Source organism: Lichenicola cladoniae, from assembly GCF_013201075.1.
GTDB classification, from domain to species: domain Bacteria; phylum Pseudomonadota; class Alphaproteobacteria; order Acetobacterales; family Acetobacteraceae; genus Lichenicola; species Lichenicola cladoniae.
Genome location: NZ_CP053708.1, coordinates 3387897 through 3445567 on the forward strand (window position 1 = coordinate 3387897; position 57671 = coordinate 3445567).

Here is a 57671-nt window from a genome sequence, read left to right on the forward strand (position 1 = left end):
GTTGCTGGCGGTGGCGACCGCGGTCAGGATTGCCACCGGCGGCGGATCGGGGCGGGCCCGTATCCGCGCCAGCACCTCGATCCCGTCCAGCCCGGGCATGCGCAGGTCGAGCAGCACCGCATCCACAGCGTGTTCGGCCAGTGTTGCCAGCGCCGCCTGGCCATCCGCCGCCTCGAGCGGTACGTGGCCCAGGTCGGACAGGGTTTCGGCGACGCCTTCGCGAAGTGCCGCATCGTCGTCGACGATCAGGATCACCGCCACGATCAGCCCTGCCCCAGTTCGAGGATGAAGCACGTGCCGGGTTCCCGGCCCGGCAGCGGTTCCGCAAGCACCAGGCTGCCGCCATGCGCCTCGGCCATCTCGCGGGCGATCGCCAGGCCAAGCCCGGTGCCATCCGGACGGCCGGTGGCGAACGGCTCGAACAACCGGCCCCGCATCGACGGGTCGATGCCCGGCCCGGTATCGCTGACCGTGAACCGCACATGATCGGAAGTTCGCGTCGCCGTCAGCATGACCGTTCCATCGGCGGGCGTGTGCCGGAGCGCGTTCGACAGCAGGTTGTCGAGCGCCCGGCCGATCAGTTCGGGATCGAACCGGGCGGTGGCGTCGTCGCTCCGTATGTCCAGCCGCGGGCCCGCGGACGGAAGATGCAGGGCGACCCGCGCCTGCAGGAACGGTTGCAGCCGGACCTCCTCGACATGCAGTTCCCGGCGCTGGGTCATCGCCAGGAGCTCGGTGACCAGGCGCTCCACCCGGGCAATCTGCGGCAGGCTGGACTCCAGGGCTCCGCGATGACGCGACCCATCGCCGGCCAACGCGTTTTCCGCACGGAGACGCATGGCGCCGATCGGGTTGCGGATTTCGTGCGCCACCCCGGCCGCCACGCGTCCGAGCGCTGCGAGGCGCTCGGACATCGACGCCCTCGCCGCAAGATCCTGCGCGCGTGCCCGCGCTTCGGAGAGCCGTGTCCCGGCCTCGTTCAATGCCGCCACGATCCGGTCGAGTTCGCGTTCGCCGGTCGGAGCAAGCTCGGGCAGCGTCTCCAGCGTGTGCGTCGCCAGCGCCGTCTCGATGGCGCGGACATGGCCGCCCCAGGCGGTGGTCAGCCAGGTCATCCAGGCCGCCACGGCCAGCAGCAGCAGCAGCAGCACGCCGAGACCCAACCGCAAGGTGTCGTAGCCGGCGGTCCGGACGTCGATCATGGTCCAGGCCGCCAGTCCCGGATACGGCCCCGGCAAAGGGCACGCCGCGATCAGGATCAGCTGGCCATCGACGGTCCGTCGCTGCAGGACGCTCTGCTCGCCGTCGGTCGCCTGTGCGGCAATGGCGGCGACCAGTTCGCGCCGGCCAGCCGGAAGTGCCTCGGCTTGTGCCGATGCAGCCGCGGTCGGGAACGCCGTCGCCAGCGATCCGGCGTGGTCGGACCAGATGCCGCCACGAACTCCTTCGTGGCTCGAAAGAGCGGCGATCAGCACCGGCCCGAGCGCCTGGCCGAATTCCGTGCCCGGCACCGCGCCGGAGCCATCCCAGCCGGTGACGTAGAAGCCGTAGCGGCTGCGGATGGTTTCGCAGGCCTGGGTCACGACCGCCTCCGCCCGCCCGGCCTGGGCGAGCGTCGACGACCGGTACAGCTGGACCAGGAGCAGGCCGATCGCCACGGAGGCCGCGAGCGTCAGGCCCCACAGGATCCAGAGACGGAAGCGCAGCGACAGCATCAGCTTCGAGTGCGAACGATGATCAGGCCAGGCTGATCAGGACCAGCACGAGCCCGACGACGCTGACCGCCCAGACGATCGTGCGCCACGGCACCAGGCCAAGCGCGTAGGTCGGGATATAGATGAGCCGTGCCCAGAAATAGAGGCCGGCGCCCCAGGCGGTCAGGCTGGTGTCGCGGCCGACCATGTGCGCCAGCAGTACGGCGCCGATGAACAGCGGCAGCGACTCGTAGAAGTTGCCCTGCGCACGATCCATGCGGGCGGCGAGGCCGGTGTAGGCAGGTTGCTTGTCCTCGCGGTTGCCGGTCGCCCACTGCACGCCGTCCTGGGGGCGCTTCGCCGCTGCAGCGATGGCGACCTGCACGACCGCGAGGACGAGTGTCCAGGCAAGATAGGACAAGGATGTGGTCATGGCAGCGGCAACTCCTGTCGGACCCTACCGGGACAGGAATTCCGACGGGCGCCAAGCTTATCGCTGCGCGACCGGACCGGTTCGTGGCCGTCTCCAAGATCCGTTACGTCACCCCGTGCTGGCGGAACCAGGCGATGGCGCGGTTCCAGCCATCCTCCGCATCGGCGCGGCGATAGCTCGGGCGGTAATCCGCGTGGAAGCCGTGCGGGGCATCCGGATAGACGACAATATCAACCACCTGGCCCGCTGCCCTGGCGCGGGCCTGCGCCGCCTGGACATCGGACTGCGCGATGCTGGTGTCCTGGCCGCCGTACAGGCCGAGCAGCGGGCATTTGAGGCCGGCTGCCAGATCGAGCGGGCTGCGCGGCTGGATCGGCGTGTCGTCGGTCTTCACCGGACCGTAGAACGCGACCGCTGCCTTCAGCATCGGGTTGTGTTCGGCATACAGCCAGCTGTCGCGGCCACCACGACAGAAGCCGACCACGCCCATCCGGTGCAGGTCGCCCTGGTGCTGGCCGGCCCAAGACGCGGTGGCGTCGAGATCGGCGATCACCGTCGCATCCGGCGCCTTGCTGATGACGTCGCGGATGATCTGGTGCGGGTCGGTCATGGTCGAGAGGTCGGCCAGCCGCGCATAGAGCTCCGGGGCGACGCCGAGATACCCGAGATGGGCGAGCCGGCGGCAGATATCCTTGATGTACTCATGGACCCCGAAGATTTCCTCGATCACCAGAACGATCGGGAACGGCCCTGCTCCGGCGGGACGTGCGACATAGGCCGGGAGGCTGCCGTCCGAGACCGGGATGCGCACTTCGGCAGCGACGATGCCGCTGCTGCCGGTGTGGATCTCCTGTGCCTCGACCCGCGAGACCGCCAGGGTGAAGCCGGTGATCAGGCTGCTCATGACGAATCCGCGTCGTCCAAGCGGATTGTTTCTCGTGTCGGCCATGACCCGTCTCCCGAACTGTAGCGACCGGCGTGTCGCCGCACAGATAACCGGACGGATCCGGCGACGGGTCAATGCTCCCGGCGGCCCCGGCTTGCCCGATCGGGCGTGCGACCGTCACACTCCCGGCCAGCCTATCGCATCGGAGTCCCATGACCGGCTTTTCCAGGCGCCCAGCCGCCCTCCTGCTCGCGGCCGGTTTATCGGCGGCGTCGTCCGCCCAGGCTGCGGAAGGATGCTTCGAGCAGCTGGCGGCAACGCGCAACGACACGCTCGGCCAGCCGATCCATGCCCGGCCGACACCGGACGGGCGGTCGGTGCTGTTCCTGCGCAGCGGCCCCCGCGACACCCATCTCCGGCTGTTCCGCGTCGACATGGCCACGCGCACCGAAACCGAGCTGGCCCGTCCGGCCGACGCACCCGAACAGCTTTCGATCGAGGAGAAGGCGCGTCGCGAGCGTGCGCGGATGACGCTGACCGGCATCACCGATTTCAGCCTGTCGCGCGACGGCGGCACGGTGCTGGCGACCCAGGCGGACCGGCTGGTGCGAATCCTGCTGCCGGGCGGCCAGAACAGCCCGGTCCCGGGCACCGGCTGGATCGCGCCGCGCCTGTCGCCGGACGGCGGCTTCGTAGCCGCAGTCAGGAACAACGACCTGCATGTGGTGGACCTGTCCAGCGGCCAGGACCGGCAGATCACCTCGGGCGGGACCGATACGCTGACGCGCGGGCTTCCAGAATTCGCGGCCTCCGAGGAACTCGACCGCGAGGACGGTACCTGGTGGTCGCCGGACGGGGGCACGCTGCTCTACGAGGAAGCCGACACTTCCGGCGTCGAGCGCCACTATATCGGCGATCCGGAACATCCGTCGGTCGCACCGGTCGAGTTCCGCTATCCGCGCGCCGGCACCGCGAACGCGCGGGTGCGGCTCGGGCTGGTTTCGCGTGCGGGCGGCGCCACGCGGTGGGTCGACTGGGACAGCGCGGCGTTCCCCTACCTGGTGCGCGTGGTGTGGCCGCAGCACGGACAGCTGTCGCTGGTGGTGCTGAACCGGGCACAGACCGAGGAACGGGTGCTGGCGGTCGATCCGGCGACCGGACATGCCACCACTCTGCTCGCCGAGACCGATCCGGCCTGGGTCAACAGCACGACCGAGCTTGGTCGGAACGGGCTCGCCTTGCCGCACTGGCTGCCTGATGGCACCGGTTTCCTGTGGGCGGCGGAACGCGACGGCGCCTGGCGCCTCGAACTGCGCCATGCCGACGGCACGCCCGACCATGCGGTGACCGGGCCGAAAATGCCGTTCCTGTCGCTCGAGGATGTGGATGCGGACGCCGGGACGGTCACGCTCAAGGCCAACCCGGACCGTCTCGGCTCGGCGCTGTACCGGGTTTCGCTCACGACCGGCGCCGTCGTGCCGGTCGCCGTCGAGCCCGGCCTGCATGAGGCCGCGTTTGCCGAGGACGCGCATGCGAAGGGTGGGCGCACGATCTTTACCGATGCCGTCGCCGGTGCCGACGGAAGTGCCGCCACGCTGGTACGGGATGCGGCCGGGCACATCCTGGCCACCCTGCCGAGCCACGCGGAAACACCCGCTTCGATCCCCAGGGTGGAATTCACCCGGGCGGGGGCACACGCGCTCGATGCCCTGGTGATCCGGCCGGCCGGGTTCAGGACCGGACAGCATTATCCGGTCGTTCTCTCGGTCTATGGCGGACCCGGCTTCAAGATGGTGTTCCGCACGCCGCGCCTCTATCTCGAGGACCAGTGCATGGCCGATCGCGGCTTCGTCGTCGTCAGCCTGGACGGGCGCGGCACGCCCGGGCGCGGCCATGACTGGGAGCGGGCGACCAAGGACAACCTGATCGACCTGCCGCTCACCGACCAGGTCGACGGGGTGAGAGCCCTGGGCAAGCGCTATCCGGAGATGGACCTGTCGCGGGTCGGGGTGACCGGCTGGTCGTTCGGCGGCTACTTCACGGCGATGGCGACGATCCGCCGGCCCGACCTGTTCAAGGCCGGAGTGGCAGGCGCGCCGGTTGTCGATTTCGCGGACTACGACACCGCCTATACCGAGCGCTACCTGGGCACGCCGCAGGACGATCCGGCCGGCTACCGGGCCAGCAACGTGCTCACCTATGCGCCCTCGCTGTCACTTCCGCTGCTGCTGATGCACGGGCTGACCGACGACAACGTCTATTTCGAGAACACGGTGAAGCTCACCCAGGCCCTGATCGCGGCCGGGCGGCCGTACGACCTGCTGCTGCTGCCCGGCACGCACCTGCTGCCGGATCCGCTGCTGCGGGCCCGGGTATCGGAGGCGCGGGCAGCGTTCCTGATGGAGAAGCTGAAAAACAACGGTCCCGCGCGGCCCTGACGGGCCGCCGGGACCGTGCCGGGCTCAGACCTTGACGGTCGAGGCCTGGTAGATCGCCTCGATCGATTTCGCCAGCGCCTCGTTGAACTCCGCGTCGCTCATCGAGTGGGTGAGGTTCTCGGTCAGCGCACGCGAGAAGCTGGCGATCATGCCGTGGTTCTTCGCGAGGCGCTGACAGGCGTCCGCCTGCGGATAGCCGCCCGACAATGCCACGACGCGGGTGACCCGCTTGTGGCCCATCAGCGGTGCATAGAGATCCGGAACATCGGGGATGGTCAGCTTGAGCATGACCTTGTAGCCGTCGGGCTGCGCGTCGAGCGCCTTGGTCAGCTCTGCCAGGAGGATGGCTTCGGCTGCCGCCTTGTCCGCACTCTTGATCGACACTTCCGGCTCGATGATCGGCAGCAGCCCGTGGCCGTCGATCTGTGCCGCGATCTCGAACTGCTGGGCCACGATGGCGGCGATGCCCTTCTGCGACGCAAGGTTGATGACCGAGCGCATCTTGGTGCCGAATACCCCGAGCTTTATGGCCCGCTCCAGCAGCGCATCGAGCCCGGGCATCGGCTTCATCAGGCTGACACCGTCGGCCTCGGCCTCGACGCCCTTGTCCATCTTCAGGAACGGCACGATACCGCAATCGTCCCACAGGAAGCTCGGCACGGGCTTGCCGTGCGCCTGCCCGTCCATCGTCGCCTCGAACAGGATGGCGGCGATGACCTTGTCGCCGCTGAAGGCCGGCGCGGTCATGATGCGCACCCGCATCTCGTGCATGAGCTTGAACATCTCGGCATCGCCATTATAGGCGTCGTCCGGGATGCCGTAGAGCCGCAGGGCTCCCGGGGTCGAGCCGCCGCTCTGGTCGAGAGCCGCGATGAAGCCGCCCTTGCTCGAGACCTGCTCCAGCATCTGGTCGTTCGCCATGATCGTGTTCCTTACCCGCAGCCGAATACGTTCGGGCAAAGCGCATCCGGCTCTGACCGATTGTTCGCGGGCTAGATTGGCATGGGGCCAGAGAGTGACGCAATCGCCACACCAGACGAGGCCGGGCGTGCCTGCGGGCTCATGAGCCTCCAGGGACCGGTTCCGGCGCCCTGATCAAGACCACCGGCATAGCACTAGATACGATAACGTAATTTATTGTGCCGCATAGCGAAACGATGATTTACCTCTCATGAAGCATACGATATCAGCCTTATAGAACGACCGAACCGATCAACTATTGATTGCACCGTCAAAAGACCATCAAACAACAAGCGGCTCGGTTTCCAATTGCTATTGGCGCTCGCAGCTTCTTATTGTTTTCAGAATCAAGAAACGATGTTCATGTCTATTCAGCGGGGGATCCAACGAATGTTTTTACCTGACCGGACCGAGCAGGCAATGTCGTTGCCTCCCGCTGCAGAGGTCAACATCGAGTTGGCGATCAAATCGGTTGTCAGGGCAAGCGACGATGAGGCAACGAGCGGCCCGGACAGTACAAGCCGGCGCAGAGACCAGGGCGAGGGCAGGTTTCCGATCAACCCTGCGCAGATCCGCAGAATGCTCCGCGCGCGAAGCCTGCGACGCAAATCGGACCTTGCGTTCGTGCTGGACTGGCCGTCCTGGGACATGCTTCTCGATCTGATCGCCACGAAACTCGAAGGGCAACACGTTTCCGTGTCGTCTCTCTGCCTGTCGAGCGGCGCACCGCAGAGTACGGCCCTGCGCAAGCTATCGGTGCTCGAAGGCAACGGCCTGGTGATCCGCTATGTGGATGGCAACGATCGCAGACGCATCTGCCTGACCCTGACCGACGAGGCGGTGGCGATCGTTGCGTCCATGGTGCAGGAGGATATGGCCCTGCTCGACCCGCGCCCCGAAAGCCCGCGGCCGGCCGCAAGAGGCCGCTGAATTCTCGCTACGCATAAGCTGCGTCGAGAAACTCCTTTTCGAGCGTAATGGCGCGGCAGAAAAACTCGCTGGCGACGTTGGCGGCGCGTGGGCCTACCCGGTCGAGCTCGCTACGCAGGAATGCGACGAACACCCGGAAATCCGGATTGTCATGCAGCGTGATCCACTCGTGGTGGACGAAGTTCGGCGGCAATGGCTGTACCGCCTGCGAAGCCCAGTCCAGATAGAGCCATTCGGCGACACACAGGACTGCCAGGACCGCCGCATAGCTGCCGCTCGCGGCCGCTTCCTGCATGAGATGCTTGAAACCGGCGGTCGGCGCCGCGTCCGGGGCGCCATCGCGTTCCGCTTCGTCCAACTCCAGCGCTGTGAAGGCGCGAAGGAAGTAGGTGTTCTCCTCGCCGGAGACGAAGCCCGCCGACCGACCGAGCCGCAGTCGGGCCTGTAGGGTATCCGCCGTCGCCATTGCCGCACCGAGCAGCATGAGAAAGCTGTCGAGAAATCGATGATCCTGGATCAGGTAGCGTGCCATCACCCGGTTGGCGATGGAGCCGTCGCACAATTCGCGCACGAAGCGATGCTGCACGGAAGCCGACCACGCCGGCTGGTTCTCGCAGCGCAGCATCTCGCTGAAGGTCTCGCTCACCGCTGCACCTGCTTGCTCTTGCGGGTGGCGACTGCACGATGCTGCTGCCGCAGCACCGCCTCGATCCAGTCGTTGAGCCGGTCGGTCAGCGCTTCCGCTTCCTCATGCTCCGGATAGGCCTCGGGGAAGCGCAGGGCCAGCCAGCGCCATGCCACCAGGCGCTTGTGGCGCTTCTCCGCGCGATCGAGCTCCTCGTGCGACGCACGGTCCGGTGGCGGCAGTCGGCTCACCGACGGCGGCGCCACCGTGCGGCCGGCGCCATGCTCGGCCGCCCAGCCGGCAAGCCGGGGGATGCCGCTGTCGCGCTCGTCCACCGGGCACATCGCGTACGCCCAGCGCTGCTGCAGGTCGAGCCCGGCCACGCCCTCGAGTGCCGTGGCGACGGCGAAAGCCTGGCTCATGTCGGCGAGCCTGTAGTTCGGGTCGTCGCGCCTCAGCACCGCGCGACGAATGCGGGCCAGCACGCCGAACAGGCTGTCGGACCCGATCTCGGCCGCGACGGCGCGCACGATGTCGGAGTCCGGCTGCACGATCGGTCGCAGGTCGGGCGGCTCCACCCAGGGTGCGGCCAGCATGTTGCGCACGAAGGACGGGCTCCCTGCCCCGGCCAGCACCGCGACCACGCCGCTCTCGTGCCGGCCGTAGCGCCCGGCCCGGCCGCCGATCTGCTTGATCTCCTGCGGCAGCAGGTCGCGGCTCTGGGTGCCGTCGAACTTGCGGAGTGCCGCGAACACCACGCGACGGATGTTCAGGTTGAGCCCCATGCCGATCGCATCGGTCGCGACCAGGATATCCGCCTGGCCGCTGTTGAAGCGCGCCGCCTCGGCCCGTCGCACCTCCGGGCTCAGCGCGCCGTACACCACGGCCACGCGTCGCCCGGCCGCCTGCAATGTCGCCCGCATGTCCAGCACGTCGCGCCGCGAGAACGCGATCACCGCGTCGCCGGCCTGGAGCGATCCGAGCGCCACCGCTTCCGACGCCGCCACCAGCGGGCCCTTGCGTTCGAGGCTGATCTCGTCGAGCGGGTCGCCACACAGGGCGGCGATGCGCCGGACCATCGGCACGCAGTCCGGGGCGCCGAGGACGAACACATGGCGGGCCGGGGCGCCCATGATCGCGGCGGTCCAGGCGGCGCCGCGATCGGGGTCGTAGAGCATCTGCGCCTCGTCGATGATCGCGACCTCGACCGGGTTGTGCAGCGGGCACATCTCCACGGTCGCGGCCAGGTGCCGGCTGCCCGGCTCGACGATCCGCTCCTCGCCCGTCGCCAGCGACGCCACCACGCCGCGCGCAGCCAGCGCCTCGCGGAATTCGTGGGCCAGCAGCCGCAACGGAGCCAGCGCCATGCCGCTCGGTGCATCGGACAGCCGGTCCAGCGCCAGATGCGACTTGCCGCTGTTGGTCGGCCCGGTGACCAGGGTGATCTGCCGGTCGAGCGCACGGGCGGTGGAGAAATGCGCGGCATACCGATCCAGCGCCGCCACCCGTGCGATCGCCGCGTTTCCGCTCCGGTTCTTGCGGCCGGGAGGAACGCCGATCTCCAGTGGTGCCCCGGCATCGTCGGCACGGCGCCATTCCGCAACCTCGGGCCGGAGCCGGGCCAGTTCGACCGGATCGAACTCCCAGCGCTCGCCGCCCTTGCCGGGGATGCGACGGGCGACCGGCAGATGTCCGGCCGCGACCCAGCGCAGTACCTCCTTGATCGTGCAGCCGAGCAGCGCCGGGATCTCGCGGAACTCGACCAGGCTGCGTTCCCACTCGCGCAGCCGTTGCAGTTCCTCGCGCCGGCCGGTGCGGGCGGCGCCCTCCGCCGCCCGGCGTTCCCGCCGACGCTGATCCTCCTGGGCCACCGCCACCGCCACGAACGGTGCGTCCGCGGGCAGGCCGAAGGCGCGGGCGACAGCCTGTGCCAGTTCCGCGTGCTGGGATGCCGACAGCACCCGCCCGCCCGCCTCGAACAGCTCCTCGATGGCGACGTCCAGCGCCCGTGCGGGGTCGGCCGCCAGCGTGCGCAGCCGCGCCAGAACGACACGGTCGAGTGCCTCGCGCAGTGCCAGCTCATCCGCTGCCGGATCAGCGATGCGGGAAGCGGCTTCGGCCGCATCCACACGCAACACCCAGATCTGGCCATCGCGCTGCGACAGGTCGACCAGTCGCGATGCCCAGCCCTTCGCGCGGACTTCGCACAGGGCTGCGGATACCGCCTCTGGATCCGCCGGCAGCCGCCGCGCGACCAGCCGGACCAGCCGCGGCATCTCCTGGGTTTCGACGGCGAGCCCCGCCGCCTCGATCGCGGCTTCAGCCGGTGAGAATATCGTCATGACCGCCGCTTAAAGCATGATTGTGCCGGGAGCGCGTGTTCCGCCGCGACTCCCGGATGCCCGCATGGGCCCGAGGCTGTCGCGATGGCTGGGGCACAGCAGCTCGACCGGACCGCGGCACCGCTTCGCGCAGTATCTTAGGGACTGATCCAGGCTGCGGTGATCCCGGACGCCGTGAAGCGCCCAGAGGCCCGGGTCTGCTGGCCTCCGGGCCCGAGGCGCAGGACATCGATGGTTGCGAGCGAAACCAGGATCACCGTGAACTGGCGGAACTGTTCGTCGGGAGGCAGGTGCGCCTGCTCGTCCGGATCGGCGATCGGGGTTCCCGGTATGGCCACGTGACCATAGGTATTGCGGGCGTTCGGCGACAGCGTGTCCCACCGTCTGCGAGCGATCTCGTCGTCGCAGTGCAGGCGGGCGGTTCCTTCGAGCCGGAGCTGCAGGTGTTCGGCACCGGACCAGGCCAGGAGGGTGACCTGGCCGGCCTGCGCGATGTCGCGCACCTTGTCGGCGCGCGTGTCCGAATGCATCTCGGCACAGGGTGGCGACCGCTCGAAGCTTCGCAGGACCAGCGTCCTCAGGCCCGGATGCAGATCCGGGGACAGTGTGGCGAGCTGGATGTTGCGGAGCTCGCCGTCATGATCGCGCACCGAACGCTCGAGTGCCACGAGGCCTGCTTCGATGAACTCGAGTGCTGATGTCTGCATGCGGTAGCAAGTCTCCACGATGATGGAGGTTGCCTTGCCGGCTGTACCGGATTGGACAACCGGATCGTTACCGGCGTCATACTCGCCGGCAGACGTCGATCGACCTTGCCCGAGATGGGACCCCAGCATGAGCGCTATCCGCCGCACCGTTTCCGCAATTTCGGAGCCGGCCGAGCCCCCGCTCCCGGATCCGACCCCGACATCGATCGAAGCGCCATGACGATCGTCTCACCGATCCTGCAGTTCGGAACCAGCCGGTTCCTGCAGGCGCACGTCGATCTCTTTGTTTCCGAGGCGCTGGAACGTGGCGAGGCGATCGGCACGATCCTCGTCGTGCAGACCACCGGGAGTGCTGCCAGTGCCGCCCGGATTGCAGCCATGGCCGGGGGTGGCGGCTATCCCGTACGGATCAGAGGCCTGCGCGATGGAAAATCCATCGACGAATTCACGCAGGTGCAATCCATCCGGCGTGGGCTGCAGGCGGATCGGGACTGGCCGGAAATCCGCCGATCCTTCGTCGAGGACGCGATGGTGATCGTGTCCAACACCGGCGAGCAGGGCTACGAACTCGACCCGCGTGACCAGGCTGATTGCCTGACACGCTTCGAGACCCCGCCCCACAGCTTTCCGGCCAAACTCGCGGTGCTGCTGCATGGGCGATGGCAGGCGAGGCCGGATGCACCGCTGTCCCTGTTTCCGTGCGAGCTGATCACGAGAAACGGCGACAGGCTGCGCAGCCTGGTTGCCGCGCTTGCGGCGGACTGGGGCCTGGATGCACGGTTCGCCACCTATCTCCACGCAGAATGCCGCTGGGCCAACAGCCTGGTCGACCGGATCGTATCGGAGCCGATCCTCCCGGTCGGCGCGATCGGCGAGCCCTATGCATTGTGGGCAATCGAGCAGCAGGACGGGCTGGTCCTGCCCTGCCGCCACGACGCGATCGTGCTGACCGACGATCTGGCGCGCTACGAGCGACTGAAACTGCACCTGCTCAATCTGGGCCACACGATACTGGCCGAGACCTGGCAACGGTCGGGCCAGTTCCCGGACATGATCGTCGTAGACGCGATGAAGATGCCCTCCCTGCGCGACGAGCTCGAACTCGTCTGGACCGAGGAAGTGCTCCCGGTGTTCGACGCCGACGGGATGGGAGAACAGGCGCGTGCGTATCTCGACGAGGTGCGCGAGCGTTTCCTGAATCCGTTCCTCGCACACCGGCTCTCCGATATCGCGCAGAACCACCAGGAAAAGAAGCGGCGGCGGCTGGCGCCGGTGATCGCCGCGGCGGAGCGGCAGGGATTGCCGATCGCGCAGGCCCGTCTGCGGGCGGCCCTGGAAGACAGGCCTGGATGATGTTTCACTGGTGATCCAAGCGTGACGACGACCGCCCGACGCGTCGCGCCCTGCCATAACGGGCATAGGGAAACGTACACGATGTTCAGGACTTTTCTTCTTGCAGGCATGACCGCTCTCGCTACGGTTCCGGCCGCGATGGCCGCGGGCAAGCCGATCGGCACTATAGGAATTACCGTCGGCTCTCTGGGCAACCCCTATTATGTCGCGCTGGCGAAAGGGGCGACCGCGAAGGCACGGATGATCGACCCCAACGTGAAGGTCATCTCGGTATCCGCGGATTACGACCTGAACAAGCAATTTACCCAGATCGATAACTTCATTGCAGCCGGCGTGAAGGTGATCCTGGTGACCGCAATCGACAAGGACGCTGTGCTGCCCGCCATAAAGCGTGCGCAACAGGCGGGCATCGTCGTGGTCGGCGTGGATGTTCTGGCCAACGGTGCCGATGCGGTCGTGCAGACGGACAACGTCGCCGCCGGAAGCATTTCATGCGGCTACCTCGCCGAGAAGATCGGCCACAAGGGCAACGTCATCATCGAGAACGGCGAGCAGGTTTCGGCGGTCGTCGATCGCGTGAAGGGCTGCAAGACCGAACTGGCGAAGTTCCCGGACATCAAGATCCTGGACAGCAGCCAGAACGGCAAAGGCTCGCGCGAAGGCGCCATGGCGGTCGCACAGGGCTACTTCGTTCGTTATCCGGACATCGCCGGCATCTTCGCGGTGAACGACCCGCAGGGCCTGGGCACCGACCTCGCGGCGAAGCAGGCGCACCGGACCGGCATCGTCATCACGTCGGTGGATGGTGCGCCGGACATCGTGGCGGCGCTGAAGGGCGACACCTCGATCCAGGGATCGGCGTCGCAGGACCCGTTCGCCATGGGCGGGATCGCGGTGACGCAGGCCGACGCGATCATGAACGGTCATCCGCCGGCACAGAAACTCACGTTGATGACGCCGAAGCTGATCGATCGCAGCAACGTGGGCAGCTATGTCGGGTGGACCCAGCATTAGCCGGGTTCGCCAATCAACTTGCGCACGATCCATCCGGACTGCTGTTCCGGATGGAGACAATCACGCAGGATGATCGTCCCAGGTCGTGATGTGCTCGCGGTGCGTAGTTAATCTCGAGCCGCCGGTGCGGTCCGGCTCGAGCGCACCGTCCGCGACATCGGGACCGACCGGCCGGGGAGCATCGATGCCTAGTCCTCCAGGCAGAGTTCCGATCGGCGCAATCGTGGTCTCGCCATCGGATCGGCACGCTCGGTCTTCATCAACGAAGCCGCTGCAACACTACAAGTTGTTCATTTCGTCTGATCGCCGGTTCGGGTGGCTCAACTCGCTGGAGATCGCGGCGTTCACGGGGCATGAACCTTGATCGCCGCCAGTTCCAAGCCCTCCTCGCCGGCCTCGGCATCGAGATGACGACCGGAGGTGCGCGTGCGTCCGGCAGGCACGCCCAGGTCTCGTCGTTCGTGCTGCCTGCAAACGGCTGGGTCCCGAACAACCAGCATCTCCCGGTCATTCTCTACCAGGCAGCCGTTCCGATCGCCGGCGACGACCCCGCATCGGCGTTCGAGGCGCTGTTCACCCATAATGGTTGGCCGCCGCAATGGCGGAACGGCGTCTACTCGTTCCACCATTTCCATTCGACGGCTCATGAGGTGCTGGGCTTCGCCGGTGGGTCCGCCGACCTCGTGCTCGGTGGTCCGAACGGTCGACCGATCACGGTGCAGGCCGGTGATGTGGTGGTGCTTCCAGCCGGCACGGGTCACTGCAGGATCAAAGCGACAGACGACTTCCTGGTCGTGGGCGCCTATCCCCCGGGACAGCATTGGGACATCTGCCGCAATGCCATTTCAGCTGAAGCAGAGGCCGGGATGACGCACCTGGCGTTTCCGTCAAGCGATCCGCTGGGCGGTGCGACCGGGCCGTTGCAAAGCCTCTGGACGAAAACCTGAGGGCTCGGATAGCCACATCGCTGTGTGAACGGACGGTTCCTTGCAGATGAGTTCGCCAATCGAAACGACGGCGGAGGCGATCAGCAGCGACGACACGCTGCGACGCCGTTACCTTGGCGCGAGCACGCATGCGCATTGATCCAGACGGGAGGCCGAGCGTGACCGCGGGACGCATCTACGTGGCCGGGACCTGCGACACCAAGGGCGACGAACTCGGCTACGTCCGCGAGCTCATCGAGGCCGACGGCGTACCGGCCTGCCTGGTCGACGTGTCCACCAGGCAGGCGGACGCGGTGCGCGGGGTCGATGTCTCGGCAAGCGAAGTCGCGAGCCATCATCCCGAGGGGCCGCAGGCCGTCTTCACCGACGACCGCGGCGCCTCGGTCGGCGCAATGGCGATTGCATTCAGGCGGTTCATGACGAGCCGGAACGACGTCGCCGGGGTGATCGGCCTCGGCGGCTCCGGCGGCACGACGCTCGTTGCCACGGCACTGCGCGCGCTGCCGATCGGGATGCCGAAGCTGATCGTGTCCACTGTCGCCTCCGGAAACGTCGCGCCCTATGTCGGCCCGAGCGATATCACCATGATGTACTCGGTCACCGACATCGCCGGACTGAACCGCATCTCCCGGGTGATCCTCGGCAATGCGGCGCACGCCATCGCCGGAATGGCGCGCCAGAGAATGCCGCCCGCCATCGACGGCGTCGCACCGCGCGTCGAGGACAAGCCCGCCATCGGGCTCTCGATGTTCGGCGTCACTACCAGCTGCATCGGCAAGCTCGTGGACATGCTGCAGCCGGATTACGACTGCCTCGTCTTCCATGCGACCGGCACCGGTGGGGAGTCGATGGAAAAGCTGGCGGAGTCCGGCCTGGTCACCGGCCTGCTCGACATCACCACCACCGAGGTCTGCGACCTGCTCGTCGGTGGCGTGTTCGCCTGCACGGAGGATCGTTTCGGCGCAGTAGCCCGGACCGGCCTGCCCTATGTCGGCTCCTGCGGCGCGCTCGACATGGTCAATTTCGGCGGCCGGGACACCGTGCCGGCGGCCTTTGCAAGCCGCAACCTCTACGTCCACAACGCCTCGGTGACGCTGATGCGGACGACCGTGGAGGAGACCGTACAGATCGGGCGCTGGATCGGCGAGCGGCTGAACCGCTGCAACGGGCCGGTGCGTTTCCTGCTGCCCGAAGGCGGCGTGTCGGCGCTCGATGCACCCGGCCAGCCGTTCCACGATCCGGAGGCTGATGCCGCGCTGTTCGCAACGCTGGAAGCAACGGTTGAGCAGACCGAGCACCGGCGTCTCATCCGCCTGCCGCACCACATCAACGACGCAGCGTTCGCGACCGCGGCTGCGTCCCACTTCCGTGCCATCATCTGAAAGCAGCAGCATGCCCGCGATCCCCCGCCAACATCTCCTCGAGCGCTTCCACGCCATGGTCCGCGACGGTCGCCCGATCGTGGGCGGCGGCGCCGGAACCGGCCTCTCGGCCAGGTGCGAGGAGGAAGGCGGGATCGACCTGATCGTCATCTACAATTCCGGCCGCTACCGGATGGCCGGGCGTGGCTCGCTGGCCGGCCTCCTTGCCTACGGCAATGCCAACGACGTGGTGATGGAGATGGCGCGGGAGGTCCTGCCGGTCGTGCGCCACACGCCGGTGCTCGCGGGTATCAACGGGACCGACCCGTTCTGCCATTTCGACCGGTTCCTCGACGAGGTGAAGGCCGTCGGCTTCTCCGGCATCCAGAACTTCCCCACGGTCGGGCTGATCGACGGTAAGTTCCGGGCTAATCTCGAGGAGACCGGCATGAGCTATGGGCAGGAGGTGGACCTCATCCGCCTCGCCCGTGCCAAGGACCTGCTGACCACGCCCTACGTGTTCGATCCGGGCGAGGCCATCGCCATGACCGAGGCCGGTGCCGACATCGTCGTGGCGCATATGGGCCTCACCACGGGAGGCAATATCGGTGCCGCGACCGCACTGACCCTCGATGACTGCGTGGCACGGATCAACGCGATCTCCGAGGCCGCGCGGACCGTGCAATCGGACGTGATCCTGCTGTGCCATGGCGGTCCCATCGCAATGCCCGACGACGCCGAGTACGTCCTCGCCCGTTGCCCCGACTGTCATGGGTTCTACGGAGCGAGCAGCATGGAACGGCTGCCGGCCGAGCAGGCGCTCGTCGCGCAGACCCGTGCCTTCAAGAGCATCGCGCGAGGCGGCAGTTCCATCGGCGTCACGCAGAACGCACCTTCGTCGTAAGCCGGAGAACGACCATGGCCCACGTGTATGTCAGTGCTGTCATCGACGCCCCGATCGAGCGCGTCTGGGCGATCGCCCGGGACTTCAACGGCCACGCCGCGTGGCATCCGTTCATTGCGGAAAGCCATGTCGAGGACGGTTTCGCCCCGGACACCGTCGGCTGCGTGCGTAACTTCGTGCTCGGCAACGGCGGACACCTGCGCGAGCGCTTGCTGGCGCTGAGCGACGTCGACCACAGCTTCACCTATTGCATCCTCGAATCACCGATGCCGATCAGCGACTATAACGCGACGTTCCGGCTGACCTCGATCACCGAAGGCGGCGGCACCTTCGTCGAATGGCAGGCCCGCTTCGACGTTGCCCCCGAGGACGAGGCCCGTATCAAGGAGCAGGTCGGCCGCGCAACGTTTGCTGAAGGGATCGTCGCACTCGAGGCATACGTCGCGACTACATAGGCGTCCTGCGCCGGGTATTGCTTTATTGGAGACTTCTGCAGCTGAACCGGCCGACGCATTAACGCTTCGGCCGGTTGAAGCACTGGCGCCGCGTAGCAATCCACGATGATCGAAGCGCACATCCCGTTCTGGCTGCGCGATGACTTCGGGCTTGGCGACCACCCTCGATACGGTGCGGGGTGCGAGGCCGCCAAAACGCCCGGCGCCGCTCAGTGCTCGATGAACGGTCCCGGCTGGATAACATGGTGAGCGTCAGAAGAGATTGTAGCATCCAGACCACACTGCTTGCTGGAGACGGTCTTTCCGTTTTTCTGCACGACCAAGCCACTGGTGAAACCCGGATCATTGCGGCCATCTGCAGCGAAGGACGTGCGGGTGATCTTGTCATAGACAATGTAGCTGTATGCCCCATGGCTGACGGAGATCTGTGTTTCGCCTCCTCCAGAGAACATGTGATCGGCAATCGACAAAGCTTGTGACGACAGCTCTATCCGGTTGGACGTACCGAAATAATAGGTCGCCTTCGTGCCGTCAGAACAGACAGAGACGAGCTTGTGACCAATGGGGCAAGTAAAGAGAGATGTCTCGCCGGATTTACATAAGGACGGATCGGAGGTGGCGGCGGTTGCATCCGACATCGTCATCACACCGAGCAGGACAGCCACCATGATCGGGATCAGCGTCCTAACCTCGACTGCAGAAGCACGTTGATTGCCCGTCCGTATGCCGCCCATCGCTCGTTGCTCCCATTCGGCCCGGCATCAAGGTGCATCAGCGCGGACAACCGGCGATTGCCTGCAATGTGGCTGCATGGCTGTGTGCGATCTTGAACAAGTTTCCCCAGTCGAACGATATGCCTTTCCATGGTGATCCTCTACGAACGCGAACGCTGCTATCGACGATCCAACCCAGATTATCGCAACAGGTGGCAGCCACGGCACGAGGTCGAGCAGGCGTGCTAGGCCGGACGCCTACAGTAATCAGGACTGGCCTAGGCCAGCAAAGCTAGTCGTTTCTTTACGAGGTAATCGGAAGTAATGGAGATTACGTTCGTGCACAGTCAAAATATCAACGAGTGCTATATAGGAGGCGCTAAGCATCGTCGGCTCATCGCACTATGTTGGAGGCAGCCGTAAAAGCCGCCGCATCTCCCCAGCCCATTGATTTGCATCATTGTTGCTGGCGGATTGGGTGGGATTCGAACCCACGGTACGCTTTCACGCACACACGCTTTCCAAGCGTGCGCCTTAAACCACTCGGCCACCGATCCTGCAGCCTGGGCAAGCCTACCTACCCAGGGCGGCGGAACATACCAATTTTCCGTTCCGAATCAAGAGCCGGAAGAGGCGATCCGGCCTCAGCTCTCCATCTTGAGGGCAGCCAGGAAGGCGCTCTGCGGGATTTCGACCTTGCCGAACTGCCGCATGCGCTTCTTGCCCTCTTTCTGCTTGTCCAGCAGCTTGCGCTTGCGGCTGATGTCGCCGCCGTAGCACTTCGCCGTCACGTCCTTGGACAGGGCGCCGATGGTCTCGCGGGCGATTACCCGGCTGCCGATCGCCGCCTGGATGGCGATCTTGAACAGCTGGCGCGGGATCAGCTCCTTGAGCTTGGCGCAGATCGAACGGCCCCGCAGTTCGGCCGCACCCTTGTGGGCGATGAACGACAGCGCATCCACCGGCTCCAGATTGACCAGGATGGAGATGCGCACGAGGTCGCTCTCCTCGTAGCCGTCGATCGAGTAGTCGAAGCTGGCATAGCCGCGGCTGACCGACTTCAGCCGGTCGTAGAAGTCGAACACCACCTCGTTGAGCGGCAGGCGATACACCGCCATCGCCCGGTTGCCGACATAGGTGAGGTCCTCCTGGCGGCCGCGCCGGTCGTTGCACAGGGTCAGCACGGCGCCGAGATACTCGTCCGGCACCAGGATGGTCGCCTTGATCCAGGGCTCCTCCATCTTGGCGATGACCGACCCGTCCGGCATGTCGGAGGGGTTGTGCAGCTCTTCCATCTCGCCGTTGGTCCTGTAGAGCCGGTAGACCACCGACGGCGCGGTGGCGATCAGGTCCAGGTCGAACTCGCGGGACAGCCGCTCCTGGATGATCTCCAGGTGCAGCAGGCCCAGGAAGCCGCAGCGGAAGCCGAACCCGAGTGCCGCCGACGTCTCCGCCTCGTAATGGAAGCTCGCATCGTTCAGGCGCAGGCGGGACAGGCTCTCGCGCAGCTTCTCGAAATCGTCGGCGTCGATCGGATACAGGCCGCACCAGACCACCGGCACGGACGGCTTGAAGCCCGGTAGTGCCTCGGTGGCGGGACGGCGATCCTCGGTGATGGTGTCGCCGACGTTGCAGTCGGCCACCGTCTTGATGGCGGCGGTGATGTAACCCATCTCGCCTGGCCCGAGATCGTCGACCGGCTTCATCGTGGGGGTGAACACGCCCACCTGCTCGACGCTGTGCACCGAGCCCTTGGCCATCATGCGGATCTTGGCGTGCCGCTTTAGCCTTCCGTCCTTGATCCGCACCAGGATGACCACGCCGAGATAGGCGTCGTACCAGCTATCGACCAGCAGCGCCTTCAGGGGGGCGTCGGGATCGCCGGTCGGGGCCGGCAGCCTGGTGACCAGTGCCTCGAGCACGCCGCCGATGTTGATGCCGGTTTTCGCCGAGATCTCGACCGCATGATCGGCGGGGATGCCGACCACGTCCTCGATCTGCTGGCGCACCCGCTCGGGCTCCGCGGCCGGCAGGTCGATCTTGTTCAGGATCGGCACGATCTCGTGGTTGGCGTCCAGCGCCTGGTACACGTTGGCCAGCGTCTGCGCCTCGACCCCCTGGGAGGCATCGACCACCAGCAGCGAGCCCTCGCAGGCTGCCAGCGAGCGGCTGACCTCATAGGCGAAGTCGACGTGCCCGGGCGTGTCCATCAGGTTGAGCACGTAGGTCTTGCCGTCCTGCGCCTTGTAGTCGAGGCGGACGGTCTGGGCCTTGATGGTGATGCCCCGCTCGCGCTCGATGTCCATGTTGTCGAGGACCTGGTTGGTCATCTCGCGTTCGGTCAGCCCGCCGCAGACCTGGATCAGCCGGTCGGCGAGGGTGGACTTGCCATGGTCGATATGGGCGATGATCGAGAAATTGCGGATCAGCGAGAGCGGCGTGTCGGTCATGCGCGCACAGATAAGCGAAACCGCGGGGAAAGTCAGTAAGCGGGCTCAGGCGAACAGGCGTTCCGTGTCGGCCGTGACGGCGACCGGGCGGGCGGGCGCCCCGGCCAGGGGCCTGATGCCGCACGCGGCGAGGAAGCCGGCGATTTGGTCGAACACCGCGGGGTCCCGGCTGGGATCGTCCGCATCGCCGCGCGGCACCCAGATGATGGTGTCGAAGCGGGCCCGGGTCAGCAGCACCCGGTAGGTGTTGAGCCGCCAGGCGATCTTGTCGGCATCGCGCGACTGCTGCCACCGCGTGCCCCGGAACGAGCGCGCCTGCCACGCGTTCGTGCCGTCACCGGCCCGCACCAGGTCGCCGTCCCAGCACAGCCCGACCTGGTCGAGCTCAAGCCCCTGGATCGAGAATTGGGTGGCCACCAGCTCGAGCGCGTCGGACGCGCGAACGTCCCGGTCACGCAGCCAGCTATCGAGAAACCAGCGCGCCACCGCGCCGGGGTCCATATGCTCGAGCTCGCATCCGAGTCCCTCCGCACGCAGCCGACGGGCACCGGCACTCGCCACCAGGCCGGCGCGATGGACGTCCCGTGCAGCGGCCCGCAACCCGGCCCGCAACGATACGAGATCCCGGGTCAGGCGGAACGGCACTTCGCCCTCCGCGGCGATGATCGAGCGGGCGGATGCCGCGTCGCCACGCAGTACCGCATCGACCCAGAGCGGCGTCGCATCGTGCCGCAGCGAGCGGACCGGTACCGTCAGGTGCAAGGCGGGTTCGATCGTCAGACCCGGCAGGGGCGGCAGCCGGTTCCGTGGTTCGGGATGCTCCAGCGAGGCGCTCGACACGAACACCCGCCACTCCGGCCGCTGCTCCAGCGCCAGTCCCCAGGCGGCAAGACCGCCCTCCCCGTCATGGATCTCCTGCCCGTTGCCGATCAGGCAGACGATGCCGGCGAAACCCTCGTGCCGCGCCATGATGTCCAGCACATGCGCCGGCTCCGACCGGTCGAGCTGCACGGGCCGGTCGCGCGTCCGGGCGACGGCGTGCGCCTCGGTCCAGCTCCGTTGCGCCTCGTCGATCACCACCACCCGCTCGGGCGGGGCCTTGCCCAGGCGCACGCCGTCGTCGCGAAACCGCGGCAGCGCCTGGATCACGCCCTTCATGCGGTGCGCCGCGACATCCCGCCTGGTGTCCGAGTTGGCGACGATGTTGCGCACCAGCGCTTCGCGCAGCACATGAACCAGCGTCGGATTGCCGGTCAGGAAAACCGCCTCCGGTTCCTCGGACGTCCTGGCGAACGCGGCGTTCAGCCCGCACAGGGTCTTGCCGGCGCCCGGGATGCCGGTGACGAACAGGATAGCCTTGGCTTCGGCGGCACGGCTGTCGCCCAGGATCGACGCGATCCGGCTGGCGGTCAGGGTCAGGTTGACGGCATCGGCACGGGCGCTGGCGATTTCCGCCACATCGTTACGGTCATAGAGTTTGCAGGCTGCCTCGATCACGTTCGGCACCGCCTGATAAGCTGATCGTTCCCAGGCCGCGCAATCCAGCGCCTGTCCCACCGTGGTCATCTGGGCGTCGAGCGCCTGCAACAGGTCACCGAGACTGGATGCGCTGGCGTTCAGCACCGGCGCCCGCCCGGGATACATGAACGGCAGCATCGGGAACGGGGCCGGTGCGTCGGTCGCCACCAGGATCGGCAGAATCGGATGGCGACGGGAGCCGGCATGGAAGTCCTGCAGGTCGAGCGCGTAACCCTCGAGCTGATCGTGCGCGGCCGCGTCGAACCGCTCGGCACCGACCTTGAACTCGAGGACATGGATCGCCTTGGGTGACAGCAGGACCACGTCGATCCGGCCGCCAAGCCGCGGGATCTCGAACTCCAGCAACACGCGCCACTGGCCGATATCGGAAAGTCGGCATAGCGCGTCACGCAGAATTGCCGCCTGTGCGTCCCATGCCCGAAGCTGCTGCACCTCGTTGACACGGAACTGCCGGATCGCCCGTTCCGATAGGATTGCCACAAGCTGATGGTCGGCCAGTTCGAGAAATGACCGGGCGTCGCCGGACCACCAGGCTGTCATGCACACGGAACCTAGATCATTACGGTCCTAGAATGGCATGCGTCGGGATGACGGACCAGGTGTTCAGCCGACGAAAGCCGCCAGCTCGGTGTCGCGCAGCAGATGCACGCCAAGACGGATCGCCTCGTCGCGGGCGCGCTGCGAGAACGGCGCGTTCGAGGCGAGCGCGGTGATGGCGGCCTCCTGGCGCGAGCCCATGATTGCGGCCTCGTCCACCATCTCGCCGGTAATCGCCGTCGGCGATACACGGCAGCGCACCACGAGGACGGCATCGGGACGCCGGCCGATAATGTCCGGACCGGCGCCGCCGTCGTTGAAGCCCAGTTGCGTCGTCCACCCTGCGGCCTCGAGTTCGGTCGCGCAGAGCTTGCGGAAATCCTGCGGCGTCGGCATCGCGCCGGGCTTCGGCGCGATCACCACCGGTTCGGTCGGGGTCCCGTCCTCGTGCGGCGGCCAGCCTGCATCCTCGACATGCGCGAAATGCCGTCGCCGCCGGGCGACGAGCAGCGCGCCGCCTACGAAAACCAGCAGCAGCAGCGTCACCAGGATACTCGTCAACAATGCGTGGCCCTGGTGCGAGGTCGCCCCCGTCGCCGTCTGCGGCGGCCATGCCGGGGCAGCGACCGGTGGGACAACGGGGACCGCGCTGGCGGGCGCCGAAGTGGGGATCGGAGATGGGAGCGGCACCAGGTCCGACGAGGCAGGCGCCGGGCTGGCCGATGAAGCAGGTGCACCGGCATGCTGCCGGATCTGCCCGATGCTGGATGTGAACACCGGAGCCGCCTGCGCCTTGGGTGGCGCGATCGAGGATGTAAACACCGGTTGCCCGACGACCGCCGGATCCAGCGGCCTCGCCGGCCTTATGTCACGCGCAAGCACGAACAATGGCGGCACGCCCACATGGGGCGGCGCCAGCCGAAGCAGCACCAGCCCGGGCCGATGCAGGATGATCTCCAGCTGCTGCGCCGGCGTCAGCACGAAGCAGCGGCCGCGGCGACGCACGCGAAGGCCCCAGCGCGCCTGCGCCGCGTCGGCATGGGCGCTCAGCGCAGTGGTCGCGCGCGGATCGACGCAGCCATAGACGGCGTGGCCAACCTGATAGCGTGGCGCGGCCATCCCTGCCGAGGCCGAGCCCAGCAGAAGCAGAAGCGCCGTCGTCATGCGACGGGTCATCGTAATTCCTCTGCGCCCTCGAATTCGGGACGATATCCTCGTTCAGGGTGCACCCGTTAAACCCGCATCAGGTTCGCAATGTGGCGCCGGTCGCCTTGGTCACCGCGGCGACCACCTTGGCCGAAGCCGCCTCAAGCTCCGCGTCGGTTGGCGTGCGATCGCGCGGCTGGAACACCACCTCGATCGCCAGCGACTTCATGCCGTCCGGCACCTTCTCGCCTTCGTAAACATCGAACAGGCTCACCCCGGCGATCAACGTCCGTTCCGCACCGCGGGCTGCCCGCAGCAAAGCTTCCGCCGTCACCCGGCTCTCCGCCAGGAAGGCGAAATCGCGACGCACCGGCTGCAGCGACGGCAGATCCGGGGCGCCCTTGCGACGACGCTTCGGATCGGCGACCGCATCCAGGAACAGCTCGAACCCGATCGCCGTGCCGCCCTGGCCGAGTGCCTGCCACAGGCCTGGATGCAGTTGCCCGAAATAGCCGAGCACGATCTTCGGGCCCTGGCGCAGCACGCCGGACCGGCCCGGATGATAATGCGCCGGCGCATCGGCCGTGACCGACACCGCTTCGGACGGTACCCCGAGTGCCGCCAGCAAAGCCGTTGCGTCCGCCTTGGCGTCCCACACCGAAACATCCTGCGCCGGACGACCGGGATGGCGGGGTGTGCGGCCGGCGCGCAGGCCGGATGCGATCAGGCGCTGCCCGTCCAGGCCGAGCCCGCTCTCCTCGAAGCCGGCGCCGATCTCGAACAACGACAGGTCGGTCAGGCCTCGTGCGGTATTGCGTGCAGCCGCCTGCACCAGCGTCGCCAGCGGGGTCGGCCGCATCTGGTCGAGGTCGGCGGCGATCGGGTTGAGCAAGTGCAGGCTGTCGGGCACGCCGCCGAACCGTGCCGCATGCGACCGTGCGGTGAAGCTGAAGCCGATGCATTCGGCCATTCCCCGCGATGCCAGTACACGGCGCGCGATGGCGCCGCGCACCTGCCGCGGCGAGAGCGACGGCAGCGGTACAGCACCCAGCAAGGGCAGCGTCACCGGCGGCACGGCATCGAGCCCACGCAGGCGCAGCACCTCCTCGATCAGGTCGCATTCCGCCTCGACCGCCGCCACGCCGGCGATCGCCGCCGCCTCGTCGCGGGTCGAGCCCGGCTGCGGCGCCAGCGTGATCGGTGCCGCGATGTCGTTGCGCCACGAAGGGACATCGAACACCGCCCGGGTCTCGTCGCGCGATCGTAGCGCGAACCCGAGTGCTTCCAGCGAGCGCACCGCCAGGTCGGGTTCCACGTCCAGCCCGCCCAGTTCCGCGATCCGCGAGAAGCGCAGCGCCGCCTCGCGCCGCCAGTCCGGTTCCTCGCCGGCCCACACCACTTCGCTGGCCTCGCCGCCGCACAGCTCGATGATCATGCGGGTGGCCGCCTCGAGGGCCGCCACCGGCAGCGCCGGGTCGATCCCGCGTTCGAACCGCTGGCGCGCGTCGCTGTTCAGCCCATGCCGGCGCCCGGACAAGGCGATCCGGACCGGCTCGAACAGCGCGCACTCGACGAACACGGAGGTGGTGGTGTCCGACGCCCCGGTGGCGCCGCCGCCCATCAACCCGGCGAACGATTGCACTCCGGCGGCATCCGCGATCACGCAATCCTCGGCGTCGGCCGCGTAGGTCCGGCCATCCAGCGCCACCAGGCTGTCGTTCTCGCCACGACGGATCGTCAGCACGCCGCCCGACACCGTGTCGGCGTCGAACACATGCAGGGGACGCCCGAGATCGAGTGCGAAGAAATTGGTCACGTCGACCAGCGCGCTGATCGGACGCAGGCCGACGGCGATCAGCCGCTCCTGCAGCCAGGCCGGGCTCGGCCCGTTGGTCACGCCGCGGATGGTGCGGCCGAGCACGTACGGGCAGGCCTCTGGGAAGGCGTTCTCCCAGACGATCGGGCTGTCGAACGTGCCCTCCACCGTCTGCGCCAGCCAGGGCCGCAAATGTCCCATCCCCGCCGCCGCCAGGTCGCGGGCGACGCCACGCACAGCCAGCGCGTCGCCGCGGTTCGGGGTGATGGCGATCTCGATCACCGGATCGTCGAGGCCGGCGAAGTTGGCATAGGACTGGCCCGGCGTGGTGTTCTCGGGCAGCTCGGCGATGCCGTCATGCTCGGTGCCGAGGCCCAGTTCGCGCAACGAGCACAGCATGCCGTCGCTCTTCTGGCCGCGGATCTCGCCGGCCTTGATGGTGATCTCGCTGCCGGGAATGAACGTACCGGGGCTTGCGAAAATTACCGAGATTCCGGCCCGTGCGTTCGGTGCGCCGCACACCACCTGCACCGGCGCATTGGCGCCATCCTCCAGTCCGACATCGACCATGCACACGCGCAGGCGGTCCGCATTCGGATGCTGCTCGGTGGACAGGATGCGCGCGGTGCGGAACGGTGCCAGTGCGGCGCCACGGTTCTCGACGCCTTCGACCTCGAGGCCGATCTGGTTCAGCCGGGCGGTCAGTTCGTCGAGCGTGGCCTCGGTGTCGAGATGGTCGCGCAGCCAGGACAGGGTGAACTTCATGACTCAGATCCCCTCATGCAGCATCGAGGGAGCCAGCGGACTCGAGCCATAGTGACGCAGCCAGCGCAGGTCGCTCTCATACAGCGAGCGCAGGTCCGGAATACCGTGCTTGAGCATGGTCAGGCGCTCGATCCCCATCCCGAACGCAAACCCCTGCCACTCGCGTGGGTCGAGCCCACAGTTGGCCAGCACCCGCGGATGCACCATTCCCGAGCCCAGCACCTCCAGCCAGTCCGCGCCGCCGCCGATCTCGCCGGTACGGCGGCTCCAGCCGATATCGACCTCCATCGAGGGCTCGGTGAAAGGGAAATACGATGCGCGGAACCGCACCGGCAGCGACGGCTGCCCGAAGAACGCGCGCAGGAACTCGATCACCGTGCCTTTCAGATGGCCGAGCGTGATCGCGCCTTCACCCGTCGCCGGCCCGATCACCAGGCCTTCGCACTGGTGGAACATCGGCGAATGCGTTGCGTCGTGGTCGGCACGATAGGTGCGGCCCGGCACGATGATGCGGATTGGAGGCGGGGACGACAGCATCGTCCGGATCTGCACGCCCGACGTCTGCGTGCGCAGCACCCGGCTCGCCGGCCCCTCGCCCGCCAGCGACGGCAGGTAGAAGGTGTCGTGGTCGGTGCGTGCCGGATGATGCGCCGGCGTGTTGAGCGCCGAGAAATTATGCCACTCGGTCTCGATGTCCGGCCCCTCGGCCACCGAGAACCCCATCGCGCCGAAAATCGCCACCATCTCCTCGATGGTCCGGCTCAACGGATGGATCAGGCCCGGCACCTCGGGGAACGCCGGCAGCGTGACATCGACCCTCTCGGACGCCAGGCGCGCATCCAGGGCGGCACTCTCCAGCTCGTTCCCACGCGCTTCGATCGCCACGCCCAGCTCGTCCCGCAGCGCATTCAGGGCGGCCCCGCGCGCCCGGCGCTCGTCGGGAGCGGCCTTGCCCAGCTCCTTCAGCAGCGCGGTCAGGCGACCCGACTTGCCAAGCGTGCCGACGCGCACCGTGTCCCACGCGCGCTGGTCCGAGGCGGCAGCCAGGGCCGCCAGGGTGTCCTGCTTGAGGGTGTCGAGATCGTCTTGCATCGGGAGGTCCTTGGGGCGCGCGCCGTGAGCAGTGAGGCCAGGGCGCTGCCCTGGACCCGCAAAGGGCCGAGGGCCCTCCGATCCCGATAGGCCGGGACAGGAATTGGGTTAGCCGATTCGGGGCGGGGCAGCCAGCTTGGGGTCTGGGTCCGGGCATCGATACGACCGCCGAAACAAAATTTGGACGTGGTATATCGAAGCGCTTGCGCGAGCGCTTGGGCCGGGCCTAGGCTTCATCTTGAGGAACGAAAGAACGCAGATGCCGACAGGCAATCATGCGCGGCCTCGGAGGAAACATGTTGGACGGTCTGCAACAGGCAGCCGGAGCCGGTCACGTGCGTGACGGTGCCGGCGCGGCGTCCCTGGCAAATGTCAGGAAGGTGTTCGGTGGCGTCGTGGCCCTGGCCCACGCCGACTTCGAACTACGCCCGGGCGAAGTCCTGGCGCTTCTCGGTGAGAACGGCGCCGGCAAAAGCACCTGTGTGAAGATGCTGGCGGGCGTGCATCGCCCCGACGAGGGCAGCGTCCGTCTCGACGGCAAGGACGTCGTGCTTCGCAGCCCGCACGATGCCCTGGCCAACGGCATCGCCGTCATGCACCAGCACCCAGGCCTGTTTCCCGATCTCACCGTGGCCGAGAACATCGCCATCGGCCACATGCCGCTGACCCGGCTGAAACAGCTCGACCAGCGACGGATCGAAGCCGACGCCGCGCGGCTGCTGCAGGTGGTGGGGCTCGATTGCGCACCGCGCCGGTCGCTCGGCCTGCTGCGCAGTTCCGAACAGCAGCTGGTCGAAGTGGCGCGTGCCCTGTCGGTCGATGCGCGCGTGCTGATCATGGACGAACCGACCGCGGCCCTGTCGCGCGGCGAGGTCGAGCGGCTGTTCGCCGTCGTCGAGCAGCTGAAGAAGCGTGGCGTGGCGATGATGTTCGTCGGCCACCGCATGGAGGAGATCTACCGCATCGCGGATCGCGTGGTGGTGCTCCGCGATGGCCGCCAGGTCGGAATGGCGCCGATCGGCGACCTCAGTCCGGCGGACGCGGTCACCATGATGGTCGGGCGCGAGCTCGGCACGCTGTATCCGACCCTCGACCCGCCCCGCGACACAATCGTGCTGCAGGCAGACGGCCTGTCGCGGCGCGGCGCCTTCACCGACGTCTCGTTCGATCTGCATGCAGGCCAGATCCTGGGGTTCGGCGGCTTGGTCGGCAGCGGCCGGACCGAGGTGGCCCGCGTGCTGTTCGGCATCGACCAGCCCACCGCCGGCACGATCGCGATCGACGGGGTGCGGCACGCCTTCCGGTCCGCCGGCGCCGCCATGCAGGCGGGCGTCGGCTACGTGTCGGAAGACCGGCTGGGCCAGAGCCTGGTGATGGATTTCAGCATCCTGGACAATGCGTCGCTCACCGTGCTGCGGCAGGCGGCGCGACACGGACTGATCAGCCGGGATCGCGAGCTGGCCCTGGTCGAGCAGCCGCTGGACCGGATGAACCTGCGCTTCAGCAGCTACGACCAGCCGGTCAGCACCCTGTCCGGCGGCAACCAGCAGAAGGTGGTGCTGGCGAAGTGGCTGGCGACCGCGCCGAGGGTGCTCATCCTGGACGAGCCGACCCAGGGCATCGACGTCAACGCCAAGGCGGAAGTGCACGCCATCATCGCCGACCTCGCACGAGGCGGCATGGCGATCATCCTGATCTCGTCCGAGATGCCGGAGCTGCTCGGCATGTGCCACGACATCCTGGTGTTCCGCGAAGGGCACGTGTCGGCGCGCATGCAAGGCAAGGACGCGACCCAGCAATCGGTGTTGCTGGCGGCGACAGATGCGGCGGGAGCCGCCAGGAAGACGAGCGCCGCCGACGCGGTGGCGGGTGCGACGGACGCGGTGCAGGCAGCGCGGCACGATCCGGCTGTCCGCCCGCCGGCACCGCGCCGCAGCCTGTTCCGGCGCGAATTCGGCCTGGTGGCGGCGATCGTCGCGATGATCGTGCCGGCGACCCTGATCAATCCGCGCATGCTGAGCCTGGCCAACATCGATGCGGTGGCGATGGACCTGGCGCTGCTGATCATCGTCGCGGCCGGCCAGATGCTGGTGATGATCACCCGCAACATCGACCTGTCGGTGGCCTCGGTGATCGGGCTCTCGGCCTATCTCTGCGCGGACGCGCTGCACCGGTTCCCGGGACTTCCGCTCGCCGGTGCGGTGGCGATCGCCGGCCTGGTCGGGCTGGGCTGCGGCATCGTGAACGGGCTGGTGGTCACCCGCGGCCGGGTGCCGTCGATCGTGGTGACGCTCGGCACGCTGTCCCTCTACCGAGGCCTGTGCAGCATGATCGCCGGCGGTCGCCAGATCAGCACCGAGCAGGTGCCGCAGGCCTGGCTCGACATGACCGCGATCCACGTCCTCGGCATCCCGGTCATCCTGATCGCCGCGGCGGTCGCGCTGGCGCTGCTGGCGGCGATCCTGCAACGCCTGCCGCAGGGGCGGGAATTGTTCGCGGTCGGCTCCAATCCTGCCGGTGCCCGCCTGATCGGCATCAGCAGCGACCGGCTGGTCCTGGGTGCGTTCGCCTGCGCCGGACTCCTGGCCGGGCTGGACGGCGCGCTGTGGGCCTCCCGCTATGCGACCGTCGATGCCCGGGTCGCCAGCGGCTACGAACTGACGGTGATTGCGGCCGTGGTGGTCGGCGGCACCGCGATCCGGGGCGGTGCCGGCACCATCACCGGGATCGTGCTCGGTGCGCTGATGCTGCTGGTGATCCAGAACGGGCTGACGCTGGTGCGGGTCAATCCGCTGTGGCTGCAGGGCGTATACGGCCTGGTCATCGTGCTGGCGATCTCGCTCGACGCCTTCGTCTCCCGCCGGGCATTGCGCTCCGTCACCGAAAGGACCGCACGATGACACGCGGGGAGAGAGCCGCGACGGCGCTGCGCCGCTTCGCGACGTGGGAATCCTGCCTGGGCGCGCTGACCTCGCTGTTCATCCTGGCGGCGGTCGCGACGGTGCCTCGCTTCGCGACCGGGTTCAATATTTCGCAGGCGATCGCAGGCATCTCGGAAAAGGCGCTGATCGTGCTGCCGATGGCGCTACTGATGATCACCCGCGAGATCGACCTGTCGGTCGCCAGCATCCTGGCATTGAGCAGCGTCGTACTGGGAGTATTGCTGCAGGCAGGCATCGGGCTGGCGCTGGCGATCCCGATCGTGCTGTTGGCAGGCACGGCCTGCGGCGTCGTCAACGGCCTGCTGGTGACCAGGCTCGGCCTCTCGTCGCTGCTGGTGACGTTGGGCACGATGGCGTTCTACCGCGGCCTCGGCTACGTGCTGCTCGGCGCCGACTCGGTCAACGAACTTCCCGACGCACTCACCGATTTCGGCATCGGCAATTTCCTGGTCGGTGCGATCCCGCAGACCATCGTACCGTTCCTGTTGCTGGCTCCGGTGTTCATGCTGGTCCTGTCCGCCACCGCGATCGGACGGCGCATCTATGCGGTCGGCGGTAGTCCGGACGTGGCGCTCTATTCCGGCATCGCCATCGGCCGGCTGAAGCTCGGCCTGTTCGCCCTGTCCGGGCTGATGTGCGCCATCGCCGGCATCGTGTTCACCGCCCGGCTGTCGAACGCGCGTGCCGACAATGCACAGGGTTTCGAGCTGGAAATCATCACCATGGCGCTGCTCGGCGGCATCAACGTGTTCGGCGGTCGTGGCCGGCTGACCGGGGTGATCTGGGCGGCCCTGCTGCTCGCGACGCTGCGCAATGTACTGGGCCTCGAGGGTATCGGCGGCGAGGCCCAGGGGATCTCGATCGGGCTGCTGCTGATCCTGTCGCTGCTGCTCAACGGTCTCGTCGAATCTCGGCTGGCCCGCCTGCGCGCCCGCCGCCGCGCACCAGCTCCACAGGCCGGCGCCGCGTCGCCGGCCTGAGAGAAACGTCCCCAACCAGAACAAGAAATCTCCAGGAGGATGACAATGACATCGAGAACGAGCGCACTCATGCAGGCGATGATCGCCTGTGCCCTCATGTCGGGCGGCGCTGCCACCGCAGCCGAGTGCCGCAAGGGCCCGGTCACCGTGGGCTATATCCCGAAACTCGATACCGACCCGTTCTTCCAGTCCGCCAATACCGGGGCGCAGAAGGCGCAGTCCGAGATCGGCGGCAAGATCGTGCTGCAGGCGCCGTCCCAGGCGACGGCGGAAGCGCAGATCGCCTTCATCAACAACATGGTGACTCAGGGCGTCGACGTGATCGCCATCTCCGGCAACGACGCGAATGCGCTGGCGCCGGCGCTGCGCCGGGCGGAGGCGCAGAATATCTGGGTCATCGCCTATGATTCCGACGTCGCGCCGAAGGCACGCTCGCTGTTCGTGAACCAGGCCAAGTCGGAACTGCTCGGCGAGGAAATGCTGCAGAGCCTGGGCAAGGCGATCAATTACGACGGCCAGTTCGCCATCCTGTCATCGACCCCGACCGCGTCGAACCAGAACAAGTGGATCGCGAACATGCGCGAGACCATCGCGCACGATCCGAAGTTCGCCAAGATGAAGCTGGTGCAGGTCGCCTACGGCCAGGAGAGCGAGCAGATCAACCAGCAGCAGACCCTGGCGCTGGTGCAGGCATTCCCACAGCTGAAGGGCATCATCGTACCGGCCGGCATCGGCCTGCCGGCTGCCGCACGCGCACTGGACCAGGCCGGCCTGCTCAGCAAGATCAAGTTGTCGGGTCTCGGTCCGGTCACGCTGGTCAAGAAATACGTGAGCCAGGGCTCGGTCTCGGACGTCTGGTGGAACGTTCCCGACCTGGGCTACCTGTCGTACTACACCGCGCAGGCCCTGGCACAATGCAAGGTGAAGCCGGTCGAGGGCGCCACCTTCACGGCGGGCCACCTCGGCCAGTACACGGTCGGCGCCGGCGGCATCGTCATCCTGGGAGCCCCGGTCGTCGCCACGGCCGCCAACGTCGACAGCTTCCCGTTCTGACGCGGGCCCGCTAACCGGCGCGGATCCGACGGGTGGCCGGCCACCCGTCGGGGCCAACTGCAGGAGTAACTCTGTGCCAACCATGATGGACGTTGCACGGCGCGCCGGCGTTGCCGTGTCCACGGTCTCGCATGTCGTCAACAACACCCGCTTCGTTCACCCGACCACACGGGCCGCGGTCGAGGCCGCGATCGGTGCGACGGGCTACATCCCGAACACCATCGCCCGATCGTTGGCCCGCTCAAGCACAGGCACCGTCGGCATCGCCATGTCGATCGTCTCCAACCCCTATTTCGTGGCGCTGCTGCAGGCGATCGTTTCGGAATGCGCGAAGCTAGGCCTGCCGGTCCTGCTTGCGGACACGGGCGAAGACCCGGACCGTGAGCTTGCGGTCATCCGGTCGTTTCACCAGCGCCGCGTCGACGCCGTGCTGCTGGCCCCGGTCGGCGACGGCAGCGACCAGCAATCGCTGCACTACCTGCGCAAGACGGCGCTGCCTGCCGTCCTGATCGACCGGTTGATCGCACCCGGGTTCAGCCAGGTCGGTGTGGACAATGCGACCGGCATCCGCTTGTTGCTGGACAGGCTCATCAAGCTTGGACATCGCCGGATCGGCCTGATCGCCGGGCAGCCCGGCATCGCCACCACGATCGAGCGGGTCGTCGCGTTCCGGAACGCCATACGGCAGGACGGTCTCGATCCCGAGCCCGAGCTTGTGCAGGCCAGTACGACCGACGTCGACGCGGCGCGATCCGCAGCACACGCGTTGTTCCGGCTGGCACACCCCCCGACCGCGATCGTCGCCGGCAACAACCACTCGATGATTGGACTGATGCAGGCGGTCTGCGACGCCGGGCTCGGCGTTCCGGACCAGCTGGCCGTCGTCGGTTTCGACGATTTCGAATGGGCGGACTGTTTCCATCCCCGGCTGACTGTCGTGGCCCAGCCGGTCGATGCGATCGCACGCCATGCCGTGTCGCTGCTCCGCGCCTTGATCGCCGATCCGGCGAGTGCCTCCCGGACGATCTGCCTGCAGCCGAGCCTCATCATCCGGGAATCGTGCGGCGGGGCGATGGGCCGGTAGCCGGCCGGCTCCGAAAGAAGCTCCAGAACCGCCCCTGGGGCCAGTCGTTGCTCGATCTTGCAGTTATCGAAAGCTTCCCCCTGGCATGAACGACCAGATCGCGACGACCGACACCACGGCCACCGAATGGTGGCGCACCGCGGTCATCTACCAGGTGTATCCTCGATCCTTCGCGGATTCCGACGGCGACGGCATCGGCGATCTTCCCGGCATCACCTCCCGGTTGCCCTACCTGGCACGGCTTGGTGTCGATGCGGTCTGGCTGTCCCCGTTCTACCCGTCGCCGCAGGCCGATGCGGGCTACGACGTATCGGATTATCGCGGGGTCGACCCGCTGTTCGGCACGCTCGAGGATTGCGACCGGCTGCTGCGGGACGCGCACGCGCTGGGGCTTCGGGTGATCGTCGATCTGGTGCCGAACCACACCTCCGACGAACATGCCTGGTTCCGGGCGGCGGTGGCGTCCCCGCCCGGCAGTCCGGAGCGGGCGCGCTACATCTTCAGGGATGGACAGGGGCCGGATGGCACGCTGCCTCCGAACAACTGGAAGAGCGTTTTCGGTGGGCGTGCGTGGTCGCGATGGCCCGGCGAAAGCCAGTGGTATCTGCACCTGTTCGACCGACGCCAGCCCGACCTGGACTGGCAGCATCCCGAGGTCCGCACCGAGTTCGAGGATGTGCTGCGCTTCTGGCTCGACCGCGGCGTGGACGGGTTTCGCGTGGACGTGGCGCACGGGCTGATCAAGGCGCCGGGCCTGCCCGACTGGGAGCGCCAGGCCAGCATGGTCGGCGACGGGACCGACGATGGCGTCAACATGGGCCCGATGTGGGACCAGGACGGCGTGCACGCGATCTATCGCGACTGGCGCCGCGTGCTCGACGCCTATCCCGGCGACCGGATGATGGTGGCGGAAGCCTGGGTGCGGCCGCAGGCGCATCTCGCCCGCTACGTGCGGCCCGACGAGATGCACCAGGCCTTCAACTTCGACTATCTGCTGGCCCGATGGGACGCGCGGATGCTGCGCCGCGTCATCGACGGGTCGCTGGCGGCGGCGGCTTCGGTGGGCGCTCCGACGACCTGGGTGATGTCGAACCACGACACCGTGCGCCACACCGCGCGGCTGGGATTGAGCAAGCCCGGCGTGCGGCCGAAAGGCATCGACAGCAAGGCGGAGCAGCCCGACGAGGCGCTGGGGCTTCGACGCGCCCGCGCCCTGGCGTTTCTCACGCTGGCGCTCCCCGGCTCGGCCTATCTCTACCAGGGCGAGGAACTGGGCCTGCCGGAGCATACGACGCTGGACGCGGCCTATCGTCAGGACCCCGCCTTCCATCGGACCAATGGCGCTGAGGTCGGGCGTGATGGGTGCCGGGTGCCGATACCCTGGATAGCCGATGCACCGTCATTCGGTTTCGGCCCGGGCCCTGCGACCTGGCTACCGCAGCCGGACGGGTTCGCGCACTACGCGGTGGACCAGCAGGAGGATGCGCCCGGTTCGACGCTGGAACTGTATCGAGCCGTGCTGCGGCTTCGAAGGGAATACGGGCTGGGAAACGGCCAACTGCGCTGGCTGGATTCCGGCCCCGACATGCTGGTGCTGGATAACGGACCCGTTCGCGTCGTGGTCAATTTCGGCTTCGGCGCGGCCGTGCTGCCGGCGGGCAGGCTGCTGATCGGCAGTGTCTCGTCCGAACAGCCGGAGCCGGAGATCATACAGGGCAATAGCGCGATGTGGCTGGCCGTTCCGGGGCGGTAGCGCCCGGAGCGAGGCCAGGAAAAAGGGCCGCTCCCTTACAGGAGCGGCCCTCTTCCATCTTGCAGGCTTAGCTGGATCAGGCGGCGATCGCGACCTGGACCTTCTTCACGATCTCGGCGAAGGACGCCGGATCGTCATAGGCGATCGCGGCGAGAACCTTGCGGTCGATCTCGATCTCGGCCTTGTTCAGCCCGGCGATGAACCGGCTGTATGTCAGGCCATGCTCGCGGACGGCAGCGTTGATGCGCTGGATCCACAGGCCACGGAAGTCGCGCTTCTTGTTGCGACGGTCGCGATACGCATACTGGAGAGACTTCTCCAGGCGCTCGAGCGCGATACGATAGTTGGTCGACGAACGACCGACGAAGCCCTTGGACTGAGCCAGGACCTTCTTGTGACGAGCGTGTGTGGTTACGCCCCGTTTTACGCGTGCCATTTCTCAGTGCTCCTCAGGCCAGCCCGTAGGGGGCCCACTGCTTCACAGTCTTGCCATCCTGCTCGGCGAGCACCTGGCTGCCGCGGTTGGACCGCTTCATCTTCTGTGAGCGATTGATCAGGCCGTGGCGCTTGTTGCCAGGACCCGCGAGCACCTTGCCGGTCGCGGTGATCTTGAACCGCTTCTTGACCGACGACTTGGTCTTCATCTTGGGCATTTCGGTCTCCTACCGTGGAGCCGTCCTCTCCCTCGGGAGCGGCCCACCATGGGCCACAGGACAGCCGTCATGGCCAGGCATGCCCATTCCAGGCCCGGACGCACGAACAGGCGCGGACGTTTAGTCGGGTTCGTGCCAAAACTCAACCCGCCTGATGACGGCACCCCGAACCGCCATCACGCCCCACAGGGTGACACCCGCCTCCCCGGCAGCAGGGTGGCGAGACCGCCCGGGCCAGAACGCTGCCTGTTTCGCAGGCACTTGCCGATCATATAAACAGGATACGCAAAGTCTGGACGCACATTCTGTTCACCACCCCAAATTCCACACCGTGTCGACCTTGAACCTAAATTGTTGGCCATCTACACAGTTCGTCACGGCGCGTGAAACAATGTCACAGAGGCTGGGACTGGTCCGGGATAGCGGCACGTCTCCAGCCCTTTCCGACACACGTCGATACACTGGAGGATATTGATGTCGTTTAACTACAAGCGCCGTTTGGCTGCCTCGGTCGCCTCGGTCCTCACCGCCCTTACCTTTTCCCTGGCTGGAGCGACCTCAGGTCAGGCCGCAGCCACCTCTTCCGCCGTCGCGGTCGGCGACATCCTGGCGCAGACCGTCTATCTGCCGCTGCGAAACCCGCAGGCTGCCGAGGCAGAAGCCAAGGCGATGCAGGTTCCGGGTCCCGCCTACCACAAGTTCCTGAGCGTCACCGACTTCGTCAAGAAGTATGCACCGACCAGCGGCGACGTCAGCAAGGTCGAGGCTGTCCTGACGCAGCTCGGCTACACCGTGGTCTACGTCTACCCGAACCGTCTCGGGATCGAGGTCACCAGCTCCGCCGGCACCGCCCAGCGCGCCCTCGGCGTATCGCTGCGCCGCTTCACGATGAACGACCGGACCGGCATGGCACCGACCACGCCACTCACCCTGCCGCCGGCTCTCAAAGGCCTCGTTCGTGGCATCGGCGGCCTCGACACGATGACCCATCCGCGTCCGTTGCATGCGATCAGCGCCTATGGTCACACCATCACCCCCCATGCGGTCAGCGGCGCACTCACCGGCGGCACGCCCGGCGACTACCTGCCGGCTGACTTTGCGGCCAAGTATGGCGTCAACCCGATTTACCAGCAGGGCATCAACGGCCGCGGCGCCACCATCGGCATCGTCACGCTGGCCAATTTCTATCCGTCCGACGCCTACCTGTTCTGGAAGCAGATCGGCCTGAATGTGTCGCAGTCTCGGATCACCACGGTCAGCGTCGACGGCGGCACCAGCATCGCCCCGAGCGATGCGGCCGGCGAAGGCGAGACCGACCTCGATGTCGAGCAGTCCGGTGGTCTCGCGCCGGGCGCCAACGTCCGCGTCTATGTCGCGCCGAACAACACCAACGCCAATTTCATCAACGCCTTCGAAGCAGCCGCGTCCGACAACATCGCCGATACGGTCTCCGCAAGCTGGGGCCAGCCGGAACTCGACTTCTTCTACAACATCGCCACCAAGACCAGCGGCGATACCTTCCTGCTCGACGCGTTCCACGACGCCTTCCTGGAAATGGCATTGCAGGGCCAGACGGTGTTCATCGCCGCAGGCGATTCGGGCTCATTCGATACGGTGCGCGGCTGCCCGGCCTACGGGACGCCAACCGCCACGGCCCCGGTCTGCAACGCACCGTACGCCGTCGACCATCCCTCGAGCGATCCGCTGGTGACCTCGGCCGGCGGCACCACGCTGCCGTTCTCGTTCACCACGGGCAAGGGCGTCCTGATCTCGGTGGCGCAGGAACAGGCCTGGGGCTGGGACTACATCGTCAACGAGGCGGCCGCGCAGGGGAAAGCATCGCTCGAGCCGATCGCCAACTTCTTCTCGGTCGGCGCCGGTGGCGGCGTCAGCTCCTACTTCGGTGCACCCTGGTATCAGCAGGGCGTGGGCGGCATTACCAAGACCAAGCCCGGCCAGACCCTCACCCAGGACAACGGCGCCGGACCGGTTACCCAGTACGTGCTGCCGGCCAAATTCGCCGGACGCAACAGCCCGGACATCTCGGCAAATGCCGATCCGGAGTCTGGCTATCAGCTGATCGAGGAAGGCCAGGTCGTCGACTTCTTTGGCGGCACCAGCTTCGTCGCGCCACAGCTCAACGGCGTAAACGCGCTGTTCACCCAGGCTCTCGGGCGCACCGGCCAGTTGAACCCGGCCGTCTACGAGTTCAGCAACCTGACCTCGACCGACATCAAGACCGGCGACAACTGGGGCTACAAGGCAAAGACCGGGTATGATAACGCCGTCGGTAACGGCTCGCTGGATGCCTACAAGCTGGCAATCGGCCTCGCGTTTCTGAAATACGTTCAGTAATCCAGGTAGGCGATGGCTCGCGCGTCGAGCCATCGCCACGCTCTGGGCAGGCAGATTTCGGTCCGATGGACCGGGTCTGCCTGACCGGCGTGAGCTCGGTTTTCGCTGTTCCACACTTTCGGCAACAAAAGCCGGTACCAAAACACCTTGTACTAAATAAGCACCAAGCGATCGTATCTCGATCCATGATCGTACCGATCGGTTCGACGTGCAGCAGCAAGACGCATCGCAGGCGCCACGATCACGCGTGCCTTAAAGAGAGCCAGCCCCTCCCCAGGCCGAACAACAACAAAACATGTTGCACCAGAACGATTGACAGCTATATCTTACGATATGTCTTATAGAGCATCGATCTCCCACACCAATCGTCTCCGCCATCTGATCCACGCGATCGGAGGCCATCGCGGACGATCAGGCTTCGGCCGTGGCGGAGGCTTCGGACGCGGCTTCATGGGCGACGGCGACGGCTTCACTGCTGGCCGCAAGCTCAGCTCGGCCGACCTGCAGCTGGTCCTGCTGCTGCTGCTGGGGGAGCGCCCGGCGCATGGCTACGAGCTCATCCGCATGCTCGAAGACCGTTCCGGCGGCTTCTATGCGCCGAGCCCGGGCATGGTCTATCCGGCCCTCACCTATCTCGAGGAGATCGGTCACGCCGCGGTCGCCCCGGACGGCAACCGCAAGCTCTACTCGCTGACCGAATCCGGCCGTGCCCACCTCGCCGCCAACCGTGCCCAGGCGGACCTGATGCTCGACGCACTCGCCCGGATCGGCGGCCGCATGGAACAGGTGCGCGAAGCCTTCGCGGGGGTCACCGATGCCGATCCGCATGGTCCGGACGACCTCCATCGCGCCCGGCACGCCCTCAAGCATGCCCTGATGCGCAAGCGCGGTTGCGATGCCGGCGAGGCTCGCCGCATCGCCCGCATCCTGGACCAGGCCAGCGCCGACATCCTGGCTGGCCCGGCTCCGGGCGGGGAGCACTGAGATGAATGCCCTGGTTCCGGTGTCCCGCCCGGTACGCACGCCGATACGGATCCGGCACGACGTCCGCATCCGGCTGGCGCAGGTCGTGCGCGTCGAGATCCTGTCGCCTCGCATGCGCCGCATCGTGCTCGGCGGCGGCGACCTGGCCGACTTTTCCACTGCCGCACCCGACGACCACGTGAAGCTGTTCTTCACAGCTCCCGGCCAGGACAAGCCGACGCTTCCGACGATGGGGCCGGACGGCCCTGCCCTGCCAGAGGGCGCGGCACGCCCGACCGCCCGGGATTACACGCCACGACGCTTCGATGCCGCCTCCGCCACGCTCACCATCGAGTTCGTCCTGCATGGACACGGACCCGCCGCGAGCTGGGCGCGATCCGCCGTGCCCGGCCAGTGGCTCGGCATCGCCGGACCACGCGGCTCGCAGCTGGTGCCCGAGGATTACGACACCTACCTGCTCGCCGGCGACGAGACCGCACTGCCGGCGATCGCCCGCCGGCTCGAGGAAATGCAACCGGGTGCCCGCACGATCGCCCTGATCGAGATCGAGAACGGAGACGAGGAACGACACCTGCCGACCGCAGCCAATGCATCCGTCCAGTGGCTGCATCGAGACGGCCGGCCGGCCGGAACGTCGGACCAGCTCGAACGGGCGCTGCGATCAGTCCAGCTGCCGGACGGCGACACCCACGCCTGGCTTGCCGGTGAACTCGATACGATCAGGAGACTGCGCACACACCTCATCGAAGATCGGACCATCCCGCGCACCGACATCAAGGCAGCAGGCTACTGGAGGCTTGGAGTGGCCGGGGCGCATGGGAAGATAGAGTAGAGCTCTACCGGATATGAGCCGCAGTTTGAGCCATCAGGCGCGCTTGGCCTTCTTGACACGCTTCTCGCGGGAGGCCGCCTGCGACGGGGCCGCAGTCCCGCCTTTGGAGCGCTCCAGGACGAACTTGGCATAGTCGTCCATGTCGCCGTCGAACGGTACCACCGTGTTGTCGGCAGCGAGCCAAAGGCGATCCGCCACCAGCTCCATCAGCGACCGGTCATGCGTAATCAGGATCACGGCACCTTCGTACTCGTTCAGCGCGTCCAGCAAGGCGCGCCGGCTGTCGATGTCGAGATGGTTGGTCGGCTCGTCGAGGATCAGCATGTGCGGTGCCGCCATCGCGACCAGGTTCAGCAGCAGCCGGGCCCGCTCGCCTCCCGACAGCGCCTCGACAGTGGTGCCCTGCTTGTCGAAGCCGATCCCGAACTGCGCCAGCTTCGAGCGCTGCGACTGGTCGCTGTCCAGCGGCCGCGTCCGGCGCATGATGTCGAGCGGGGTCTCCGCCGGATCCAGCGCCTCGATCTGGTGCTGATGGAACCAGCCCACCTCCATGCGGGTGCTGCGGGTCATCCGGCCGGAGCGGATACCCAGCGCGCCCGCCGCCATCTTGGCGAATGTCGACTTGCCGGCACCGTTGACGCCGAGCAGCCCGATCCGGTCGTCGATGTCGAGACGCAGGTCGAGACCGCGCAGCACCGCCGGGTCGTCGCCATAGCCGATCTCGACATTCTCCAGCCGCATCAGCGGCGGCGCCAGCGGACGCGGCGGCGACGGCAGCAGGAACGGCGACACCCGCTCCTCGATGGTGGTGGAGATCGGCTCCATCTTGGCCAGGCGCTTCATCCGGCTCTGGGCCTGCGCCGCCTTGGCGGCCGACGCCTTGAAGCGATCGACGAAGGATTGCAGATGGGCGCGCTCGGCTTCCTGCTTCACCCGCTGCGAGCTCTGCAGGCGGATCTTCTCGGCGCGCTGCTTCTCGAAGCTGTCGTAGCCGCCGGTATAGAGCTCCAGCTTGCGCTCGGTGACGTGCAGGATGAACCCGACCGAATTGTTCAGCAGTTCGCGGTCATGGCTGATGATCAGCGCCGAATGCGGATAGCGCGCCAGCCTGGCCTCGAGCCACAACGCGCCCTCGAGGTCGAGATAGTTGGTCGGCTCGTCCAGCAGCAGCAGGTCCGGCGCCGAGAACAAAGCCGCCGCCAGCGCCACCCGCATGCGCCAGCCACCGGAGAACTCGGCCATCGGCCGCTCGAGGTCCTCGGTCGAGAAGCCGAGGCCGTTCAGGATCTCCGCCGCCCGCGCCGGTGCGGTATCCGCGTCGATCTCGATCAGCCGCGACCAGATGTCGCCCATGCGCTCGGGTTCGGCGCTCTCGAGCTCGGCATACAGCGACGCCCGCTCGACATCGGCGGCCAGGATGGTTTCCAGCAGGCTGACCGCCGTCGCCGGATGCTCCTGGTCGACGGTCGCCATGCGCGCGGTTTTCGGAATACCGATCTCGCCGGAATCAGGCTGCAGCTCGCCCTTGATCAGCTTGAACAGCGTCGACTTGCCGACACCGTTGCGCCCGACCAGCCCGACCTTCGACGGGTTCGGCAAGCTGACGCTCGCCTTGTCGAAGAAGCGCCGGCCCCAGGCATTGAATACGAGGCTCTCGATCTGAAGCATCCGGCTGACAATTCCCTTGGGGACGAGCAGGAGCATCGAATGCTGCTCTGCAGCAGGGCTTCTACGGCAAGACGGGCCGGATTGAAATTACGACGTGCGCACGGCAGCACCCGATCCGGCCGGCGTCGGCAGCAAGTCCCCGTCCGTCTCGATATTGGTCCTTGTCTAGATTAAAGGGTCCGACGTCGTTTCGCCCGCGTTGACATGCCAGATCAACCAGGGCTTAAGCTCATAGCCTGCAAGACGCCGTGCTACTTCAGAACCACTACCATACTTCGTGGAACAGGATGCTCATCATGAAGCGGCTCCGCCTTCTGGCCTCGGTCTTCCTGGCCGCGATCCCGCTTTCCCACGGTATGGCCGCCTCGCCGAAAAGCCTGCTCAACGTCTCCTACGACCCGACCCGCGAGCTGTACAAGGACATCAACACGCAGTTCGCGGTCGCCTGGAAGCAGCAGGGCGGCGACGACGTGACGGTGAAAACCTCGCATGGCGGCTCCGGCGCGCAGGCGCGCTCGGTGCTGGACGGGCTGCAGGCGGACGTCGTGACGCTCGGCATCGCGTCCGACATCGATGCGCTGGCCTCCAAGGGACTGATCGCGACCGGATGGGCCGACCGGCTTCCAAACCATTCGGTGCCCTATACCAGCACCATCGTGTTCCTGGTCCGGCACGGCAATCCGAAGGGACTGCACGACTGGAGCGACCTGGTGCATGACGGCGTGCAGGTGATCACCCCGAACCCGAAAACCTCGAGCGGCGGCCGCTGGAGCTATATCGCGGCCTATCTCTGGGCACTGAACCAGCCGAACGGCGACGAGGCCAAGGCCGAGGCCTACCTGAAGCTGCTCTACCAGCACGTGCCGATCCTCGACACCGGCGCACGTGGCGCCACCAACAGCTTCGTGCAGCGCGGCGCCGGCGACGTGCTGCTGGCATGGGAGGACGAGGCCCTGCTCGCCGCGCACGATCTCGGCGCCGGCCAGTTCGACATCGTCTACCCGTCGAGCTCGGTGAAGGCGGAGCCGCCGGTCGCCGTGGTGGATGCTGTGGTAAAGACCCGCGGCACCCAGAAGCTGGCCGAGGCCTATCTCCGCTTCCTGTACACGCCGGAAGGCCAGGAGATCGAGGCCAGGCACCATTACCGCCCGATCGATCCCGCCGTGGCGGCCCGGCACCGCGCCGAGTTCCCGGAGCTGAAGACCTACGATGTCGAGAGCATCGGTGGCTGGAAGGTGTTGCAGCCGAAGCACTTCGGCGATGGCGGGATCTTCGACACCATCTACACTGCGGGGAAATGAGCGCCTCCCTTTCCCCAGATACGACCCCTCATGGTCCGGTCGTGAACCGCGTGCCGCGCGGCCGGAGGCCCCGGACACCGGCGGTGATTCCCGGCGCGGTGCCGGCGTTCGGCCTGACCCTGGTCTGGGTCGGGCTGCTGGTGCTGTTGCCGCTGGCGGCCCTCGCGGCGCGCCCCTGGGAAGACGGACCGGCCTGGATCCTGCACGCGCTCGCCAACCGTCGCACCCTCGCCGCACTCCGGCTCAGCTTCGGCACGGCGCTGGTGGCGGCCGCGGTCTGCACCCTGCTCGGCCTGTTGCTCGCCTGGGTGCTGGAGCGGGTGCGGCCGCCGGGCTGGCGCGTGCTCGACGCGCTGGTCGACCTGCCGTTCGCCCTGCCGACGGCGGTCGCCGGCATCACCCTGACCACGCTGTACGCACCGAACGGCTGGCTCGGGGCGCCACTTGCCCACCTGGGCATCCATGTCGCCTACACGCCGGTCGGGATCATGATCGCGCTGGTGTTCGTCGGCCTGCCGTTCGTGGTGCGCACGGTGCTGCCGGTGCTCCGCGACCTGCCGCATGAACTCGAGGAAGCAGCCTCCACGCTCGGCGCGAAGCGCGGCCAGATCGCCCGGCGCGTCCTGCTTCCGGCGCTACTGCCGGCATTGGCGACCGGCTTCGGGCTCGCATTCGCGCGCGGGGTCGGCGAATACGGCAGCGTCATCTTCATCGCCGGCAACCGGCCGCTGGTATCGGAGATCGCCCCGCTGCTGATCGTGATCCGGCTGCAGGAGTTCGACTATGCCGGCGCGGCCGCGATCGGACTGGTGATGCTGCTGACCGCCGCCCTGTGCCTGCTTGCGGTGACCGTGCTGCGCCGCCGACTGCCCGCGATGCGTGGCGTGGCCCGTTGAGCGGCGCCATCGACAGCGGCGCGCTCGACACACGCTCGGGCATACGCACGGCATCGGGCCTGGCGCTGACCATCGCCGCGTGGGCCATCGCCCTGGTGTTCCTGCTGCTGCCGATCGCCTCGCTGTTCACCGAAGCGTTCCGGAAAGGGCTGGGCCCGGCGCTGGCGACGTTCGCCGATGCCGACGTCCGTTCGGCGCTGTGGCTGACCGCCCTGGTGGCGGTGATCGTGGTGCCGGTCAACACCGTCTGCGGCCTGTTCGCCGCCTATGCGCTGACCAAGTTCGACTTCCCCGGCCGTGCCGCCCTGCTGGTGCTGATCGAACTGCCGCTGTCGGTCTCGCCGGTGGTGGCCGGGCTGGTCTGGGTGCTGCTGTTCGGCGCGCATGGCTGGTTCGGATCGTGGCTCGCGGCGCACGGCATCCGCATCGTGTTCGCCCTGCCCGGTATCCTGCTGGCCACGCTGTTCGTGACCTTCCCGTTCGTCACCCGCACCGTGATGCCGGTGATGGAGGCGCAGGGACGCGAGCAGGAGGAGGCGGCGACCATGCTGGGTGCCGGCTTCCTGAAACTGTTCCTGCGGGTGACCCTGCCCGAGATCCGGGTGGCGCTGATCTCCGGCGTGCTGCTGTGCACGGCGCGCGCACTCGGTGAGTTCGGCGCGGTCTCGGTGGTGTCCGGCCATATCCCCGGCCAGACCGAAACCGTGCCACTGCGCATCGAGACGCTCTACAACGACTACGAGACCGTGGCGGCGTTCTCGCTGGCGGCATTGCTGGCGATCGTGTCCGGCCTGACGGTGGGCTTGCGCGGCTTCCTGGACTGGCGGCACTCCCGGAACACGACACTCTGAACCCGCCCCCGTGACCCTGCCTTTCCAAGGAGCCCCATGGGCGTCGATCTGCGCGACATTACCTGCCTGTTCGGCCGCACCCCGGCGGTACGCGACATCAGCCTGGTGGTGCCGACCGGCGAGTTCCTCGCACTCGTCGGCCCGTCCGGTGCCGGCAAGACCACGCTGCTGCGCATCATCGCCGGGTTGCAGCCGGGCTATACCGGCCACCTGACCATCGGCACGCGCGACGTGACCCAGGTGCCGGCCCGCGACCGCAACATCGGTTTCGTGTTCCAGAACTATGCGCTGTTCCGGCACATGACGGTGGCCGATAACGTGGCATTCGGGCTGCAGGTCCGGCCGCGTGCACGCCGGCCGGACCGTCACGCCATCGCCGCCCGCGTCACCGAGCTGCTGGAGCTGGTCCAGGTCGGCGCGCTCGCGAAGCGCTACCCGGCGCAGTTGTCCGGCGGGCAGAGGCAGCGGGTGGCGCTGGCGAGGGCGCTGGCGACCGAGCCCGAGTTGCTGCTGCTCGACGAGCCGTTCGGCGCACTCGACCCGCTGGTCCGCAAGGAGATCCGCGGCTGGCTGCGCGGCCTGCACGACCGGCTCGGACTGACCTCGATCCTGGTCACCCACGACCAGGAGGAAGCGCTCGAGGTGGCGGACCGGATCGCCGTTCTGCGCGACGGCAGGCTCGAGCAGGTCGGCAGCCCGCATGATTTGGAGGACGCGCCGGCCACCCCGTTCGTGCACCAGTTCCTCGGAGAGACCGTGACCTTCACCGCTATCCGGGATCATGGGCGGCTGCGGCTGGACGGGGCATGGGCGCACGTGGCGACGACGCTCCCGGGCGACAGCGATGCCGGCGGCGGCAGTGTGCTGCTGTCGTTGCGGCCATACGAGATCGGCCTGTCCGCGTGCGCGGCCGGCGAGAACGGCGCGCACGTCGTCGCGGTCCAGCGGGCCGGGGCCTTCACGCGCTACCGGCTCGCGCCGACCACCGACGACCAGGCGGATACGCTCGAAATCCTGGTGCCGGCGATCCTGCCGCCGCTATTGTCCGGGGCGCGGTGTCGGCTCGATCTGTCACGCGCCAGGCTGTTCGGGACGGCGGCACGGCAGGCAACGACGCTGGGCATGGCGGCCACCGTGCCTGCATGACCGGCGTCCCGGCCCGGCATTGACAGCCCAGCCCTGCCCGGTACCGTCGCCCGATGCCGCCTGACGCGATCGACCGAGAACTCATCGACCTGCTGACAACGAATGCACGCCTGCCGGCAGCCGAACTCGGCCGGCGGCTGAAACTGTCGCGCACGACGATCCAGAGCCGGATCGAGCGTCTCGAGCGGAACGGTACCATCCTCGGCTACACGGTTCGCGCCGCGACCGATCCGTCCGATCCGATGGTCCGGGCGCATGTGCTGATCACCCTGGCGCCGAAAAAGACCGCCTCGGTCGAGATCATGCTCCGCAAGATCCCGCAGGTCCGCGAACTGCATGCGGTCAGCGGCAATGTCGACCTGATCGCGGTGATCAGCGGCACCGCGAATAGCGAGCTCGACCGGGTGATCGACCAGATCGGCGAACTGGACGGGGTCGTGCGTACAAACTCCATGATCCTGCTCTCGACCCGGATTTCCCGCTGACGCTTTCCTCCGAGATGGAAATGTCGATGAACCACCCGACGCCGACGAACCGCTCCTCCGGCCTGATCGACCCGAATATCCTGCGGACCGCGTTCTCCCGCGCCCTGTCGGACATGTACCGGCGGGAGGTGCCCCTGTACGGAACGCTGCTGGAGCTGGTCGCGGAGACCAATCGTACCGCGTCCGGGGACGTCGCCCACCGCCTGGAGGTCGAGCGGCACGGCGCCATCCGTGTCGGCACCGCATCGGAACTGGTGGGCGTCCGTCGGCTGTTTTCGGCGATGGGCATGCAGCCGGTGGGCTATTACGACCTGGCCGCGGCGGGTGTGCCGGTCCACTCTACCGCGTTTCGTCCGACCGATGCGGCAGCGCTGGCGATCAATCCGTTCCGCGTCTTCACCTCGCTGTTGCGGCTGGACATGGTCACGGACGCGGCACTTCGCGAGGAAGCGGCCGCCATTCTCGACCGCCGCCGGATCTTCACCCCTCGCCTGCTGGACCTGCTCGCGCTGGTGGATCGGGAAGGCGGACTGCCGTCGGCCCATGCGGAGGACTTCGTGGCCGAAGCCCTGCACACCTTCCGCTGGCACGAGACGGCTTCGGTGGATGCGGGCCTGTATCGCCGGCTGAAGGCGTCGCATCCGCTGGTGGCCGACGTCGTGTGTTTTCGCGGACCCCACATCAACCATCTGACCCCGCGCACGCTCGACATCGATGCGGCCCAGGCGGCGATGCACAGGCTGGGCATGAACCCGAAACCGGTGATCGAAGGGCCGCCCCGGCGCGCGGTGCCGATCCTGCTGCGGCAGACCAGTTTCCAGGCGCTCACCGAGCCGGTGCGTTTCGTCGGCCAGGGCGACCACGACCGCGGCACCCATACGGCCCGCTTCGGCGAGGTCGAGCAGCGTGGCGCGGCGCTGACCCCGGCCGGTCGCGCCCTGTACGATCGCCTGCTGGCGCAGCTTCAGTCCGAGGTGGCGGCCGGCGCAGACCGGCAGGAGGCGGGCGGCCGCATCTTCGCCGAATTCCCCGATGACATCGACGCCATGCACGAAGATGGACTCGCCTTCTTTCGGCACGGCACCTCCGAGCCGATCCTTTACGAGGACTTCCTGCCGGTCAGCGCGGCTGGCATCTTCCAGTCCAATCTCGGTCCGGGTACCCGCGAAACACTCGCCGTTTCGAGCCGCCAGGCATTCGAGACAGAACTGCAGTCACCGACACTCGACGAGACGGCGCTTTACGCTGCCGCAGCGGCCGAATAATCGGCAATCGCTCGCAGATGGAGCCTGACGCCCGATAGAATCCCAGCTGAGCCGATGGCGGATCAGCCGACCGCTGCGAGGACGGCAGGGCGATACTTTGCCACGAATTCTTCAACCGTAGTCGAACCGAAGGAGACTGCGGCAGTACCGCCAGCAAGAATGATTTCGACGTCCGTCACACCGATGAAGCCGAGGATCCGTCTGAGGTAGCCAGACTCGTAGTCGGATGCGGCAGCAGGCAAGCCTTCGTCGTAGGCGCCCCCTGAGGCGATGATGATCTTGCATGTTTTACCGGTGACCAGACCTCTGCGTTCGGGAGGACCGGAGTGTGTCGTGCGGGGGCGAACGACGAGGTCGATCCAAGCCTTCAGATTGGCCGGGACGGTAAAATTGTACATGGGCGTTCCGATGAGGATCTCGTCGGCGGCGAAGAGTTCGGCGATCAGTTCGTCGGAGATGTCCAGGGCCTGTCGCATTTCCGGCGACCGCTCGTCGGCAGGGAGGAATATCCCCGCAATCCACGGGACGCCGACATAGGGAATAGTGTTGTCTGCCAGATCCCGCAGGATGACCCTTCCGCCGGAGTGCTTCACCCGCCAGGCTGTGACAAAGTCGTCGCTGAGCGTACGCGAGATGGAGTTGTTGCCACGTGGGCTCGATTGGATGTTGAGAAGCGTAGGCATTTGAGTCCTTTACGAAAGCAAGGCTGGCGTCATCCGGCCATATGGTCAACTTACTTGACTACATGACCTACCTACACGTCTCGGGCAGAAATGGTCAAGAATGTTTACTATAAATGGTTAAAATTCTCCCTAACATCGCCCAGAGCCTGATGGCGGCATCCCGGGCGCATACGGCTGCCGTCATCGCCCGACTGGCACTACGTGGATACGATGACTTTCCATTCGCGTCGGCGAGCCTGCTGTGGCTGCTGGATGAAGGCGGGACGCGGTCGACGGCGCTTGCGCAGCGGGCAGGCGTGACCAAGCAAGCGATGAGCCAGCTGGTGCGACTGATGGAGCGGCAGGGGTACTTGGAGCAGGTACCGGACTCGACCGATACGCGGGCGAAGGTGGTGCGGATGACCGAACGTGGCGAGGCCGTTAAGACTGCGTGCGTCGAGGTCCGGGAGGAGTTGAACCGAAAGGTGGCAGGGGCTCTGGGAATGAGCCAGGCAGTACGGCTAGAAGCGGATCTGGATACTGCCACTGGCTTGTTCGGAGAAGTTCGCAGCACCGGCCAAAGATAATTGACGGCCTGTCACCGTGAGTGCTGACGGATCGCATTGCCGGCTTGCGAAGCCCAGGAGGCCCGAAACGTCACGGGCAAGATCCTGGTCCCGACAAACGACGCAGTAAGCCAGCGCCTGTCATCGCCGTCCGCTTTCGCATAGCCCATCACAGACGCAGGCTGACCTAAAGCGGTCTCACCGCTCTGCGGACGTACGAACCGAAAGCGGCCTTTCAGAACACCATGCCACCCGCAACGTCGATCGTGGTGCCGGTCACCCACAATGCGTCGGCAGAGACCGCGAACGCCACCGCTGCGGCGATGTCGGCAGGCTCTCCGATGCGGCCGAGCAATGTCTTCGCAACCAGGATGTCCGTCATTCCCTTGGCTGACTCGGCGTTGCCTTCGGTCGCGGTGAAGCCAGGCGCGATGCCGACGACGCGGATCTTGCGCGGGCCGAGTTCCATTGCCAACGATCGGGTCAGCGTATCCACGGCGCCCTTGGTCGAGCAATAGACATGGACCATCGGGTAGGGGCTTTTCGCCAGACCCGAACTGATGTTGACGACAACACTACCCTCGGAAAGCACGCGGGCTGCAGCCTGCGTCATCAGAAGAAGGCCTCGGACATTGAGGTTGTAGTGCTCGTCGAAACTCGCAGCCGTGAGTGTATCGAGCGTATCGATCTTGTAGATGCCGGCGTTGTTGACGAGGATGTCAAGGCGGCCGAAGCGCGCGATCGCGGCATCGACGAACGGCTGGATTTCTGCAGGGTTTGCAATGTCCGCCTTGATAGCGAACGCAACGCCGCCCTTGGCGACGATGCGATCGACGACGCGCGCGGCGTCTTCCGCCGAACGTGAATAATTGACCACTACAGAAGCGCCCTGCGCTGCAAGGCGCTCGGCAATGCCGGCACCGATTCCCTTGGAAGAGCCGGTAACGATGGCCACTTTTCCGCTCAAATCATGGATCACGCCATTCTCCTTCTGGCCGGTTAAGACGCTCCTCATATAGACACCTGCCGTTTACGTTATTAGTAACTATAATCCGCATGCGCTTATGAGGGCCGTGCAGCAATGAAGCGGGATGATCTGAACGATTTGGCGGCGCTCGTCGCCGTAGCGGACGCCGCCAGTTTTACGCTGGCCGCTGCCAGACTTGGGATGTCGCCATCGGCGCTCAGTCACGCGATCAAGGGGCTGGAAGCCAGGCTTGGTGTTCGCCTTCTCGCACGAACGACCCGGAGCGTCGCGCCGACGGCGGCCGGCGATCGGCTGCTCGCCACCTTGCGCCCCGCTCTGGCCAGTATCGATTCCGAGCTGACGGCTCTCAGCGGCCTGCGCGACAAACCAGCAGGAACAGTGCGCATCTCCACCTTCCGTCAGGCAGCGGACACTGCGGTCTGGCCGATGCTGCCGGCCTTCCTTGAGGCCAACCCCAACATCATCGTCGAAATGACGATCGACGACGCCCTGATAGATATTGTCGCCGATCGCTACGACGCCGGCATTCGCTTCGGCGAGTTGGTCGACAAGGACATGATCGCTGTTCGCGTCGGGCCTGATATCGTATCGGCCGTGGTCGGCTCGCCGTCCTATCTTGCACGAAACAAGCCGCCACGCGTGCCCCAGGATCTATCGCAGCATCGATGCATCGGTTATCGCAACAGCACCTCGGGCGGGCTCTACCCCTGGGAGTTCGAGAAGGGTGGTCGTGCGCTTCAGGTGCGGGTCGATGGGCCGCTGATCCTGAACGATAGCCGTTTCATTCTCGCCGCCGCGCTCGCGGGTGTAGGACTGGCCTATGCCTTCGAGGCCGATGTCGTCGATAATCTGGCGGCAGGGCATTTGGTCCGGGTGCTGAAGGACTGGAGTTGGACCGCGCCCGGCTACCATCTCTATTACCCCAAGCAACGGCATGCATCTCCTGCGCTCATGGCTTTCGTCGATGCGATCCGGTTCCGACCTGACCAGCGGCGTCCATGATGCCTCGAGTTGGGTCGGCTTCGATCCGCTAGCTTGCCGCCGCAAGTGTCGGCTGCAGGCAGGAATCATGACTGGTCAGGACCCCTTTCCAGTTCTTGATCAGCCGCGCATAGGCGTGTCCGACTGCGCGCGGTTTGCGATCAAGGTCGAACAGGCCTCGGGGATTGACCACCCCCCGCTTCTCGCGGAGCGCCACGTCCCAGTCGATCTGGTCGGTCAGGGAATACCAGGTAAAGCCGAGAACGGGGATGCCCTCTTGCCGAAGATGCATGAGTCCGGCCCACTGTTTCCAAAGCCAGCGCTCGGCCTCGTCGCCATTCGGACCCTCGTCGCAATTCGTCTCGGTGTGCATGATCGGAAGGTGATAGCGGTCATGGTAGAGGCGCGTCACGGGGGCGTAGCCGAACACCTCTCCCGCCCACCGACTCTGACCGTTGGCGTGGATCAGATGCTCGTTGGTGGCATACCAGTCATTGCCCATGATGCAGTGGCGACGCAGGTTCTGCGACAGGAAGAAATGATACTCATCCCGAGTCATGCCGTTATCCAGGAGGAACTCGTACATGGCGCTGTCGACCCGATGGCCGTAATTCAGATCCAGGGTCAAGAAGCGCTCGGCGTTCCGGAACTCGGCATGATGCATTGCGTCGGGACATTCCGCATGGAAATGCTCGGTCGATTCGGACTGGATAAAGAGCGCGTCTGGCCGCACTTTCAGGATTGCCCGCATGGCAAGCACGTTGGCGCGAACGATGTTCTTGATCGCCGTCACGTAGGAGCGATCGTCTTTGGCCTCCTCGTTCCACCAGCCGTATTTGGCGGAGAACACCGCGGTGATGAACATCTCGTTCACCGGGGTATAGAGCTGCACCCACGGAAATCGGCACGCGAACGCCATCGCGTACTGCGCGAACAACTCCGGAAATTCCGGATTCTGGAAATCGCCGAGCCAGTCGGGAAGTCCGAAGTGGCAGAGGTCGACGATCGGTACCGTGCCCTGGCGGTTGAGCGCCGCGAACGCCTCGTCCGCGAACGACCAGTCGTAGTGGCCGGCGCCGAGCATGGTGAGATGAAACTGCGGCCCGTAGCGAAGGTATGTGCACCCGATATCGCGGACGAGCGCGAAGTCTTCGCGCCAGCGGTCGTAATGTCCACATTCGGCCAGCTGGTCGCGACGCGTACGGCCGCCGCCGGTTTTAGGAGCGCTGTTCTCGATGCCGGTCGCAAACATGAACCGGGGTTGCGCCTCCCGGGGTGGCGATACGCCGGTTATCCTGTGGAACGGCTCGAGGACGTCCAGCATCCTCACTCTCCATTTCTACTGTGCAGCTCTAGCGCTCACGGAAATGTCATACCACGTGACGACCGCACAATTACAGTGAGTTGCCATACCAAGATTAAGATTGGGCCAGAGTTACGTAGATCGCGTCGCACACCATGGACCGCCAATGCCCTGATGCGCGACCTGAAGAAGCTGACCCGTCGTCAGGCCTGCTGTCCCCTGCTGCGAGACACGCGGAACGCCATGCATCCGCCCGCCATGAACAAGTTGCCGGATTACCGGCAAGTCCCGGCAAGATCCTTAGCCTCTCAGCACTGTCGCAAGCGCTACCAGGATGCCCGCGGTGGCTCCCCAGACATCGTGCTCGGGATGCGGCCAGCTCCACGAGCCACGCCGTGGCCCGTCCTCGCTCAACCGGGGTGCCTCCGGATCGATCAGCAAGTCGAGCGTCAGCCCGAATATCGCGGCAACCTCGTCTTCCGACGCGCTCCAGGTCGCGTGCGGCGACAGCAGCGCCACGATCGGCACGATGGTGAACTGGCTCGATACCGTGTCGTAGTTCGGCAGCCGGCCCATGATCTCGGCCAGCATCGGGTCCAGACCGATTTCCTCGCACGCCTCGCGAAGCGCCGTGGCGACCGCATCTGTGTCCGCACGCTCCGGACGGCCACCGGGAAAGCTCACCTGCCCAGGATGGCTGCGCAGCAGTGCCGAACGCCTAGTCAGCAGCACGAACGGCTCGGGAGCCAGCACGATCGGGACCAGGACCGCCGCGGCCCGTGCATCGGCGTCGGCCGGCCAGGTCGACGGCTGCGCAGGCTGCAACCGGCTCAGCCTGGAACGAAGCCAGATTTCGGTACGGGTGTCCGCGTTGCGCGGTAATGCCATCGTATGCAGGTCGTCGCCCTCCGCGTGCGTCACTCCGGACGCGAGAGCGTAGCGCCATAGAGCACCGGGCCGGTCGGCAGTCCGGTCGGCGAACCGCCTTTTGGCTCCAGGCTGATCAGGATCTGCCCGGGACCGACGGGAACCTGACTGGCAGCCAGACGCGTGCCGGTTGCCGGCATCACGCCGAGCGAGGTGGGTATCTTCCCACCCTGCCGCAGCGACCAGAGCTGAAGATCGCGATCATCGGCCACCGCGACCGGCGACAGGGCGACGATCGAGAGACTGCCATCCGGATAGGCCTCCGCGACGTAGGCGGCGGGCTTTGCGCCGGCTGCGGCAAAGGTCGCAACCGGGACGGGCGCGGGACCTGGCTGATCGATGATCGCCAGCCCGGCGATCCCCGCGGCCAGCAGAAACCCGACCGCAGTAGCGCCGCGCCAGAAATTGGTGTTCGCCGCCTTCGACGCCAGGCCGGTTGTCCGCGAGACCATCGCCGGACGGCCGTTCCGGATCGTCGTCTCGATCCGCTGCCATAGCGATGCCGGCGGCATCACCGTCGCCGTCGAGAACAGGAGCGGCGCCAGCGCGTGCTCCCAGGCTGCGATCGCACCGGCGATGACCGGGTCCGTCTGCGCCTCGCGTTCGAGCAGTTGTGCCTCGTCGCGATCCAGCGTTCCAAGTACGTATTCGCCGGACAGCACCACCAGTTCGTCGTCCGCAGGACCGCCCGATCGAGCAAAGCCACTCATGGTTCAAGGCACCGGCGGAGACTGATCAAGGCGCGCCTGACCCAGGATTTCACCGTGCCGAGCGGCGCATCCAGCCGGCTCGACAGCTCGCTATGCGAGAGCCCGTCCATGAAGGCCAACGTCACTACCCGGCGCTGCCCCACTTCGAGCTGTTCGAGGCACCGGCGGAGCGCGTCGCCATCCGCGACCTCGGAGAGATGGTCGAGCGCATCCGGCGACGGATCCGGCTCGTCGGCCGGCTCGTGGCCGTAATGCTCGCGCGCACGGCGCCTGAGAATGTCGATGGCACGGTAGCGCAACAGGCTCGAGAGCCAGGCTTCCGCCGCGCCGCGCGATGGATCGAACTGCGCCGAACGCTGCCAGACCTGCACGAAGGCGTCGTGCATCGCATCCGCGGCAAGCGCCGGCTGCTGCATCAAACGCAGCGCCAGACCATACAGTCTCGGCGACTGCTGCTCGTACAGCGTGCGAAACGCCGCCTGATCTCCATCGGCGCAGCGTCTGAGCAGCACCGCGAGGTCGGACAATGCGGGTGTGGATCCAGGGTACACGTCGCTCATGCCCAGGCACGACCTCATCCATGATCCGAAGATCATAGCTGCTGCCTGTGGTGATGACGATACGGCCAGGCTGGTCATCGGCCTGCACGATAGGGAATAGGGCGGCTCATGGTATCGTTACGCACAAGTGCCGTGTGCGGATGAGCAGGGGCCGTTCGGCGTCGCTCCGTATCCGTTGCGACACCTGCCGTCCGGACGAGCCGGGGGCTAGCCCCGGTCTGATCCGGCGACTGCTCCGGTCCTCGCCATGAAGGCCAGGCAATCGCGAAAAGTCGGGGCCAGGAAGCGGAGCGAGCCGGAGATTGCGCCGACGATCTCGAGATGGTCGACGCCCGGATACAGGCGATGCTCGACCGCGCCACCGCGGGCACGGATCTTGTCCGCCAACCGCACGGTGTTCCCAGGCCTGACCGTCTTGTCCGACGTTCCGGCCAGCAGCAGCATCGTTGGGTTGTGGCCATCGACGTGGTTGATCGGCTGCGTCGCCGCCAGGCCCGGCTCGGGCCCGAATATGTCGCGCAGCTTGTCCGTGTCGAGCGGCAGGAAATCGTACGGTCCTGCCAGTCCGATCATTCGGCCGAGGTCGCGTTGCGGCGACAGCCCGACCGCCGCGAGCAGGCTGGGATCCAGCGCCAGCATCGCCGCATTGTAGGCGCCCGCCGAGTGCCCGATCAGCGTCGGAGGCGCATCGTTGCCGCCGAAGCCGGAAATGTTCCGGCGTGTCCAGGCCATTGCCGACGCACAGTCATCCAGGAAGGCCGGGTAGCGGACCTCGGGATACAGGCGATAATCCGGGATCACCGTCATGATCCCGCGCGCGGCGAACGCGCCGCCGACGAACCGGTAGATCGAGCGGGAGCCGGCGTCCCAGCTTCCGCCATACACGAACACCATGACCGGGAATGGCCCTTTGCCGGCAGGACGATAGATATCCAGGCGCTGGCGTGGGTCGGGACCATAGGCGATGCCGTCGCCGAAAAGCCGGGCCGGCGCCAGTGCGTTGAGCAATGTCGCCGGCGAGCAGCCGGTCAGCACCAGGCCCGCTGCACCGAGTGCAGAGAAGGCCCGGCGACCGATGGTCGTCCCCGAGCCGGCAGACGTGACCGGAACTGGGCTCAGTAACCGATCCGCTCGACGTAGTGTCCGCGCGACCAGGCCCAGCGATATCCATCCCAGCGCCAGTGTCCCGGTTGCCACTGCCAGTATGGATGCGCGATCGGCGGCGGTGGCGGGCGCTCGTAGATCGGCTGCGGCGGGGGTGGCCGGCGGATAACGACGGGAGCCTGACGATACACCACGACGGGCGGCGGCGGTGCATAGACACACCCTGCCAGCAGCCCGGTGAAGGCAACTGCGAAAGCCAGGCGACGCGGCTCGATCATTCTCTTCTCCAGGGCAGCGCCCGACGGCACGCTGCGGCAGACGGCATTTCAACGGCTCAGGACTGTCAGCCCGATAGCGGCCGCGCGATATCCTCGAGCGACTTGCCTTCGGCATCCACGCCGTAACGCAACGCCATCAGGCCGGCTGCGATCATCAGTGCGGCTGCGCCGCCGTAACCAAGTGCCAGCGGCATGCGGCCGCCCATGTCGATCAACCGCCCGAACAGGTATGGCGCACCGACGCCGCCGATCAGCGTGCCAAGGACATAGAAGGTCGAGATCGCCATCGCCCGGGTTTCCAAAGGGAAGATCTCGCTGGCCGTCAGGTAGGCCGCACTTGCAGCCGGCGACGCGAAGAAGAAGATCGCCACCCAGCCGATCGTCTGGGTGATGGCGGTGAGATGCCCCTGCGCGAAGGCCCAGGCAACCACGATCATCAGCAAGCCGGAGATACTGTAGGTGGCAAATATCATCCGGCGCCGGCCGACCGTATCGAACAACGGCCCGAGCAGGACCGGCCCGAGTACGTTCCCGATCGCGAGCGGCAGGATATACATGCCGACCTGATGCGGCATGACCCCCTCATGGTGGGTCAGCACCTGACCGTAAGTGAAGAACACCGCATTATACAGGAACGCCTGTGCCGCCATCAGCAGCAGCACGAGCAGCGACCGCATCTTGTAGTCCTTGAGCATCGCCTTCGCGATCATCGAGAACGGAAAAACGACCTGCGGATGAACCGTCAGCGCCTGTTCGACCGGCGGAAGATGGCAGTCGGTCGCCTCCTGGACCCGCCGCTCGATCCCATGGGTAATCTCGAGCGCCTCGTCGTTGCGGCCATGGGTCAAAAGCCAGCGCGGGCTTTCCGGAACCCACTTCCGCAGCAGCAGCACGAACAGGCCGAGCACGCCGCCGATCGCGAAGCCGTAGCGCCAGCCGCCCGGGAACGATCCGTCATCGCGGATCAGCATCAGCGAACCGGCCGCGCCGACCGCGGCGCCGATCCAGAACGAGCCGTTGACCAGGAGGTCGACGCGGCCACGCAGCTTGGCAGGGATGAGTTCGTCGATCGCCGAGTTGATCGCCGCATATTCGCCGCCGATCCCGACGCCGGTCATGAAGCGGAACAGCACGAAGCTCCAGATGTTCCACGAGCAGGCGGTCAGCAGCACGCTTAGAATATAAAGCCCCAGCGTGATGTTGAAGATCCGCTTGCGGCCGACCCGGTCGGTCAGCCAGCCGAACACCAAGGCACCGAAGACCGCGCCTGCAAGGTAGAGCGACGCCGCCATCCCGATGTCGGCGGCGGTCAGTCCGAGCGCGCTGGGACTTTCGAGCGCCGGCCCGATCGAGCCGACGATGGTGACTTCCAGGCCATCCAGGATCCAGGTGATACCCAGCGCCGCGACCACGAGGACATGGAAGCGACACCAGGGCAGCCGGTCCAGGCGGGCCGGAATGTTGGTGATGATCGGCGGCAGCGGAGCTGCGAGATTGCTCATCAGGGCTGGTTCCGCCTATCGCTTCATGCGTTCGACCAGGGCCTGCACCACCGAGGGGTCGGCCAGGGTCGAGACGTCACCGAGCTGGTCGTGCTCGCCGGTCGCGATCTTGCGCAGGATACGCCGCATGATCTTGCCGGACCGGGTTTTCGGCAGTTCCGACGCGAGGATCACCAGGTCCGGCGCCGCATAGCGGCCGAGTTCCTGGCCAACGTGGCGGGCCAGTTCGGCCTCCAGCCCCGCGTCGGCATCCTCGCCACCGGTCTTCAATACGACGAAAGCTGCCAGCGCCTGTCCCTTTACATCATGCGGGATACCGACGACGGCACTCTCCGCGACCTTGTCATGCGTACCGAATGCCGCCTCGACCTCCGCGGATCCGATCCGGTGGCCGGACACGTTGATCACGTCGTCGACCCGGCCGGTGATCCAGTAATAGCCATCGGCGTCGCGTCTGGCGCCGTCGCCCGAAAAATACAGACCCGGATAGGTAGAGAAATAGGTCTGCACGAAGCGGGCATGATCGCCCCAGATGGTTCGAGCCTGCCCCGGCCATGGCCGGTCGATGCAGAGATGGCCCTCGCTCTCGCCGTGCTGCGGAATGCCCTTGTCGTTCACCAGCACCGGACAGATGCCGGGCAGCGGCAGCGTGGCCGATCCAGGTTTCTGTGCCACGGCGCCAGGCAAAGGCGCGATCATGATTCCGCCGGTCTCGGTCTGCCACCAGGTATCGAC

The 57671-nt window shown here is 66.7% G+C and carries 51 protein-coding genes and 1 tRNA gene (2 of these 52 cut by a window edge); 24 read left to right on the forward strand and 28 right to left on the reverse strand.

Translation table 11 applies throughout. The annotated features are described in order from the left end of the window. The 4 genes from HN018_RS15395 to HN018_RS15410 all read right to left on the reverse strand — a co-directional run. Positions 1 to 294 carry the 5' end (the start) of a sigma-54-dependent transcriptional regulator gene (locus HN018_RS15395; protein ID WP_239478727.1) on the reverse strand. 1125 nt of this gene lie to the left of the window's left edge, so the window shows 294 of its 1419 coding nt (coding positions 1-294); it begins with the start codon at positions 292 to 294; its stop codon lies beyond the left edge, outside the window. Next, on the reverse strand, positions 264 to 1715 hold the full coding sequence (locus tag HN018_RS15400) for a sensor histidine kinase (protein WP_171833230.1): 1452 nt from the start codon (positions 1713 to 1715) through the stop codon (positions 264 to 266). Before HN018_RS15400 ends, HN018_RS15395 begins: the two co-directional genes overlap by 31 nt. 22 nt (positions 1716 to 1737) lie before the next feature. After that, positions 1738 to 2127, reverse strand: a complete 390-nt coding sequence (locus tag HN018_RS15405; RefSeq protein WP_171833229.1) for an MAPEG family protein — start codon at positions 2125 to 2127, stop codon at positions 1738 to 1740. Positions 2128 to 2230: 103 nt separating this feature from the next. Next, positions 2231 to 3076, reverse strand: a complete 846-nt coding sequence (locus HN018_RS15410) for a dienelactone hydrolase family protein (protein ID WP_171833228.1) — start codon at positions 3074 to 3076, stop codon at positions 2231 to 2233. 149 nt (positions 3077 to 3225) lie between these two features. Between HN018_RS15410 and HN018_RS15415 the strand changes: the two genes are divergently transcribed. Further along, positions 3226 to 5451 carry a DPP IV N-terminal domain-containing protein gene (locus HN018_RS15415; protein ID WP_171833227.1) on the forward strand — a complete coding sequence of 742 codons (2226 nt, stop codon included), beginning with the start codon at positions 3226 to 3228 and terminating at the stop codon, positions 5449 to 5451. Between the two features lie 24 nt (positions 5452 to 5475). On the opposite strand, the gene HN018_RS15420 is transcribed toward HN018_RS15415, so the two are convergent. Continuing rightward, on the reverse strand, positions 5476 to 6372 hold the full coding sequence (locus tag HN018_RS15420) for a fructose bisphosphate aldolase (protein WP_171833226.1): 897 nt from the start codon (positions 6370 to 6372) through the stop codon (positions 5476 to 5478). 348 nt (positions 6373 to 6720) lie between these two features. Here HN018_RS15420 and HN018_RS15425 point away from each other — a divergent pair, with 348 nt between their 5' ends. Beyond that, positions 6721 to 7341: a helix-turn-helix domain-containing protein gene (locus HN018_RS15425; protein ID WP_171833225.1), complete on the forward strand. Its 621-nt coding sequence runs from the start codon at positions 6721 to 6723 to the stop codon at positions 7339 to 7341. 7 nt (positions 7342 to 7348) lie between these two features. On the opposite strand, the gene HN018_RS15430 is transcribed toward HN018_RS15425, so the two are convergent. The 3 genes from HN018_RS15430 to HN018_RS15440 form a co-directional block, all read right to left on the reverse strand. Then, a complete protein-coding gene (locus tag HN018_RS15430) occupies positions 7349 to 7987 on the reverse strand; it encodes a TenA family protein (RefSeq protein WP_171833224.1) in 639 nt (212 codons plus the stop codon). Next, positions 7984 to 10308: a helicase-related protein gene (locus tag HN018_RS15435; RefSeq protein WP_171833223.1), complete on the reverse strand. Its 2325-nt coding sequence runs from the start codon at positions 10306 to 10308 to the stop codon at positions 7984 to 7986. Before HN018_RS15435 ends, HN018_RS15430 begins: the two co-directional genes overlap by 4 nt. A 137-nt stretch (positions 10309 to 10445) precedes the next feature. Then, positions 10446 to 11015, reverse strand: a complete 570-nt coding sequence (locus HN018_RS15440; protein ID WP_171833222.1) for a PNPOx family protein — start codon at positions 11013 to 11015, stop codon at positions 10446 to 10448. A gap of 216 nt (positions 11016 to 11231) precedes the next feature. On the opposite strand from HN018_RS15440, the gene HN018_RS15445 reads away from it, so the two are divergent. The 6 genes from HN018_RS15445 to HN018_RS15470 all read left to right on the forward strand — a co-directional run bounded on the left by HN018_RS15445 (position 11232) and on the right by HN018_RS15470 (position 17049). Then, complete coding sequence (locus tag HN018_RS15445; RefSeq protein WP_171833221.1) at positions 11232 to 12368, forward strand: mannitol dehydrogenase family protein; 1137 nt, start codon at positions 11232 to 11234, stop codon at positions 12366 to 12368. 81 nt (positions 12369 to 12449) lie between these two features. Next, complete coding sequence (locus tag HN018_RS15450) at positions 12450 to 13382, forward strand: ABC transporter substrate-binding protein (RefSeq protein ID WP_171833220.1); 933 nt, start codon at positions 12450 to 12452, stop codon at positions 13380 to 13382. A 353-nt stretch (positions 13383 to 13735) separates the two neighbouring features. After that, entirely contained in the window at positions 13736 to 14329 is a 594-nt protein-coding gene (locus HN018_RS15455) for a cupin (protein ID WP_171833219.1), read from the forward strand. Between the two features lie 158 nt (positions 14330 to 14487). Then, positions 14488 to 15711, forward strand: coding sequence for a Tm-1-like ATP-binding domain-containing protein (locus tag HN018_RS15460; RefSeq protein WP_239478728.1), 1224 nt, complete (start codon positions 14488 to 14490; stop codon positions 15709 to 15711). Positions 15712 to 15721: 10 nt separating this feature from the next. Next, positions 15722 to 16594, forward strand: a complete 873-nt coding sequence (locus tag HN018_RS15465) for a phosphoenolpyruvate hydrolase family protein (RefSeq protein WP_171833217.1) — start codon at positions 15722 to 15724, stop codon at positions 16592 to 16594. 14 nt (positions 16595 to 16608) lie between these two features. Then, the gene (locus HN018_RS15470) at positions 16609 to 17049 is read left to right on the forward strand and encodes an SRPBCC family protein (RefSeq protein WP_171833216.1); all 441 of its coding nucleotides are present in this window, start codon (positions 16609 to 16611) and stop codon (positions 17047 to 17049) included. Positions 17050 to 17258: 209 nt separating this feature from the next. Here HN018_RS15470 and HN018_RS15475 read toward each other — a convergent pair whose 3' ends face one another. From HN018_RS15475 to pheS, 7 genes are all read right to left on the reverse strand, one after another. Further along, entirely contained in the window at positions 17259 to 17783 is a 525-nt protein-coding gene (locus HN018_RS15475; protein WP_171833215.1) for a hypothetical protein, read from the reverse strand. Between the two features lie 446 nt (positions 17784 to 18229). Further along, a tRNA-Ser gene (locus HN018_RS15480) sits at positions 18230 to 18319 on the reverse strand. 87 nt (positions 18320 to 18406) lie between these two features. Beyond that, entirely contained in the window at positions 18407 to 20212 is a 1806-nt protein-coding gene (lepA, locus tag HN018_RS15485; protein ID WP_171833214.1) for a translation elongation factor 4, read from the reverse strand. A gap of 45 nt (positions 20213 to 20257) precedes the next feature. Then, positions 20258 to 22291: a DUF2075 domain-containing protein gene (locus tag HN018_RS15490; RefSeq protein WP_171833213.1), complete on the reverse strand. Its 2034-nt coding sequence runs from the start codon at positions 22289 to 22291 to the stop codon at positions 20258 to 20260. Between the two features lie 63 nt (positions 22292 to 22354). Next, the gene (locus HN018_RS15495; protein WP_171833212.1) at positions 22355 to 23464 is read right to left on the reverse strand and encodes a restriction endonuclease; all 1110 of its coding nucleotides are present in this window, start codon (positions 23462 to 23464) and stop codon (positions 22355 to 22357) included. Positions 23465 to 23531: 67 nt separating this feature from the next. Next, positions 23532 to 26015, reverse strand: coding sequence for a phenylalanine--tRNA ligase subunit beta (pheT, locus tag HN018_RS15500; protein WP_171833211.1), 2484 nt, complete (start codon positions 26013 to 26015; stop codon positions 23532 to 23534). Positions 26016 to 26018: 3 nt separating this feature from the next. Next, positions 26019 to 27107 (reverse strand): phenylalanine--tRNA ligase subunit alpha, encoded by a 1089-nt coding sequence (gene pheS / locus HN018_RS15505; RefSeq protein WP_171833210.1) that lies wholly within the window; start codon positions 27105 to 27107, stop codon positions 26019 to 26021. A gap of 296 nt (positions 27108 to 27403) precedes the next feature. Here pheS and HN018_RS15510 point away from each other — a divergent pair, with 296 nt between their 5' ends. The 5 genes from HN018_RS15510 to HN018_RS15530 all read left to right on the forward strand — a co-directional run bounded on the left by HN018_RS15510 (position 27404) and on the right by HN018_RS15530 (position 34919). Beyond that, positions 27404 to 30007 (forward strand): ATP-binding cassette domain-containing protein, encoded by a 2604-nt coding sequence (locus HN018_RS15510; protein WP_171833209.1) that lies wholly within the window; start codon positions 27404 to 27406, stop codon positions 30005 to 30007. After that, entirely contained in the window at positions 30004 to 31029 is a 1026-nt protein-coding gene (locus HN018_RS15515; RefSeq protein WP_171833208.1) for an ABC transporter permease, read from the forward strand. Before HN018_RS15510 ends, HN018_RS15515 begins: the two co-directional genes overlap by 4 nt. A gap of 45 nt (positions 31030 to 31074) precedes the next feature. Next, positions 31075 to 32082: a rhamnose ABC transporter substrate-binding protein gene (locus HN018_RS15520; protein ID WP_204259544.1), complete on the forward strand. Its 1008-nt coding sequence runs from the start codon at positions 31075 to 31077 to the stop codon at positions 32080 to 32082. Between the two features lie 82 nt (positions 32083 to 32164). Continuing rightward, positions 32165 to 33166, forward strand: a complete 1002-nt coding sequence (locus tag HN018_RS15525) for a LacI family DNA-binding transcriptional regulator (protein ID WP_204259785.1) — start codon at positions 32165 to 32167, stop codon at positions 33164 to 33166. Positions 33167 to 33251: 85 nt separating this feature from the next. Next, positions 33252 to 34919: a glycoside hydrolase family 13 protein gene (locus HN018_RS15530; RefSeq protein ID WP_171833206.1), complete on the forward strand. Its 1668-nt coding sequence runs from the start codon at positions 33252 to 33254 to the stop codon at positions 34917 to 34919. 76 nt (positions 34920 to 34995) lie between these two features. Here the strand turns inward: HN018_RS15530 and rplT are convergent, their stop codons facing one another. Then, entirely contained in the window at positions 34996 to 35355 is a 360-nt protein-coding gene (gene rplT / locus HN018_RS15535) for a 50S ribosomal protein L20 (protein ID WP_171833205.1), read from the reverse strand. A 13-nt stretch (positions 35356 to 35368) separates the two neighbouring features. Continuing rightward, positions 35369 to 35572: a 50S ribosomal protein L35 gene (gene rpmI / locus HN018_RS15540; RefSeq protein WP_171833204.1), complete on the reverse strand. Its 204-nt coding sequence runs from the start codon at positions 35570 to 35572 to the stop codon at positions 35369 to 35371. Between the two features lie 474 nt (positions 35573 to 36046). Between rpmI and HN018_RS15545 the strand changes: the two genes are divergently transcribed. The 3 genes from HN018_RS15545 to HN018_RS15555 all read left to right on the forward strand — a co-directional run bounded on the left by HN018_RS15545 (position 36047) and on the right by HN018_RS15555 (position 39743). Beyond that, on the forward strand, positions 36047 to 37927 hold the full coding sequence (locus HN018_RS15545) for a S53 family peptidase (RefSeq protein ID WP_171833203.1): 1881 nt from the start codon (positions 36047 to 36049) through the stop codon (positions 37925 to 37927). A gap of 450 nt (positions 37928 to 38377) precedes the next feature. Next, positions 38378 to 38911, forward strand: coding sequence for a PadR family transcriptional regulator (locus HN018_RS15550; protein ID WP_239478729.1), 534 nt, complete (start codon positions 38378 to 38380; stop codon positions 38909 to 38911). A 1-nt stretch (position 38912) separates the two neighbouring features. Beyond that, on the forward strand, positions 38913 to 39743 hold the full coding sequence (locus HN018_RS15555; RefSeq protein ID WP_171833201.1) for a siderophore-interacting protein: 831 nt from the start codon (positions 38913 to 38915) through the stop codon (positions 39741 to 39743). A 33-nt stretch (positions 39744 to 39776) separates the two neighbouring features. Here the strand turns inward: HN018_RS15555 and HN018_RS15560 are convergent, their stop codons facing one another. Next, positions 39777 to 41447 (reverse strand): ABC-F family ATP-binding cassette domain-containing protein, encoded by a 1671-nt coding sequence (locus tag HN018_RS15560; protein ID WP_239478730.1) that lies wholly within the window; start codon positions 41445 to 41447, stop codon positions 39777 to 39779. A gap of 260 nt (positions 41448 to 41707) precedes the next feature. Here HN018_RS15560 and HN018_RS15565 point away from each other — a divergent pair, with 260 nt between their 5' ends. From HN018_RS15565 to HN018_RS15590, 6 genes are read left to right on the forward strand one after another with little or no spacing between them, the layout of a single operon-like run. Beyond that, positions 41708 to 42712 (forward strand): sulfate ABC transporter substrate-binding protein, encoded by a 1005-nt coding sequence (locus tag HN018_RS15565; protein WP_275434095.1) that lies wholly within the window; start codon positions 41708 to 41710, stop codon positions 42710 to 42712. Positions 42713 to 42753: 41 nt separating this feature from the next. Continuing rightward, positions 42754 to 43608 (forward strand): sulfate ABC transporter permease subunit CysT, encoded by an 855-nt coding sequence (gene cysT, locus HN018_RS15570; RefSeq protein WP_408886722.1) that lies wholly within the window; start codon positions 42754 to 42756, stop codon positions 43606 to 43608. A gap of 41 nt (positions 43609 to 43649) precedes the next feature. Further along, positions 43650 to 44459, forward strand: a complete 810-nt coding sequence (cysW, locus tag HN018_RS15575; RefSeq protein ID WP_171833540.1) for a sulfate ABC transporter permease subunit CysW — start codon at positions 43650 to 43652, stop codon at positions 44457 to 44459. Between the two features lie 36 nt (positions 44460 to 44495). Next, positions 44496 to 45605: a sulfate/molybdate ABC transporter ATP-binding protein gene (locus HN018_RS15580; RefSeq protein ID WP_171833198.1), complete on the forward strand. Its 1110-nt coding sequence runs from the start codon at positions 44496 to 44498 to the stop codon at positions 45603 to 45605. Between the two features lie 53 nt (positions 45606 to 45658). Further along, positions 45659 to 46090, forward strand: coding sequence for an Lrp/AsnC family transcriptional regulator (locus tag HN018_RS15585; RefSeq protein ID WP_171833197.1), 432 nt, complete (start codon positions 45659 to 45661; stop codon positions 46088 to 46090). A 26-nt stretch (positions 46091 to 46116) separates the two neighbouring features. Then, entirely contained in the window at positions 46117 to 47355 is a 1239-nt protein-coding gene (locus HN018_RS15590; protein WP_171833196.1) for a VOC family protein, read from the forward strand. A gap of 62 nt (positions 47356 to 47417) precedes the next feature. Here the strand turns inward: HN018_RS15590 and HN018_RS15595 are convergent, their stop codons facing one another. Continuing rightward, positions 47418 to 48038, reverse strand: coding sequence for an FMN-dependent NADH-azoreductase (locus HN018_RS15595; RefSeq protein WP_171833195.1), 621 nt, complete (start codon positions 48036 to 48038; stop codon positions 47418 to 47420). Between the two features lie 113 nt (positions 48039 to 48151). On the opposite strand from HN018_RS15595, the gene HN018_RS15600 reads away from it, so the two are divergent. Next, the gene (locus HN018_RS15600; protein ID WP_171833194.1) at positions 48152 to 48604 is read left to right on the forward strand and encodes a MarR family winged helix-turn-helix transcriptional regulator; all 453 of its coding nucleotides are present in this window, start codon (positions 48152 to 48154) and stop codon (positions 48602 to 48604) included. A 214-nt stretch (positions 48605 to 48818) separates the two neighbouring features. Here HN018_RS15600 and HN018_RS15605 read toward each other — a convergent pair whose 3' ends face one another. Next, positions 48819 to 49562, reverse strand: a complete 744-nt coding sequence (locus HN018_RS15605) for an SDR family NAD(P)-dependent oxidoreductase (protein ID WP_239478732.1) — start codon at positions 49560 to 49562, stop codon at positions 48819 to 48821. 102 nt (positions 49563 to 49664) lie between these two features. Between HN018_RS15605 and HN018_RS15610 the strand changes: the two genes are divergently transcribed. After that, positions 49665 to 50573 (forward strand): LysR family transcriptional regulator, encoded by a 909-nt coding sequence (locus HN018_RS15610; RefSeq protein WP_171833193.1) that lies wholly within the window; start codon positions 49665 to 49667, stop codon positions 50571 to 50573. Between the two features lie 28 nt (positions 50574 to 50601). Here the strand turns inward: HN018_RS15610 and HN018_RS15615 are convergent, their stop codons facing one another. The 8 genes from HN018_RS15615 to acs form a co-directional block, all read right to left on the reverse strand. Next, positions 50602 to 51876, reverse strand: a complete 1275-nt coding sequence (locus tag HN018_RS15615) for a family 1 glycosylhydrolase (RefSeq protein ID WP_204259546.1) — start codon at positions 51874 to 51876, stop codon at positions 50602 to 50604. Between the two features lie 279 nt (positions 51877 to 52155). After that, positions 52156 to 52743, reverse strand: coding sequence for a CoA pyrophosphatase (locus HN018_RS15620; RefSeq protein ID WP_171833192.1), 588 nt, complete (start codon positions 52741 to 52743; stop codon positions 52156 to 52158). A gap of 29 nt (positions 52744 to 52772) precedes the next feature. Further along, entirely contained in the window at positions 52773 to 53492 is a 720-nt protein-coding gene (locus HN018_RS15625) for an anti-sigma factor (protein WP_171833191.1), read from the reverse strand. Beyond that, a complete protein-coding gene (locus HN018_RS15630; protein WP_171833190.1) occupies positions 53489 to 54052 on the reverse strand; it encodes a sigma-70 family RNA polymerase sigma factor in 564 nt (187 codons plus the stop codon). Before HN018_RS15630 ends, HN018_RS15625 begins: the two co-directional genes overlap by 4 nt. A 207-nt stretch (positions 54053 to 54259) precedes the next feature. Further along, positions 54260 to 55087 (reverse strand): alpha/beta hydrolase, encoded by an 828-nt coding sequence (locus HN018_RS15635; RefSeq protein ID WP_204259547.1) that lies wholly within the window; start codon positions 55085 to 55087, stop codon positions 54260 to 54262. Between the two features lie 80 nt (positions 55088 to 55167). Continuing rightward, a complete protein-coding gene (locus HN018_RS15640; RefSeq protein WP_171833189.1) occupies positions 55168 to 55434 on the reverse strand; it encodes a hypothetical protein in 267 nt (88 codons plus the stop codon). 65 nt (positions 55435 to 55499) lie between these two features. After that, complete coding sequence (locus HN018_RS15645) at positions 55500 to 56936, reverse strand: MFS transporter (protein ID WP_171833188.1); 1437 nt, start codon at positions 56934 to 56936, stop codon at positions 55500 to 55502. 15 nt (positions 56937 to 56951) lie between these two features. Next, positions 56952 to 57671 carry the 3' end of an acetate--CoA ligase gene (gene acs / locus HN018_RS15650; protein WP_171833187.1) on the reverse strand. It continues 1236 nt past the right edge of the window, so only the last 720 of its 1956 coding nucleotides appear in the window; its start codon lies off the right edge, out of view — the gene reads right to left on this strand; the stop codon is at positions 56952 to 56954.

Excerpts from the sequence above, each read along its gene's own strand:
- HN018_RS15400 (WP_171833230.1), bottom strand. The coding sequence starts at position 1,715 with ATGCTGTCGCTGCGCTTCCGTCTCTGGATCCTGTGGGGCCTGACGCTC.
- HN018_RS15405 (WP_171833229.1), bottom strand. The coding sequence starts at position 2,127 with ATGACCACATCCTTGTCCTATCTTGCCTGGACACTCGTCCTCGCGGTC.
- HN018_RS15410 (WP_171833228.1), bottom strand. The coding sequence starts at position 3,076 with ATGGCCGACACGAGAAACAATCCGCTTGGACGACGCGGATTCGTCATG.
- HN018_RS15415 (WP_171833227.1), top strand. The coding sequence starts at position 3,226 with ATGACCGGCTTTTCCAGGCGCCCAGCCGCCCTCCTGCTCGCGGCCGGT.
- HN018_RS15420 (WP_171833226.1), bottom strand. The coding sequence starts at position 6,372 with ATGGCGAACGACCAGATGCTGGAGCAGGTCTCGAGCAAGGGCGGCTTC.
- HN018_RS15435 (WP_171833223.1), bottom strand. The coding sequence starts at position 10,308 with ATGACGATATTCTCACCGGCTGAAGCCGCGATCGAGGCGGCGGGGCTC.
- HN018_RS15440 (WP_171833222.1), bottom strand. The coding sequence starts at position 11,015 with ATGCAGACATCAGCACTCGAGTTCATCGAAGCAGGCCTCGTGGCACTC.
- HN018_RS15445 (WP_171833221.1), top strand. The coding sequence starts at position 11,232 with ATGACGATCGTCTCACCGATCCTGCAGTTCGGAACCAGCCGGTTCCTG.
- HN018_RS15450 (WP_171833220.1), top strand. The coding sequence starts at position 12,450 with ATGTTCAGGACTTTTCTTCTTGCAGGCATGACCGCTCTCGCTACGGTT.
- HN018_RS15455 (WP_171833219.1), top strand. The coding sequence starts at position 13,736 with ATGAACCTTGATCGCCGCCAGTTCCAAGCCCTCCTCGCCGGCCTCGGC.
- HN018_RS15465 (WP_171833217.1), top strand. The coding sequence starts at position 15,722 with ATGCCCGCGATCCCCCGCCAACATCTCCTCGAGCGCTTCCACGCCATG.
- HN018_RS15470 (WP_171833216.1), top strand. The coding sequence starts at position 16,609 with ATGGCCCACGTGTATGTCAGTGCTGTCATCGACGCCCCGATCGAGCGC.
- HN018_RS15475 (WP_171833215.1), bottom strand. The coding sequence starts at position 17,783 with ATGGGCGGCATACGGACGGGCAATCAACGTGCTTCTGCAGTCGAGGTT.
- lepA (WP_171833214.1), bottom strand. The coding sequence starts at position 20,212 with ATGACCGACACGCCGCTCTCGCTGATCCGCAATTTCTCGATCATCGCC.
- HN018_RS15490 (WP_171833213.1), bottom strand. The coding sequence starts at position 22,291 with ATGACAGCCTGGTGGTCCGGCGACGCCCGGTCATTTCTCGAACTGGCC.
- HN018_RS15495 (WP_171833212.1), bottom strand. The coding sequence starts at position 23,464 with ATGACCCGTCGCATGACGACGGCGCTTCTGCTTCTGCTGGGCTCGGCC.
- pheT (WP_171833211.1), bottom strand. The coding sequence starts at position 26,015 with ATGAAGTTCACCCTGTCCTGGCTGCGCGACCATCTCGACACCGAGGCC.
- pheS (WP_171833210.1), bottom strand. The coding sequence starts at position 27,107 with ATGCAAGACGATCTCGACACCCTCAAGCAGGACACCCTGGCGGCCCTG.
- HN018_RS15510 (WP_171833209.1), top strand. The coding sequence starts at position 27,404 with ATGTTGGACGGTCTGCAACAGGCAGCCGGAGCCGGTCACGTGCGTGAC.
- HN018_RS15515 (WP_171833208.1), top strand. The coding sequence starts at position 30,004 with ATGACACGCGGGGAGAGAGCCGCGACGGCGCTGCGCCGCTTCGCGACG.
- HN018_RS15520 (WP_204259544.1), top strand. The coding sequence starts at position 31,075 with ATGACATCGAGAACGAGCGCACTCATGCAGGCGATGATCGCCTGTGCC.
- HN018_RS15525 (WP_204259785.1), top strand. The coding sequence starts at position 32,165 with ATGATGGACGTTGCACGGCGCGCCGGCGTTGCCGTGTCCACGGTCTCG.
- HN018_RS15530 (WP_171833206.1), top strand. The coding sequence starts at position 33,252 with ATGAACGACCAGATCGCGACGACCGACACCACGGCCACCGAATGGTGG.
- rplT (WP_171833205.1), bottom strand. The coding sequence starts at position 35,355 with ATGGCACGCGTAAAACGGGGCGTAACCACACACGCTCGTCACAAGAAG.
- rpmI (WP_171833204.1), bottom strand. The coding sequence starts at position 35,572 with ATGCCCAAGATGAAGACCAAGTCGTCGGTCAAGAAGCGGTTCAAGATC.
- HN018_RS15545 (WP_171833203.1), top strand. The coding sequence starts at position 36,047 with ATGTCGTTTAACTACAAGCGCCGTTTGGCTGCCTCGGTCGCCTCGGTC.
- HN018_RS15550 (WP_239478729.1), top strand. The coding sequence starts at position 38,378 with ATGGGCGACGGCGACGGCTTCACTGCTGGCCGCAAGCTCAGCTCGGCC.
- HN018_RS15555 (WP_171833201.1), top strand. The coding sequence starts at position 38,913 with ATGAATGCCCTGGTTCCGGTGTCCCGCCCGGTACGCACGCCGATACGG.
- HN018_RS15560 (WP_239478730.1), bottom strand. The coding sequence starts at position 41,447 with ATGCTCCTGCTCGTCCCCAAGGGAATTGTCAGCCGGATGCTTCAGATC.
- HN018_RS15565 (WP_275434095.1), top strand. The coding sequence starts at position 41,708 with ATGAAGCGGCTCCGCCTTCTGGCCTCGGTCTTCCTGGCCGCGATCCCG.
- HN018_RS15580 (WP_171833198.1), top strand. The coding sequence starts at position 44,496 with ATGGGCGTCGATCTGCGCGACATTACCTGCCTGTTCGGCCGCACCCCG.
- HN018_RS15585 (WP_171833197.1), top strand. The coding sequence starts at position 45,659 with ATGCCGCCTGACGCGATCGACCGAGAACTCATCGACCTGCTGACAACG.
- HN018_RS15590 (WP_171833196.1), top strand. The coding sequence starts at position 46,117 with ATGAACCACCCGACGCCGACGAACCGCTCCTCCGGCCTGATCGACCCG.
- HN018_RS15595 (WP_171833195.1), bottom strand. The coding sequence starts at position 48,038 with ATGCCTACGCTTCTCAACATCCAATCGAGCCCACGTGGCAACAACTCC.
- HN018_RS15600 (WP_171833194.1), top strand. The coding sequence starts at position 48,152 with ATGGTTAAAATTCTCCCTAACATCGCCCAGAGCCTGATGGCGGCATCC.
- HN018_RS15610 (WP_171833193.1), top strand. The coding sequence starts at position 49,665 with ATGAAGCGGGATGATCTGAACGATTTGGCGGCGCTCGTCGCCGTAGCG.
- HN018_RS15615 (WP_204259546.1), bottom strand. The coding sequence starts at position 51,876 with ATGCTGGACGTCCTCGAGCCGTTCCACAGGATAACCGGCGTATCGCCA.
- HN018_RS15620 (WP_171833192.1), bottom strand. The coding sequence starts at position 52,743 with ATGGCATTACCGCGCAACGCGGACACCCGTACCGAAATCTGGCTTCGT.
- HN018_RS15625 (WP_171833191.1), bottom strand. The coding sequence starts at position 53,492 with ATGAGTGGCTTTGCTCGATCGGGCGGTCCTGCGGACGACGAACTGGTG.
- HN018_RS15630 (WP_171833190.1), bottom strand. The coding sequence starts at position 54,052 with ATGAGCGACGTGTACCCTGGATCCACACCCGCATTGTCCGACCTCGCG.
- HN018_RS15640 (WP_171833189.1), bottom strand. The coding sequence starts at position 55,434 with ATGATCGAGCCGCGTCGCCTGGCTTTCGCAGTTGCCTTCACCGGGCTG.
- HN018_RS15645 (WP_171833188.1), bottom strand. The coding sequence starts at position 56,936 with ATGAGCAATCTCGCAGCTCCGCTGCCGCCGATCATCACCAACATTCCG.